A 57,671-nucleotide genomic window follows, 5' to 3' on the forward strand; every position below is an offset into this window, starting at 1 on the left:
GTATCTAGCGTATTGACCGGTAGTCCCAGCGATTCACTGGCTTGCATCACGTCGCCGCCCTTACCGCCAGATTCAACCTGCATGATGGCGAGTATCACCATCACTTGGTCTGAAATGCCAAACTCTTTGCAATACTTTTCGACCGTCAGCTTATGCTTGTAGACTTCAGCGGATAAGTTCATTGCGTCGGCTGTGATCGCAGAGGCAGGCTGGTCTTCGTCATCATCAGAGGCAATGACCGCAAAAAACAGACCGCCAATCAACAGTATTGGGAGTGCGGCGAGAGCTAACCAGCGCCAGAGTTTCATCGCTTCTTATGCCCCTTAGCCTTTTTGATCCGCTGTGGCTTTGGGTTGCGTGGCTTAGCTGGCTTTTCGGAAACGAGGGTCAGTGGTTTCTTGGTTTTAACCGTTGGCGGAGTGGGTTCTTGGTGCGGTGTGATTGTGGGTTCTGCTTGCGGCTTCGTGACTGGACGTGGAGGCCGAGTTGATGTTGGCTTCGTGGCAGCACGCTTAGGTTGCCCACTGGTATCAGTTTGTTCGGGCTTGGGCTTGGTAGGTGTGGCAGTCGTTGGCTTACGAGTTGGTTCAACCGGCGGCTTGGTAGCCGTTGGTTTTGGTTTTTCAGGATCAGCTTTAGGCTTGATTGCGAGCTTGCGTTCTTGCATTTGCTTACGCCGCTGCTCAAGCTGTTTGTCGCGTTCCTGCTGATTGGCCTCACGCCGCCCCTTGAAGCTGTCCTTCGCAGTTTCGGCGGCCTCCTTAGTCAGTTGCTTACCACGATGCAGACCATATAAAACGTTGGTTGGTGCGTCCTTCACCTGATCAAGGCCACGTTTAGTCTTGTCCTTGAGCTTGTTGCCGACATCAGATACATCGGCAAGTTTCTCACCCAGTCGTTGGCTGCGTGGCTTCTTGGGTTGTTGCGGTTTGGTAGCGTCCGCAGTCTGTTCGCGTTGCGTTCCTGTCGGGAGCTGTGGTGTTCCACGCCCCTTGCCATAGCCCCGCGACAAGAAGCGTCCGGCCATTGCGCCACCCATGGCACTACCGACGAACTGTCGTAGCATGCGGTTCCCACGACGCGAGAAGCGTTGTGTGCCTTGCTGGGCGTCAGAGCTGTGTAGCTGCATCATGCCCATCAAGTCGCCGAGCTTCATCCAGATTCCGGCAAAGATGGTGACTTGCAGGAAGGCCACGAGGAAGAACGGTGAGGTGGCCGATAATCCGTAGACCATTACCGATAGCGAGAACGCCATCGTGATCACCAGCGTCACGCCAACTCGCGTCATGATCGTGTTGAACAGCTTCATAATGTTTTGCTTCATCAATCCGTTAAAGGACGGTAGCATTGCAAGTAAGAATGACACTGGCAGGAACGTCGCGTAGATGATAAAGAGTATCTGGCTGAACAGCATCATCGCGGTCAGGAAGAAGACAAACAAGGTGATCGCTACGTTGAACAAGACAACAAAGGTCGTGGTGCCAAGGCGATTGATCGTCATGGTTGGCGAGAGGTTCTCGTTGTCATTGTCTTCAATTTCAGCTTTCACTACGTCGGTACGGGTTTTACCCTTGTCGCCAAACGGATCGGTCTTCATCAACGTGTTCACACGGTCTTTGCCAACGTTATCATCGTCGCTGTCGCCAAACTGCAAAAGTGTCCACGGCTGCTTCACCTGAATTTCAAAGAGCGTGTCACGGATCGCATCGACGCCTGACTTATCGGTGGCCGTGTCAGTCCCCATGATCATCTTGGAGCCGGTGTTGAGCGCACTCGTACTGATGTCGCTACTGAACTCGTTGATCTTGCTGACGTAATCTGGTGCGTAGGCGATAAAGCTGGCTGACGTGATGAAAATCACCACGAAGTTGACAATCGCTGAAATAGCTTTCGAGGTTTCGCGCTTGATGATGCCGGTATAGGCGACATAGATGCCGACAACCAGCGTAATCATCAGGAGCAGTCCCGGATAGAACCCATCTGTGGTGAAGCCGTCTTTTGATACCCCCGCCAAGAGCTGCATGTTCTTCCCAATCGCGTCAGACGTATCTTTGATGAAGTCCAGCGAGTAGGCTTGCTGAATCAGATAGCCCGCAGCATTTGACAGGTAGACAGAAAGTGTCCACAAGAAGTTGGTGATGGCATACAGACCATAGCTTACAGACTTGCCAATGCCGTCTCCCCAGTTCCACGGTAGCCAGTCCCAACTTGTATCAACGAAATAGTCGAGTTGATAGTGTGACAACGGATACTTGGAATACTCGTTAGAGCCGCCAGACTGATCGTCTACCAATCCGGCAGCGTGTACCGGCTGACCGCCAGTAAGCACCAGCACCAACATGAATGCTGCGACAACACCGAGGAACAGCAGAAGCCGCCGACGGTTAGCTTTCGTCATCTGCGATCACCTCCACGGGTTTCGGTGGCCGAGTGTCGAATGCGTGATGCAGGTGTTCAAAGATATAGTCAAAGTGCAGCACGCCGACGTGTCCCCAGATGTCTTGGAACAGACACTCCCCATTATCTAGCGAGCGGAGCCGGTTCTGATTGCCTTCGTCTTCGGCGTCGAGGCCAAAGAAGTTCAAGGTGTTCTTGATTTCCGTGATGTCCGTGCTGCGGAAGGCGAACTTCTGCGCGATATTGTTCTTCATCTTTTCGTCGAGCAAGTCGTCTGCATTTTGAGTGACGAGGTAGACCCCGGCATTCATCGAACGACCTTCACGAATCAGTTTCATGGACAATGCCTTACCCTGTGCCACGTTCAAGAAAGCCCAGGCTTCGTCCAAGTCCACAATTTTGAACTGGGCGCGGTCTTGGTGAATGAAGTCAATCGCGAACGTGCTGATTATCATGAGCATGGCGACGGATAACATTTCCGCAGTGATGTATTCTTCCTGCGTCTTGTCGGCGTCTGGCAGTACTAAGTCTGCGATTTGCACGATGTTGATCTTCCGGTCAAGCGCGATTGTCCGCCGCGCCGTTCCGTCAGAGAACAACAATGCCGCAAAGTCATAGTCCGTAAAGGATTCGATGTGATCGGCAATGTTGCGTGCAATCGGCGTGTCTTCACGGCGGAGTTCATCAATGACTTTCAAAAGTCCCGGTTCGGGCGCTTGTGTTACCGCACGAATCGCCTTTCGCAATGTTGGAAAGCGGGCGGCATCCCGGCTTGAGATGCCAGTGAGGAAAGTCAGGGTATCAACGGCCAACGATTCCGAATCTTTCAAGTTGGACAAGATGATATAAGGATCAAGCAACCCACGGTTTTGTTCCTCACTGGTCAGGTTGACGATATTGATTTCGTTTTCCATAAAGTCGAGGTTCTCTGCCCAGCCGGTACGTTCCGACTTTGGATCAAGAATCAGTGCCTGTGCCCCGTAGAGCACGGCATAGTAGACGAGCAAGTTATTGGAGAATGACTTCCCACCACCCAACGAGCCGAGGAAGGCGGCGGATAAGGCATTGGTAACGGTGCCCTTAATACCTTGCGCGGCAATATCTGGTTGCAAGTAGACGTTGCGTCCAGTGTCCACGTTATACCCGATGTAGATACCTTCCTTTTCGCCGAGGGATTGCGTCGCACCAAAGCCTAGTGAGGCAATGAAGTCGCTAGTCACGTATTGGATATAGTCGTTGATGTAGCGCTTTGAGGCAGGGATAAACTCACTGTGAAGCCCCAGCATATCGCCAAACGGTCGCACGGGCTTGATGTTGAGGCTGTCATAGAAGTCGAGTAGCTGATCGGCGCGGCGCTTCATTTCGTCTTCGGATCGCCCAGCGACGCGAATGACGTAGCTGATTTTATACATCGCGTCCTTGGTCTGATCAAGATTGCTTTCTAGCTCATCAACTGAATCCAAGGCGTCGCTGACGCCGCGTGTGGTTTCGTTGCCGGACTGATAGGCGTGTTCGTCCAAGTCCTTGAGTTCCTTCTTCTTGTTGCGTACCTTGGTCAGAGCCTTCTTGTTTGTCACAATCTCTACGTTCAAGCTGGTGTCGATTGGAAAATCGAACTGGCTTTGTTGGAAATAAAAGATTTCACTGCCGGGAAATTCGAGTTCACCCACGATGTCGGAAAGTGTCAGGTACGTTACGTAACTGCTATCCAGCCCGTGGGTGATCTTGATTGAGCGTTGGTGCTGCTCAATCAGTGAGCGGGTTGGCTTGATCAAGTCGTAGCGCTTGATGATTGTGTCGCGCTTAGACTTTTTGCGGGGCAAGTGATACTCATAATCATCGTAATCTTGCCCAGTCATACCGTAGAGATGTTCGAGGAGGTAGCCAAAGTCGTTCTTGTCCAGTGGACGAACTTTGAAGCGCCGACCGATCTTCTCGGCGAGAAACTTTGCGGACTTGGCGTAGCGTTCCACCTCTGCGTTGTTCATGGTGAAGAAGTCACCAGCAAACGTTGTGTTGAACTCGGCGAAGAAGTCCCGAATGCCCAAGGACATATCCTTGAAGATAGACTTGGCGGTAACCTCTGCGTTGTTCAGCAGCAGCTTAAAGCCGATGAAGAAGCGGTAGTCCACTTGGTTGTCACCGACGTTTTCGGTCAATGCTTCGGCTTGGCCGTCGATGTGCTGGAAGGCGATGTCTTTAAGCGTTCCCTTGACCAACTTCTTCGAGCGGTCGAGAGTGTCTCGAACACTGGCCTCGGTGGCGAGCTGCAATAAATGGAGCTTGCCGTCACGGTTTTGGGAGATCAACTGCCGAAAGTTCTCATGGACTTGTTGCTTCTGTTCGGGGCTTAGAAACGAGTAGTTGTATGGAATCAATTCAAAATAGGCGAAGCACTCGCCGTCAGTGTTCCAGACGAGATTGTCTTCGATATACTTAATTGGAAATTTCATTGTGGTACCTCCAAACGTAGGTCACAGCAGCGGTTTGTTTCTCTTTTTGCGACTTCACGGCTTTGCCAGCATAGGTGAGCTTCGGGGTAATGGCGTAGTTGATCACCGACCGCAAGAATCCCATTGGCTTCTTGTTGTCGAAGGTCTTCTGGCTCATGAACCACGTTAGCCCAGCCGGAATGCCGACGTACTTGAGAAACGCGCCGTCAATGAATGACAGAGGCGGCAAGTCGCCCAGCAGCATGACCGCAAACAGACTGACGATGAACCACGTCATTTGCGTAAACGTGATCGGAAACGGTAGTTGCAGGTCATTGATGGCGTACAGCACCTTTTCCACTGACCAGATGCTGGTGTAGGATCTGACTTTCTTCATGTGATCTCCTTTCGTAGTGAGATAAAAAGGCTGGCGCCTTTTGCAGCGCCAGCCCCAGTGACTAGTTCAGATATTCGTAGATGCCGTTCTTAGTAGTAATGTACTGACCGTCAGCTTCGAGGTCATCGGCCAGTCGTTGGTAATCGACATACGACTGGATTGCCTCTGGCACTTCGCCGCAGTAATCGCCGTCTTGTACCAGCATGATTGCCAGATCCTGCATAGAATCGACTTGGTAGTGCACAAAATCGTCAATATGCGCGGCTAGCTCGATCACGTCATCAAAGCGTGCGTCTAGCAGTTCCTCTATAACATCACCGAGTTCGGAATTGTTGAGCTGCTCTAAAGCGGCACCCATCGCATTGATATGGTCGATACTGTCATATTCGGAAACTGGGAATGGCGCTTCGTAATCGTGAATCGCGTATTCTTCGTACTGTTCGTTCAGGCCGATTTGTTCGGCCATGTCGTCCCAGTTTATCGGTGGCTCGAACCATGCACCGACAGATTCGCCTTCGTTGTACTTACCAAGATTGGCAATCCAAACGCGAAATTCAGCAGCCATATTAAGCCCCCATGACGCGGTTGAACAAGTTCAGCAGTACGTCTTTGACCCCGGCGGTGTTGAACACCAACCCGACGGCAATGATTGCGATGACGAGAAAACCGATGAGCTTAGAGAACTCTCTCTTGAAGCCGAGGTAGACCCCGATAATGGCAATCGCCATCAACACCAGACTCTGGGCGTTTGAAGTGAACCAGTTAAACAAGTTTTGTCCGAAATTCATAATAATCATCCTTTAATTTTTAGTTTTGTGACCAGGGCTCCTTTCAAAATTGCCGCTGTTTTGGCGCGGTCAGCAGCGACCGGATCACCGGGTAACGAATCAGAAAAGCTCGGTTTGAGTTGTGTGGTGGTGCTTGATGCGATCAAGGGCACGCCGCCAGTATTCCTCGCTGATTTCATAGCCGATGAAATGGCGGTCAGTGTCCATTGCCGCGATTGCGGTGGTGCCAGACCCCATACAGTTATCCAGCACGATTTCGCCGGGCTGGGTGTAAGTCTTGATGAGGTAGGCAAAAAGATCGACGGGCTTTTGTGTCGGGTGCCAGCCGGTGCGATCGGACTTGTAGTTGAGCACGTCAGACGGGTAGTTCGTCCACTCTTGCGTGTAGCTATCAGGGGCGTTCCACGGGTGCAACTGGTTTGAGCTCTCATACTTACGCGAGTTGACGGTTTTGTTATAGGGGAGCAGTCCTTGGGGAAAATAATTCATGCCTTTGGTATCAGGGTAGTTACCAAAGTTGGCCGTGCCCGATTTAGAGAAGACGAGAATCTCCTCGAACCGGGATAGCGGACGGTTCTTAGCGTTGATGAAGTTGGTGACAGTATTTTTGATCCAGACCCACTTGTAGCGATACAAGGCTGGGTTTGATTGTACTAAGTCCGCAGAGAACCGTTCAGTTGCGGTGAGCACGATGGCGCCTTGAGGCTTGATGAGCCGTTCGTATTGACCCCAGAGGTGTTCAAACGGAATCACCTTGTCCCAAGCGTTGGCTGTGGTGCCATACGGCAAGTCGCACAGGATCATGTCGATAGAGGCTGTCGGTAAGTCCGCCATGCCTTTCAGACACTCGCGATTGTAGATGACGTCTATTTCGATTGCATTGATACTCCTTTAGTTGAATTTGTGACCATCACTCCTTTTTGAATTGCGATTGTTTTGGCGCGGTCAATCGCGACCAAGTCGGTTAATCGAAAAAAAGGTCTTCCACCGGTGACGTGAAGACCGGCCAACCCGATTCTTCGGCAGTTTGATAAAGCAGTCGGCGCAGCTCCCCGTAGTTCAAGGCACGCCCATCCCGGCCAATCAGAGCCGCCGGGTGTTCTTGTTGCTGGTGCCGCCAAGCGATGTAGTCTTGTGCCGTGAAGCCAAAACTATTCATGTCGCAGATACGGCGGTACTTCTTATGCTCGACGACACCGACTAGCGCGGCGTTGTAGACGTACACGTTCAGTACACAGTCTTTGAATGCTTTGCCTCGTAGCGGGTGGGAAGCCATCACGTCATTGACCAAACATGTCACCTCCTAGTTCCTCGCTGCCGACCGTCTGTTGCTCAATCAGCTTAAGATGCTTGTCGGTCAGTTCGGCGTCTTTAATCATGAGCTGCAAGTCAGTCGTGCCGAAGTAGTTGTCAATTTCCTTGATGACCTTGAGCGTGGGCATGACTTGTTTTTGGAGCCACGCCTTGGTCTTGTTCAGGTCAAAGGGCTGGGGATCAGTAGTCAAGCGAATCGGTTGCCGTCCCTTGCCAAGGAAGTATGCCCAACGATCGTTGAGCGGCCACTTCAAACGGCTTTTATCTGGGACTTCATCCACGAAGCGCATGTAGCGGGTGATGATGCCAAACGCGACCTTTTCGGCGTCACGGGTAATCAGCATGTTCTCAATCGCCTTGATTGCCCGCTCGTTTTTCAAGCGAATTTCAAATCGGTTGATGATTGGGGTGTCGGCAATCGAGATGCCACGTTTTGCCGCTTGTTCGGCAGCCTTTTCGTAGATGCAGAAATACACGTCGCTTTTCATCGTGCCGACGTAAAGCGTATTGCCGCGACCAGCTTCGTCGAGATCCACGAGTTTGCCTGATTGCAGTCCTTGGAATGACCGCATGACGGAGATACACTCGTTGTTCAGACACTTATCGACCAGTTCGGGGATATTCAGCAGGCCAACCATGTCGTTAATCGCAATATCGACCCGTTTGAAGGTGCCACCAGCTTCATCGACCCGCAGGAAGTAGTCGTACCAGTTCTCACCGTGACTAAGCAGAATACCCTCAAACTCACGGCAGCCTTGACCTTTCATCTCAACCAATGTGCCGAGGTTGGAGCCAACCGGTGCCACCATGACCTGAATGTTAGAGAAGATATACATGGCCGAATAGCCGTAGAAGCCGTGTTCCTCAAATATCAGGTGTTCTGGGGTCAAACCGAGAATCTTTGTGATCACGGCCTTGGCGTCATGGGTCGGGAACCGCACGCGCATGTAGTCAAACATCAGCGTTAGTTCTGGTTCATCGTTCCAGTTCTTGAGTAGCCGGTCGATTTCCATTTGCAGCGATGAGCTAGGGTTAGTCTTGCCGTTCTCCACTTGGACGTAATGCATCCGCGTGACACCTAAGCGTCGAGCGACTTGAGCTTGGGTCAGCTTGAGTTGCTTGCGTTTGGTTTTAGTTTTTTCATGCCATGAGCACATGGCAATGCTCCTTTCAAAAAATGATGGATTGGGGTTGCCATCCATCATTTTGCCTTTTTCTATTGAAACGCCGTCATATCAGCCTTTCTACCCCGTGTTCAGGCACAGACGTTGTATTTAATACCCCCCTGTTAGAGTACTGGGGGTAAGCGGTCGGCTGGCGCCGACCGCTGCCACTCACGCTTGCGGCTTTCGCGCTGCACGCCGCGCGTGGCGGCAGGGTGCAGCCTTGCTGAACAGAATGGGTAGTCATTGACTTGCTCCTTTCAAAGGTTTTGTCTTGACGACGGCGTGTAGCTGATTAGTAATGATGCGCCCAGCTATGATAGGTGAGCTGCATGCCAGTTTGTGTCATGGTGGCTGTGAACCAGAAGTAGACGGGCTTGCCCGAGATGGTGCGATCACCGACTAGTTCGAGCCAGTGATCTCCGTCTTCATAAGGCTCAATGTAATCGCACATTTCCAGCAAGGCGTCTTCGGCGTCCTCGGGCGTTCCAGCTATAATCGTGTCAGCATAGTCTTCCTGAAAGCGGCTTTGATTATTGATTACCGGAATTCTCATAGATTCTCCTTTCGTATTTGCGGATTCACGTTTCAAACGTCATCTTATGCTATAATGACGTTTGAAACGTGAGGTGAGCTTAATGTCAGATTTAATCGAAGCATTTATGAAACAAAATAATGGTCAAGTGACAACCGCAGACGCTAAAAGGCTTGGGGTTAATCCGCATCTGCTCATTGATCTTGCAAACCGTGGCAAGTTGGAACGAGTGGGGCGCGGAGTGTACATTGACCCAGCGATATTTGAGGACGACATGTATATCCTTCAATATCGGTTTAGCAAAGGTATCTATTACAAAGACACTGCACTCTTTTTGCATCACATGATTGATAGGACACCGGATCGCTACCAAATGAATTTTCCGCGCGGCTACTACCCAAGCTCAATCGGTGAATTCCCAGTTCGGATGTATCATCAAAAGTCAGAATGGCACGAGCTAGGAATTGAGGAAGTGCTGTCTCCGGGGCAGCACAAGGTACGGGTCTACAATATTGAGCGAACCCTCTGTGATATTTTACGAGCGCGTGATTCATCAGATTCGGAAACTATTCGTCAAGCAATGATTAGCTATTCGCAGCTAAAGCAAAAAGATATTGGACGGCTGGTACGTTATGCAGATTTGTTTAAAGTTAGAAAAAAAATCAACAACTACATGGAGGTACTACTGTGAAACTAGGTTTTTCAAATGGACAACAGTTCAAGGCCAAAGTGCGTAATCTTGCCAAAGAAAAGCAGATTGATCCCCAAATATTGATGCAAGAGGTGGCGTTAGACGAGATTGTAGATCGTATTTCTCGTTCGCCTTACCGGGATAACTTGATTCTCAAAGGCGGTTTTTTAATTGCGTCAATGCTAGGTGTCGATACCCGGGCAACTCGTGACGTTGATACCTCGGTCAAAGGCTTGCCGGTAACAAAAGAGGAAATCCTCAAAGTGTTTACGAACATCGCTGATATGAACGAGCCAGATAGCGACGTAACAATCAGAATTGCTAAGATTGACGATATTCGTGTCGCCGCAGAATACGCTGGGTTCCGCATTCATATTGAAGCAAAAATCTACAACAGCGTCGTAGATACGAAGATCGATGTTTCAACGGGGGACACGATCACGCCCCGCGAAATTTCATGGCATCATCGTACAATTTTTAATGATCAAGATATTCTGGTTATGGCCTATAATATGGAGACCATTCTTGCCGAGAAACTTGAATCTATGGTTGTGCGGCAAGAACTTAATTCGCGTATGAAAGACTTCTACGACTTGTATCTGTTCGATAAGGTGCAACGGCAGAATATTGATTTCAAAGTCTTAAAGGATGCATTGCACGCGACGGCCGAGCTTCGTGGTTCAGAAGCACTGTTGCCGCGATACGCAGAAATCATTACAACATTGCGAGGGTCTGTGCTATTGAAACAGCGCTGGGAAAAGTACCGAGTGGCCTACGTATACAGTGAAAACGTCACTTATGAAGCCACCTGCGATGCTGCATTAGATCTGGTGAACGAGATCGGATTACCATAGACCTACTCCTCGTCACCTTCATCTGCGACGTTGGTGTAAGTCATGATCAAGCCACCGTCGTCGGCAGTGGTGACGTTGAACCAAAAGCGCTTCGGAAAACGGTCAGCGGTCAGGCCGCCGGGAGCGCCCATCCAGATTCGTGAATCCGGGTATTCGCGGGCGTGCATTGCCATCCATTCGAGTTGGTCTTCCGCGTCTTCATCAGACTGGAAAGGCACGTTTTCGTGAAAGTCGTTGAGGAATTGCGAGCGGTTTTCGATTTTGACATCAGTGCTCATTTGGCACCTCCTGTTCTATTTGGATTGCAGGAACGGTATTGGCTGCGGCGCCGATTTCGGTGAGGAAGTCATAACCGCGCGGTACTAGTGGCGTGTAAAATTCAGAGATCACGCTGCCGCCGGTATCGACATAGCCACGTCCCTTAATTGGTTTCTGGAAAAAGTCCTTGTTGGTTTCGCCGAACATCATGGAATAGCCCAGCTCACTCATGCGCCCAAGCGCAACGCGGAACATGAACTGATCTCTTATCCCGTCGCCTAAATATTTTGCGTCAGGCCGTTGGCAAGCCAACACTAGGAAGAAGCCGGCTTGACGGCCAAGCATGACAATCTGTTTGAGCTTGGACATGACTTGCATGGCATCACGGCCAAGCATATCCATGAAGGCAACATATTCGTCAAAAATTAGGAAGTGGGCGGGTAGTCCAAGATAGGCGTAGTTCTCGCCGGTCTTGTATCCGTCCATTTGCTTCATTTTGTCGTTACGCGCCATCATGTCCTGATAGAAGGTTTCAAGTGCACCCAGCATAGCCTCCTTCTTCGAGTAGACCCCTGGCATCACATCAGCCAGATCGGCTAGGTCAGCGTTTTTCGGGTCAAGAATGGTGAGCTGGGCACCGTCTTTCAGTAGTGCTTCAATCAGCGTCAAAATGAAGTAGGTCTTACCACCACCGGTCCCGCCAGCAATCAGCATGTGGGGCAGCGCATCATAGTGCCAAGCCACCGTTTCCATGAGCTGCATGGAGCCATGTTCACAGGTCACGTCAGCAATGGTGATACGCTTGCCGATTGTGTCGTAAAGCAAGGTGTACTCGACGTAAGAATCGTGCAGGATCTTGTCAACAAGTTCACAGTACAGACCAGCCTCTAACTTCTTTTCCAAGTGCAGGAGCTGGTCTTGATAGGAAGACATGACGATCTCAACGGAAACGTGGATCAGCCCGTCTTTGAGCCGATAGTAGATTTTGGGAAAGTGCGAGATTTTCTCTTTGGTTCGCGTTGAGCCTAAGTCCTTGAAGAAACTCTCGCTGTTGGACTGGTCAGTTTGGTACCATTTGTTCTCCATGATCATGCGGGCGAGCTTTTGGCGGTGTTCCATCTGCTTGTAGGAATCCGCAAACCAAGTCCGATAAGCCCACAGACCAACGCCAAAGAGTAGTGCTGTGCATAAACTGTTAATAATCAGCGGCAGCCATGACCAAGGCAAGGCCACCACGTCCGGCCAACTAAAGAGTTTCCAGTTGATTTGTCTTAATAGCGGCCAATAGGCAATCGCAGCTCCAATTACCCACAAGCAAACCACAACCGTCATCGCCGTGTTGTAGAGCAGGTTGCGTTGACGCGGATAGACCCGTGTACCGCGATAGGTCCAAATGTTCTTAAACATAGACATTTACAAACTGAAAAGCTACACCGTTGATTATCGGCTCAAGTGAAAAGTAAAAGCGGGCGTCATCTCGGTGATGACGGACATCTTCGACAGGCATTGTGAGAACGAATCCATTTTCACGGTATAGCTGACACTCAGCAATTTCATGTAGCAGTTCCCCCAATGGCCCGCCCTTTGTAAGTCTAGTGCAAGCTTTTGGGAGAATAACAGAGTTATAAGCATTCAAGAAGACGTCCACATTTTCAAAGCGAATCCCTTGCAGCGGACGCCTTGGCGTAATCCACGGTTCGTATTTGACGGTTATCCGATGACGATTTTCATGCAGCGAAAATACAAAAAGTTCATCGTTACCGTGAATTGTGAACTCTGCATCGCGAGTTTGTTTGATAAATGGCTGTCCTGTACGTCGTGCACGTTTGGCGCGACAGAAAAGCCCCGTAATGAGATAGTCTGCGGGTGGGGAGTAACGGGTGGACGTTCCGTAGTATTGGTTCAGAAATTCATAAAGACCAATAATCTCTAATTGCTGCATCGTGCTCTCCTTTCATTCGTTATCTGATCCGTCAGGAAATTCAGTTTGGCAACCGGCATAAACGATAGTTAGGTTGTGTGCATTGTCAGCATAGATTTCAAAGTTAAAACAGTGAGGTGGCGTTTGCACACCATACATATCAATATTGAAGCCCACTCCAACGTTGTAAGTGTCAAAATCATGTTCTAATGCTTCCGCGGCACCTTCAATAACTGGCTCAAGCAAACTGCCGAGAGTTTCCTCGTGCTCGGGTAAGGCTAGCAGCCCGAAGTAGTCCTTGTAATACTGCTTCATGTTGACTAAGCGAATGTCGCGTAAAAGCTCGTAATCGGGGTCTTTCATCTATTTCACTCCTAAATATTTGATAGCGGGTTGTCGATCTTCGGTGTCGATGTTGAAGCTGAACTCTTTGGATTCATGATTGCGGGTACATTCGCCGTCTACCCAAATGGAAAACGGTTCGCCGGCAGTTGCCTGTTCGGCAGCCATCAGTACCATATCGATCAAAGCGTCTGGGCTAGGATCGTGAAAGTCAGGGTCAACTAGTGCGGGATAGTCCTCCAAAAAGCCGTCAATGCTTAGTGCTTGTGCCATGTCATCAGTCCTTTCATTCATCGCTGACGCCCAGATACGAGAGCCGCAAGCCATCTTCACATTCGTATGAAGTGAACGAGAACAGCTTATTCATGCCGTCGTTGGTCTGTTCGCTGTCGATATGCAAGTGCTGGTAGGATTCAGGGCTTTCTTCCATGAGCTCCACCATGTCTTGCAGGATCTCGTCTGGGTCAAGGCGGTAGTCGTTGTCGATTTCTTCGTTATAGTCGTCGATGAACACTTCACGACCAACTACGGTCAATGTGGAAGTCATCATCTGTGATCAACTCCTTTCGTTAGTGGTAAGCAACCGCCGCAGTGGGCGGCGCGCGCGAGGAGTGGAGCAATGAGCAGCTATTTCTTGTCATTGGTGTTTGGCTTCTCCTGCGGCTTGACCGGTGCGGTGGCAATCACGAGATCCTTGGCTTTCATGTACCACGAAGTTTCAACTCGGTTGAAGTTCGCGTTTGCCACAGTATCAATCACTGGGTCGACCAAAGTAACAATCTGGTTGTACTTAAAGTCCTTGACCCCAGCCTCTGCCGGAATTGAAACTTGGATCATCATCCCTTGTTTCATGGACTTTAAGTCATAGGTGCGTTCCTTTACGTCGTCGGTGCGGTTGCCGTCTTCGTCTTGTACAAAGCGTTCACGGCGCTGGCCGGAGAATTTCAAGACGCCAAAGGTTTCTTCTAAGTCAATAACGATGCCTTCTGCTAATCGCATGTGAGTTCCTCTTTTCTTTTATTTGACTGGGACAATATCATCGGCATTGCAGATGTAGCGCACAAAGGCTTGTTCACCGATCCGGTAGCCGACGGTCGCAATGCGCGGCTTGATGATGGTGACTGGTGCATCAACTTCAATGCTTTCGGCCTTGTCACCTTTCTTCGCTGGAATGGTGATCTCGATGTTGTCGGTACGCTGCAAGTCGGAGAACAATTCGTAAGTGCGGGAGACAACCTTGCGATTGTCGCGATCACCTTCTGACAGTTCGCGCTTGAGCGAACCGAAGTACAGGTGGCCGAACGTCTTTTCAATATTTGGTGCAACAAATTTAAGTTCCATGTTGTAGCCTTCCTTTCGTATTCAAAAAGCCGGGTAGTGGGGCTACTCGGCTGTGGCTTGGTGATAGTATTCGGTTAGTTGTTGAAGTAGGTAGTCGTAAAACGACTTGGAAATTGGGTGAACCGTGCGACCATCAGCGTATCGTGGAAACTGGATATACCAGCGATACTGACCTTCGATGAGCTTCACGTTTTTCAAGATGAGCACATGATCCAGTACGATGTCGCCATGGAGCAGTACGTCGCCACCGGGATCAGGGTACATATTGATAGAAGAAATGCGCATGTTACTTGCCGTCTTTCTTCTTGGCACCACCGATCACAACCATTGCAGCGAGGACGCCGAGCAGCAGCACTACACCGATGACGATGAGCCAGCCGGACGTCGCGTTACCGGTTTGTGGGAGGCCAGGCTTAGGTGTCTGCTTGTCGGTCATGACGGCCTTCACGATTTCGCCATCCTTAGTGATCTCGAATGGCACGAGGGCTTCACTAATTTCGTAGCCCTTGGGTGCATCGTATTCTTGGAAGCTGTACTTGCCAGCAGGCAGATTGCCAAAGGAGAAGACCCCGTTCTTGTCGGTGCGGCCAGACACAACCGTCTTGCCGTTTTCGTCCAGAATGCGGATGCCGGTGTTGGGTAGCCGCTTGCCGTTAGAAACGTCGGTCTTGGTCAGTTCGCCCGTGCCCTTGATCAAGTCGTTGGTCAGTTCAAAGGCAATCGCGGTTTCCTTGGCGTCAGCCTTGGTCTCCCCAATCTGCTTTTCCTTGCTATCGAAAACCGTCACGCCGTCCTTAGTAGACACGAGCTTGAGGGTTTCCTTCGATAAGACAAGGTTGGTGGCAGAAGGCTTGGTTTCGCGCAAGTAGAACGTGCCTACGGGCAGATGCTTGATGGAACCAGTGGAATCTTTGCCGACGGTGATAGTCTGAATCACCTTTTTGTCAGCGTCGAGCAGTTCAAAAACCGCGCCAGCAGCATTACCGGTCATGGCGTAGGTGTAGCTCTTACCAGAAACTAATGTCGAAACCTCATTGGTCTTCTTGAATGACAGTTCGTTTTCGTGGAGCTTGTTGTCGATCACCTTGCCGTCATTGAGGTCAATGTGCTTGATCTTCTCGTTGTCGGTGGTGTGGAAATGAAAGCCATACATAGTCGTGTTCAAGTCGTGCTTCTCACCAGCAACAAGTTCCTTGACGTAGTAGTAGCCTTCTGGCAACTGAATCGAGCCAAATTCAGCCTTACCGTCTTTGACCGTCGTGGTGGCGACGAGTGATTCAGATGGGATCACAGTATCGCCGATTGTGGTTTCGCCTTGCGTGAACAAGCCGAAGATCTGGCCGTTGGCTGCGACGTTCCTGATAACTGGGAGGTTGTCTTTCCAACCGGCGATGCTTTCTTCTTGCTTGTTGAGCGTGATGTCGAGTTGTTGAAAGTCGTTCTTGGCTTCAAGTGAGGTGGAGGTCACCGTCACTTCTTGCCCGGCATACTTGAGTTCAAAAGCGATCGGATCAGGGTTCATGATGAAACCATTTGGCGCAGACAATTCAGTGGCAGTGTACTTGCCGAGGTACAGCTCTGGGGTCTGGATTTGGCCTTGAGCGTCAGTGGTGCCAGTAGCAACCACGTCACCCTTGTGGGCACGAACGGTGCCGTCAGCAGTCGTAATATCTTCGGCTGCTTTGAACTCGAACTTCGCACCAGCGAGGGCGGTGTAATCGTACTTAAACTTGTACTGATCGCCGTATTCAGTTTCAACCTTTTCGACGGCGACTGGGGTAGCCCCGGTCTTGGTCAAGGTGGCGACACCCTTTTGGGAGAGGTCAGCGAACTTGATGACCACGATGCCGTCCTTATGGCTACCGTCGATGGTGAACTTGGCTGGTTCCTTAGCCAGTACATAGCTTTCTGGGGCTTGGACTTCTTCGAGCTGGTACTTGCCGTAGCCAAGCGCTTCGGCGGTGATCAGCTCGCCGGAGTTATCGGTTACAAACTTATCAGTCGTACCGGTCTTATCAGCAGTTGGCTGAACTTCGTACTTGTTGGTTTGCAGGTTCTTAACACGGAAGATTGCGCCAGCGCGCAGCACGGTCTTACCAGTTTCGGTATCGACCTTGACCACCCGCAGTTTTTCTTCGATTACCTTGTTTTCGATGCTGTAATGCTGGGACTTTTGGGTGCCGTCAACCGTGACAGTGAACGGCTTGATCCCGTTGTAGCCTGTTGGTGTCTTGGTTTCAGTAACGGTGTAGATGTCGTAAGGCAAATCCGTGAACTTCACGTAGCCTTGGGCATCGGTGAGGCCGGTACGAACAACCTTACCGGTAGTCTTGCTGGTGACGGTGAACTGGGTGTCCTTGAGCATGACCGGCTTAGTGCCTTTGCCTTGGGTTGACCAGTCGTAGTTACCGTACTTGAGCAAGTCGAGATCACCAGTGATGACTTGTTCCTTGACCGTCGTAGTAGCAGTTGCAGTGGTGACGTTCTGACCAGCGTAAGCCAACTTGAAGGCGTGCTTTTGCGGATCAAGCACGTAGCCAGTCGGCGCCTTGACCTCTTGCCAGTAGTAATCGTCCAGCTCCAAGCCAGAAACGGATGCTGTGTTGTTGGCGATCGTCACCGACTTCACGAGCTTGTCATCAGCTGCACGGTGGAGTTCGTAGACAGCACCGTTAAGGCTGGCAGCACCTTGTGGCTGCTTACCGGTAACAGCGTTAACTTTTTCGATGGTGGCGGTGCCGCGTTGTTCTTGATCAGTCGTATCGACGTGAGCAGTAGTGACCGCGACAGTTTGACCAGCATACTTCAATTCAAACGGCAGCTTGGTCGTGTTCAGAACATAGCCAGCAGGGGCTTTTTCTTCCAGTGCGTAGTAGCTACCGAGCTTGAGGTTCTGCAAGGTGCCTTTGCCATTGCCGTCAGTGGTGATCGCGCCAACCCGTGTGCCGGTGCTGGTGTAAATGCCGTAGACGGCACCATTAAGCGAGTAGTAGGCATTGAACATGTCGCTACCGAACTCACGCCCAATCTTGGCGAGGGTCACATTACCGAGTTGCTCCTTGTTGCCAAGAACGACTTCAACGGTCTTTCCGGGTTCGATGGTGACTTCTTTGAGTTCACCTTTATTGACGTAGCCGTTCGGAGCAGTGACTTCGCTGATCTTGATCTTGGTGCCAGCTTTGATTCCGTTCAAGGCAGCGTAGCCGTCAGTGCCAGTCGTGATTTCCTTGGCGGTGCCATTGTATTCAAACTTGAGCTTAGCACCCGGTAGCGCCTTGTTGGTGTCGGCGTCAACCTTCTTGGCTTTCACGTTACCGTTGAGATTAACTTTAATAGGTAGAGAGAACTCGCCGTTGTTGGACAGCTTGAAGTTGACGAGCTTTTGTTGTGAGCCTTTCGTGTAGACGAAAGAGGTACCAACGTCAGCAGCTTTGGCAATCGCGTAAGCCACCTTGCCGGATTCCTTCGACTGGGCAGTGGCCGTCAGCGTGAGCTTGTTGCCAGACTTCGTAATCTTGAGGTTTGCGGTGTTCGCCGTTTGCTGGGCGAAAGCTGCAAGCCGTCCGTTAGTATCAGTCAAGGTGATTGAATCGCCAACTGCTAGCGTGACCTGCTTACCGTTGAAGGACGGCTTACGATCATGCGCGGCGACCTTATCGAGAATCGCTTTCTTTTCAGACTGATAGGTCTTGTTTGGTGTGGTGAGCAGCGAATCGCCGAGCGTTTCCCAAATAATCATCTGGGTTACGGCGTAGTTGCGGTTGGTTGGGTTCTGGTAGTAACCATAGTAAGCAATCTTGGCTAGTTGATCCTTCTTAGCGTCGGAGTAAGTGCTGGGGTTGTATCCGGAACCGCTCATATCGAGGTTGACCCCGTGCTCCACGCAGAAGGCGACCTTACCATCCACTTTCTTCTTCCACATGCCTTCATCTGTCCAATGTAGGCCATTGAACAAATGCAAATGCCAAGTATTGCGCCAGTCAGCGACCTTGGTGTTGGTCATACTGGCGGCGAGGGCGATTGAGGCGGGGACAAAGAGTTGGATGAATAGCATAATTAATGCGGCGAAAATCGAAGTTCGCCGGGCTGCTTTCATCAATGTAATTTCCTCCATATTTAGTGATTTGTTCTTGACTAAAACGAATTTTGAGGACAAAAAAAGCAGGTCTGGGTACAACCTGCTTTACGTTCATTTGTGCGTTTGCTTTGCGTTAATCGTAGCTTTACGAAATGCCCATTTTGTACCAAATTAGGGCGTCACGCTCAAAACTCGGTGAAATTCCATAAAAGTGAGTGAATAGAAACGTTGATATAAAGGGACTTTGAAACTCGGTGAAACCGTATAAAATCGAGGAACGTAAAGCCAGGTCTGAAGAAGGCCCGTAAGGCTAGTCAGTTTTCCAAGCGTTAATTTACGGATCAACAATTGGCAAACGCAAAGCACTCCCACCTGGGGGTGCTTTTTGTGTGGTAAGCTAAAATATTAGTGAGACAAACAAATAGGAGGTAACCATGATTCCCATTATTATTGGGCTGGCTATCGGCGTCGGTGTGCCACTGCAGACTAGCATTAACTCGCGGTTGCGCGAAGCCGTGGGCTCACCATTTTTATCGTCATTCTTGTCCTTCCTCATGGGCACGCTCTTTTTGGCTGTGATCACGTTGGCTAGCGGCGCGACGTTAGGTATTCACCCCAGTTTTATCGCCAACGAGCCCTGGTGGTTGTGGCTTGGCGGCCTGTTTGGGGTGGTCTATCTAACCTCGAACATTCTGCTGTTTCCCAAGATTGGTAGTGTACAGACCGTGATTTTTCCCGTTTTGGGGCAGATCATCATGGGGTTAATGATTGATAACTTTGGTTGGTTCCACGCAAACGTGCAGGCGCTGACCTTGACGCGCGGCCTGGGGGCGTTGTTGGTTGTTGGCGGTGTGTTGATAACCGTAGCGTTACCTGGCTTCGTGGCGCGGCGCACGAATAGCTTTGGCGGTGCCACCCATGGTCAGCAGAATGAAAAGGTGCTGTGGCTTTGGCGGCTGTGGGGCGTGTTTGCGGGGATGCTGAGTGCCAGCCAAACCGCCATCAACGGTCATCTCGGCGTGCTATTGGGCTCCGCAATTAAATCGGCGTTCGTCAACTTTAGCATGGGGACACTCATTCTCGCCGTGATTGTCCTAGTGCTGCACCCCCACCTGACATACGCTGCGACTAAGCCAGTCCATCGTTGGTGGATGTGGCTCGGCGGTTTCATCGGGGCACTGTACGTGCTGGGCAATGCCTACCTGGCGCCAACGATTGGGACCGGCCTCGCCGTCGTCATCGTGCTGGTCGGGTTGATGACCGGGAGCTTACTGGTTGACGAGTTTGGTTGGCTTGGTTCGCGGCGTAATCTGGTCGGCTGGGTGCAAGTGGCCGGGTTGGTCGTCATGATTGCCGGGGTAGCGTTGATTCGGCTGGTGTAATTAAGAAGCTTGGTCAATGGTGACATTGAGAAAGCAACGTTGTCGGGCAACGTAAGTGTTGAGTTACTCCGCAACGTTGGGCTGTGCGCACAGCTGGCAGAGAAGCAAGCAATGAAAAATTTATACGTTGTTTTAAACGACATGGCGCCACTATTATTGTGGGTCCTGTCGTTTTTAATAATGGCGCGTTTGACAATGCTAGGCGATTACTGTACCATTAAGTCCGACATCAGACAGTCTTACATTATACGAGGAGCACATATGGATCAGCAAGTAGTTTTGCAGTATTTACAGGAGTATCGGCATCTACGCGACACACAGTTCGCACTCTTTGACCGGCATGCGCGTAGCTTTGGGTTGACTACCAAAGAGGAATTTGTGTTATACATGCTGTGGGAATCACCGGTTGGTCAACGGCAGGCCGATATCTGCGCCCGGTTGTCCGCAACCAAGCAGACCATCAGTTCGATCACCAAGAAGCTGTGGCAGCAGGGTTACGCCGAAATGGCGGAGGATTCCCATGACCGGCGCCGAAAATTGGTGCGGTTAACAGCCAAAGGGCGGGCCTACGCGCAGCAAGTCATTGCTCCCGCGGCGCAGGCGGAAATTGACGCCATGGCGGCGTTGTCACCCGCCGAGATGGCGGAGTTGACTCGCTTGACGCGGTTATTTTCCAAGCAGATGACGCGAACATTTGATGCGTTGCAATCGGCAAAAAAGATATAATAACACTATGTATTGCAATGAGCGCTTCCGCAGCAAGCGGTAGCGCTAGGCAACAACTGGACGGTGAACGTAGTTAAGATACGGCACGGCACCAGTGTGAAGGAGGACGAATCGTTGATAGAATTCAAAGCAATCACCAAGCGGTACCCCGACTCGGTGGCCCTCGATAACGTGGATCTACGGGTCGAATCACGGGAGCTGTTCGTGTTGGTGGGCCCATCGGGTAGCGGTAAAACCACGCTGCTGAAGATGGTTAACCGCCTAGTTGTACCCACAACCGGCCAGGTGCTGATTGACGGGGAGGACGTGGCTACTAGCAACGTGCAGACCCTCCGGCAGCACATCGGCTACGTCCTCCAGTCGAGCGCCCTGTTCCCGAACATGACCGTGATGCAAAACGCGGCTGTGCAGTTGGAAGCATTGGGGTGGGCGAAGGATAAGATCCGCGACCGCATTAACTACTTACTCCAGGTGGTGGACTTGGATCCAGCCACCTACACCGGCCGGAAGCCGGACGAACTATCTGGTGGTGAAGCGCAGCGGGTCGGCATCGTGCGCGCCCTGGCTGGTAACCCCAAGCTAATGTTAATGGACGAGCCGTTCTCGGCCCTGGACCCCGTGTCCAAAGAGCAGTTGCAGGACCTGATTTTGCGTCTGCACCGCGAAGTTGAGACGACGATCATCTTTGTGACCCACGATATGCGCGAGGCGGTGCGGTTAGCCGACCGTTTGGCCGTGATTCATAACGGGGTCTTACAGCAGGTGGGGGAGCCCGCCACTATTTTGCGGCAGCCAGCCAATGCCTTCGTCAAGGATTTCTTCCGTGGCATCGTTAGCACGCACCAGACGTTGGCCGAGGTGGTTGCCGCCGGCTTTGGCCAGCCTGTTACCAACGATGACGCGACCGTTTTGCCGTTGACGACCAGTATTTTTACCTGGGCGGGGATGATCCAGGATGCGCCGGCAACCGCCATTGTTGCGGGTGACCGGCGGCTAACGGGGGCGGACCTGCTCAAGTACCTAGCTAGCCTACGAACGGAGGACCGTACCATTGATTAAAGAAATTATTCACTACGCTCAAACCAACGCGCACGAAATTCTGGTCGCGCTGGGCCAGCACATTGAAGTCTCACTGATTGCCACGATTATCACGATTATCATCGCAATTCCGTTGGCAATCGTCCTAATGAACCACCGTAAAGCCGGTGAGTTTGTCCTCCAAATTGCCAGCGTCGTCCAGACAATTCCCAGCTTGGCGATTTTGGGGTTACTGATTCCCTTTGTGGGGATCGGCACGGTGCCGGCTATCATCGCGCTGGTTCTGTACGCCATCATGCCCGTGTTCCAAAACACGTACGCGGGGCTGACTAACATTGACCCGTTGCTGATTGAGGCGGCCGACGCGATGGGCGTCTCCCGGCGGTACAAGCTGATGCGCGTGCAGATTCCCCTCGCCATGCCGATGATCTTATCGGGGATTCGCATCGGGGTCGTCATGATCATCGGGACCGCGACCCTGGCGGCCCTGATTGGTGGCGGCGGTTTGGGGACCTACATCCTGCTGGGGATTCAAAGTAATAACAACTCCGCGCTCTTCGTGGGGGCCATCCTTTCTGCGGTGTTGGCGATTGTGGCCAGTGCGCTGATTAAGCTCCTGTCCCACGTCTCCTTTAAGCGTCTGGCCATTGGTGTGGTCGTGCTAGCTGTCGGTATTGGTGGTGCGTACGGAGTGCACAAAGTAGTCACCCCCAAGACCACTACGATCACCATTGCCGGTAAGATGGGTGGGGAACCGGAGATTTTGATCAACATGTACAAGCAGTTGATCGAGCAGGATAATCCGCACGTGCACGTTGTCCTCAAGCGCAACTTTGGGGGCACGAGCTTCCTGTTCAAAGCCTTGCGGTCGCAGCAAATCGACATTTACCCCGAATTTACGGGGACGGTCATGCAGTCGCTGGTCAAAACCAACAAGGCGGTCAGCCACGATCCGCAAACGGCGTACCATGACGCTAAGACTGCCCTGGCTCAGCAGTACCACCTGACCTACCTGCGCCCGATGGCTTACCAGAACGGTTACGGGTTGACCGTGACCCAGGCGACGGCGCGGCAGTACCACCTGAAGACCATCGCTGATCTAGCCAAGTACCCGCAGTTGCGTGCCGGCTTTGACCCGGACTTTTACCAGCAACAGGACGGTTATCCTGGTTTGAAGCAGGCGTATGGCCTGCACTTCACCAACGTCAAAACGATGGAGCCGTCGCTGCGATATGAAGCTTTGGCCAACGGCAACCTGGACGTGACTGATGCTTACACCACCGACCCGCAGATTCGGAAGTACCACCTGGTCGTGTTGCGTGACAGCAAGTCGTTCTTCCCACCGTATCAGGGTGCGCCGGTAATGCGGAGCAGCTTTGCCAAGGCGCACCCAGGCATTGTGAAGAGCCTGAATCGGATTGCCGGCAAGATCTCGACCAAGGAAATGCAGGAGATGAACTACCAGGTGACCGTCAAGCACCGCAAAGCTGCAGTTGTGGCGAAGCAGTACCTGCAGGCCCACCACCTGTTGCAGTAAAATTACTATTGATGATGAGCATGTTGCTCGCGACTACGGTCGTGCGCAACATGTTTTTTGTCATTCATGCTGCTAGGACGGCGCGGAAGTGTACGTCGAACGCAAATTTGTGCCTTGGCGCGAAGCTATGGGGATGGTAGCAAGGTGATACTGGCAACAATGGTTAGCGCTTACACAGGCTACGTGGTAAAATTACAGCGACGATAGGGTTGGGGGTTGTTTGGGCTTATTATGGAGGAGAACGATGCAAAAACTGGGTAAATGGCGCCGGTGGCTAATAGGCCTCGCGGTGGTGTTGGTCGCGGCAGTTGGCGCGGGTGTGGTCATCCTTAATCGGCAAGCGCCGGTGTCGACGCATGCCAGCAAGGTATTCCATCCTAAACAGAATCCGTATGCGCACCTGACCGCGAGCCAGCGCCAGGTAATTCAAGCGGCGGACCAAGCGGTCAAACAAACCGTGCGTGATGGTGCGCAAGGCAAGAGTAAGACGTTGATCAGTCATGATTTGCGGGGAGCAACGGCTAAAGTTGGCCGAATCAAGGGTCAAGGTAAGGACATTGCCGACATTCGCATGGCGTTGACCGCTATTTTGGGCGTGGTGAAGGATCCGACCATTGATAATCTGCAAACAATGCGGACGGCAGTCGCGTTGCGTCACGACCGGAATATCGCTGGGCACGTACGGGTGGCGTACGAACCACAACTGTTGAAGCTAGTTGCCAGCACCACCCACAAAACGGTGGCGGTGGTGCGGCAGAGTACGCACCCGCTGACGGCGGCTCAACAAAAAGCTAAGCTGGCCGCAGCGGCAAAGGCGCAAGCGGCGGCACGGGCTCGGGCCAAGGCGGCTGCGGCCGCTCAAGCCGCTGCGGCTGCCAAGGTGGCAGCGGCCCAAGCAAGCAGCCAAAGCAGTACGACCACTCGGGCAGCGCAGAGTAGTGGGACGCAGGCCACTAATAATACGCAGCCCGCCACCAATAATCAGGTAGCCACTAATTCCTATTCAGGGGGCAATACGCAGAGTAGTGGTAATGGTGCTGCCAACAGTGGCGGGCAAACTAGCAGTAATGGTTACACTAGCAGTCACACGCAGGGAAGTGCGCCAGCCCAATCCAGTGGGCAAGCCACAGCCAGTGCACCGCAACAAAGTACACCTAGTGGTAACGGATTACAGCACCCATCGATTACGGCTTCAGATTCTGATGAACCCGAGTACATCGTTACCCCGAGCGGCACATATTATTCAGATCCAGTTGCTGGTACTTATCTGCGTACCACCATGGATTGGAGTAAGACTTACTAAACTTTATCTATCTTGCTTCCAAAGCTTATTCACCGTAATGAGGCCACCCAATCCGGTTGCAGGATTGAGTGGCCTCGCTCGTTTATTAATCCCGGTTGGCCACACTGGCAATTATTGACGGTTGGCCCGTCACTGTTCCTAGGGGCAGATTTTTCTACTTCCGCGGGGTGGTGTAGCGTGCTGGCTGGTTCCCGAGGGCACCCATGCCTGCAGACTATACGCCTATCCAAACTAGGCATTAGACGAATAGCTTTTGGGGCCCTATGCTAGTAATTGTAGTGATGGACACAACGGATGGTTGTCACACGCACCCAGTAGGGTCAGCTAAAGGAGCAAATAATGACAAAAGTATTGATTTTAGGTGCACACGGCGCGACGGCTCAATTGGTGGCGCAGCGCCTACTTGACGAAACGGATGATGAACTAGTCTTGTTCTTACGTAACGCGGTGCGCTTGGCCAATTTAGGTCAAAACGCCCGCGTGACGCTGATTGACGGGGATGTTCAGGATCAGGCGGCACTGACCGACGCGATGACGGGTGTTGACATTGTGTACTCAAACGTTGGTGGGACCGACTTGGCCAAATCGACTAAGGCCATTATTGCGGCTATGACCGCCGCTAAGCGCACCCGGCTGATTTTTTACAGTGCCTTGGGTGCCCTACACGAGGTACCCGGTAAGTTTGGCGAGTGGAACGAACAGGCCATTGGTGCGTTTTTGCCGGGTTTCCGGGAGTCAGACCGCTTGCTCAAAGGGACGACGGCAATCGACACCACGCAACTACGGCCAGCCTGGTTGACCAATGACCCCCAAATTGATTACGAACTGACCGGCGCGGACGAACCGTTTAAGGGTACCGCCGTTTCGCGGGCCAGCGTGGCTGACTTTGTCGTACGTTTGATCAAGAACCCCGACCAATACCACCGCACCAGCGTGGGGATCGACCAACCGGGCACGGAAGGCGACAAACCTGCCTGGATGTAGGCGCGCGCCGCAATTATTTATGGTGCTGCACTTGACTTAAACTTAACTACAAGGGCTATGCTAACTATGTTGCTTACAAATATTTAGCGGGAGTGGTCGCCGTGCGCGTGTGCCAGGATGCACGTGGACAAATCCGTGTCTGGCCATACTGCGCCCGGCCACAACTTATCGCCCAATTGAAGCAATCGTGCAGCATTAGTTAGCAAAGGAGTGGGACAATGACTAAATTGAATGATGTATACACGCTGGCCAACGGCGTACAAATACCCAAAGTTGGCTTTGGTACCTGGCAGATTGCCCAGGATGACGCCCAGCAGGCCGTGACCAACGCCTTGAATCTTGGTTACCGGCTCATTGATACCGCTTTGGTCTACGGTAATGAGCGCCAGGTGGGCGCCGGCATTGCGGCGTCCGACGTGGCACGGGCGGACATCTTTGTGACGTCCAAGCTCCCCGCTGAGACCAAAACGTACGACGGTACCCTCCGTGACTTTGACCAGACCATGAACAATCTCGGGCTGGATTACCTCGACCTGTACCTGATCCACGCGCCGCGGCCGTGGAGTAGCGTGGGTGCCGACTACGACAACGAGAACCAGGATGTTTGGCGCGCCATGCAGAAAATTTATGCTTCCGGGCGGGTCAAAGCCATTGGGGTGTCAAACTTCAACGTGCATGATCTACAAAACTTGCTAACAATGGATGGGGTAGCGCCGATGGTGGACCAGATCCAGTATTACGTTGGTTACACGGAACCGGACATTACCAGCTTTGCCCAGCAGCATGACCTCCTGGTGGAGGCGTACTCGCCGCTAGCCACGGGGGCGCTACTACGGAACCAGTCGTTGCAGGCCATTGCGCAGCGGTATGACGTCAGTCTCGCCCAGCTTGCCATTCAGTTCTGCGTCCAGAACGGGGTGGTGCCGCTGCCAAAGGCGACGTCACGGGCGCACATTGAGGCGAACACTCACCTCGATTTTACCATCAGCGATGCAGATATGGTGACGTTGAACCAGCTTCGGGACACCGCGGCGGCATGGCACTTTAATTAACGACTAGCGGCATAAACGCAGACACGGACAGCGGACACCCAGCCGTGGAGTGTTGCGTTGTACCAACAAAGATTGACAGGAAAATGACGGGTTGAATTGCCCGTCGGTTTCCTTTTTTATTGTCAATATATTTGTGCAGAAAATTGCTTGCCTTACACCCACTCGAAGGTTGTAAACTAAGCGTAAGTTGTTAATACTTGGGGAGGCAGCATAATGGCAACAAAAATTTTAATTGCGTATTACTCATGGTCAGGTCATACCGCCAAACTGGCGCACCAGCTCCAGGCGGCGACGCAGGCGGATCTGTTTGAGATTACCGTGGCGCCGGGGACGTTCTCACAAGACATGTACGAGACGTCCGAGGAGGCCAAGGCCCAGCTGGCGTCCGGGAAGTTACCGGTGCTCGCCTACCCGCTGCCGGACTTGGCGCAATATGACGTGGTGCTCGTGGGTGGCCCGGTCTGGTCGGGTGTGCCGTCGACCCCTGTGCGCGCGTTTCTGCAGGCGGCGCAGGGGGCCAGCGCGGTCTTTGCGCCGTTCTATACGCACGCGGGCACTCCCGCGCAGTACGAGGATGAGTTCAAAGCCGCGGCGGCACCGCTAGCGGTGGCGGCCGGATTCGGCCTGCCGGGCGACCACGTTGCTGCCGACGACGCCCAAATTCAGGCGTGGTTGGCGCGCGTATAGTGCGGTAGTTTTTGTCGTTGTTGTTGGTATGCAGAAAGGATGATTATACATGAGAACTGCTGTCTTTGTTGAACCCGGTAAGGTTGAGGCCCGCGACTTTGAACATCCAAAGATTCAGGAACCGACCGATGCGGTTATTAAAATTATCCGTGCCTGTGTGTGCGGCTCGGACCTCTGGTGGTTCCGCGGCCTGGACGAGCGTAAGCACAACACCGTGGTGGGCCACGAAGCGATTGGCGTGGTCGAGAGTGTTGGCGCGGAGGTCACGCACGTGGCGCCCGGCGACTTTGTGATCATGCCGTTTACCCACGGGTGTGGCCACTGTGCCGCCTGCAAAGCCGGTTTTGAGGCCAACTGTTTTAACTCCAAGGAACACGGGAGTAGCGGTTTCCAGGGCGAGTACGTACGCTACACGCTGGCCGACTGGTCGCTAGTCAAGGTTCCGGGCCAGCCGGATGACTACACGGACGCCCAGCTCAACGACCTGTTGGCGCTGTCCGACGTTATGGCGACCGGCTACCACGCCGCCGCTAGTGCTGAGGTCAAGCCGGGCGACACCGTGGTCGTCATGGGCGACGGCGCCGTGGGTCTGTGTGGCGTGATTGCCGCCAAGCTTCGCGGTGCTAAACGGATCATCGCGATGAGCCATCACGAGGACCGCGCGGCCTTGGCGCGGGAGTTCGGTGCGACCGACGTGGTGGCTGAGCGTGGCGACGCGGCCGTAGCGAAGGTGCGCGCAATGACCAACGGTGGCGCTGATGCCGTGTTGGAGTGTGTCGGGACGTCGCTGTCCGTCGATACCGCCATCAAGGTGGCCCGCCCCGGCGCTGTCGTTGGGCGTATAGGTATTCCTCAGGAAACGACGGATGCCAACGCCATTCCATTCCGGACGAACGTGGGTCTGCGCGGTGGCATTGCGTCCGTGACGACGTACGACCGTGACGTCTTGCTGGATGCGGTGCTCAAAGGTGAGATTCACCCCGGCCGTGTCTTCACCCAGCGCTTTGATCTGGACCATGTGCAGGAGGCGTACGAGGCGATGGACCAACGCAAAGCCATTAAGTCGTTGCTGGTGATCAGCCAGTAGTGGCGGCGCAGTATTTGTCACTTTACCAACGCTAGACACAACAATGCCCGTAGCGGTGTAGCCGTTACGGGCATTGTTGTGCGTCGATGGCGTGTACGCACTGGTCGCGGGGGTTATGGTCGCGACGAGCGGAAGAGGCCGAAGATTCACCAAAGCCCGCCAGCAAGTGCTGGCGGGCTTTTTGATGGTGTTAGTGTCAACGTTAATCCACAATCACGTAGGACTTGATGGCTTCACGCTTGTCCATGGCCTGGTAGGCGGCGTCGATGTCGTCCAGTTTGAAGGACTTGGTGAACACCTTGCCGGGGTTGATCTCACCCCTGAGGACGGCGTCAAGCAAGACCTGCTTGTCGTAAGTCGTGACCGAAGCGGGGCCGCCGGCAATCTGGGTGTTGCGGAAGAACAGTGGCCGCAAATCCATCTTGGCGTTGTGCGGCACGCCCACACGGCCCACGGTGGCACCTGGACGTCCACACTGGACGGCCGTGTCGACGGACTGTTCGCTACCGACACATTCCAGCACGGCGTCGGCTCCTTCGCCGTTGGTCAACGCCATGACTTTGGCCACCCCGGCGTCGCCACGTTCGGCCACTACATCAGTGGCACCGAATTCCCGGGCCAAGGCCGCGCGGTCCTCATGGCGACTCATGGCGATGATGCGCTTGGCGCCACGCATCTTGGCGGACAGAACGCCGCTTAACCCCACGGCGCCGTCACCGACAACGACGACGGTGTCCCCGGTCTTAACGCGGGCGACGCGGGCGGCGTGGTAGCCGGTCGCCATGACGTCGGCCAGGGCCAGCAATGATTTGAGCATGTCCTCGCTGTAGTCGGACGGCTGGCCTGGGATTTTGACTAGTGACCACTCGGCGTGCTGGTAACGCATGTATTCCGCCTGCGCACCCATCGAAAAGTTATCATCATGGTTGAGACAGCCACCCTCAAAGCCGGCGCGGCAGGCGGCACAGTGGCCACAGCCATGGGTGAAGGGTGCAATCACAAAGTCGCCGGGGATGAGGGTCGTGATGGCGCTGCCCACGGCGTCTACGGTCGCGATGGCTTCGTGCCCCGGGTTCTGGGAGTGGGGTGCCGTCGCGTCGATTCCGCGGTAGTTCCACAGGTCGGAACCACAAACGCAGGTCCGGACGATGTGCAAAATGACGTCGTCGGGTGCCTGGATGGTCGGCTTGTCGACGTCCTCAATGGCCATCTGGCCAGGTTTGATAAAAATCGTGTCTTTCATTGGTTTGCCTCCATTGGTTGACGCTACTTTGGTCCGCACCACGCATGCGTAAGCACCATTTACCCCCATTATGTACAAAGCTAAGCAAAAAAGATAATACTTATTTGTACGGGGTAGTATGCCTTCTAGGTATAATGCCCAAAAATAACACCCCACCGTCCGGTCTGGCCACAACCGGGTGGTGGGGTGCTGACAATTAGTAGCCAGCCTGCAGCAGGAGTAACGCCTGTTTACGAACTTTGCGCATGGTGCGGATGACCTGGTAGCGGGACAGACCGAGGAGGCTGGCGACCTCGGTGTTGTTCAGTCCGTGGCGCCGTAACTGCACGACGTCGCGTTCTTGGGCGTGCAGTGTGGTGAGGAGGGTGGCGAAAAACTCCTGCCGCTCGTAGTCTCCCTGTAGATCCACCTGGCTAGGAAAGCGTTCCTCATTCCAGTACATCAAAGGTTCCTGCGGTGCAATCTCCGCGCGGCGCCACTGGGTCCGCAGCTTAGCCAGCAGGTTCAAGTAGACAAAGTGGCCGGCCAGGCGGTTAAACTTGGTGATCTCCGTCGGGGTGGTGCGGGGGTCGTGGTAACGGCAATAGTATTTGATGTAGACGAGCCGTGCTTCTTGTAGCAGGTCGTCATAATCAGCGTGTTGGGGCAGAATGTGCAGGCGGTGCAAAGCCGCGTATAGCACCGGCATGTGGTCCGACATGAAGTCGTAGGCCGCTTGCCATGCAGCAGGGTCGATTTCAGTAGTCATGGTACCTCCAACCAGCGGGCGCGCTCCGCCGGCGTTTATTCTGTAGCGCTACGTTGATTATGGTGCCATGGACGTGAGGTAATTGCGCGAAACGCACGTGATGGTAAGAACTCTAGTGGCAGGGGGGTTGCGTGGACATAATGGGACTGATGGTCGGAATGCCAAAGTGGCATTGGTGCCGTCTGGCCGGGGCGGGGCACGACGGTGACGGTCAAGCCCGTGGCAGGTGTCACGCGCCTGGAGGGGGTGCACGCGGTAGTCAAACAATTAAATAACATTTTTGCGGAACGCGCCAGAAATTTTGCGTAAATTACGCCCAAAAGGTCGTGTTTAGCCATTGAGCCCGCGCCACTCCGGCCGTACAATGAAGCTAATAAGTGGGTAGCATGGAGGAGTCAGCTGCGCGGGTGTATCTGTATAATGATGGTAAAACGTTGGTAGCATGAGCAACTTTGCACAGCACGTTGGAGAAAGGGTGACGGATAATGATTGATGGCAGCAATACTAACCCTAAGCGGACGACTGGCACAGCCGCCGTGGTGCCATTTCAGCCTGTCGGGTGGTCGCGCGCCGCGATGACCGGGATCGATTACTACGTTGGCGTACACACGGACGTGTTAACGCAAAGTCGTCAGCGCGTGAAGCAATACTTGGCTCATGCCCGCGTCGCCCAATACCGCGTGGTGGCGCGCCAGTTGGTGCCGCGGTACTACTTTGTCCTGAAGTCCAGCGTCGGGGTGTTTCTGGTGCGAGCACGGAACTCGTGCCAGGCGGAGCGGTTGCTGCGTCTCATGCTCGGGGACGTGACGGTCAGCAGTCGCGTCCAGGTCGATCAGGCCAGCGCCTTTGTGATGGTCGACCTGAATAATCCGTTCCTGCTGGCTCGGGCCACGATTAGCTTTTTGGCGACAAATGCGGTGTTTACTGGCGTCATTACCGAAGAGGGACACAGCCTACGGGGCAAGCTGGTCATGCTGTAGATGCGGTTGCAAGTGGTCATAAATGTCAAAGTTATGGCGGTGCGAAGAACAAGTAGCACCGCTATTTTTATGTCCACATCGCTGATGAAAACATGGTGTCAATTGGTGCTGTGTCACATTATTTCTAGGTAGCCCAAAAAGAAAAACAGTCACTCACGGCTATATTTTGCCTCGTAATGCCCAATTACGGGCATTGATGGATAGGAAACATTTAATTTCTAGTCAACCCAAAAAATGCTTTACAATGAAATTACCGGCTGTATACTGATGGTGGTTACAAAATTACTCGACTAGTTCGAGGGCGCCACACGCATGTGGCAGCCCGGGAACGACAAGAGTTTGCCGTTCCCCGGGCAGAAAGGGGAGCAACATGAAGAATGCACCAGTAACACCCCGTAAGCATAAGCTGATTGAGTATGCAAACGGGCCGTCGTTGGAAGAAATTAACGGGACCGTCCCGGTACCGAAGAACAAGGGCTTTTGGCGCACCTTATTCGCCTATTCCGGGCCCGGTGCGTTGGTCGCCGTTGGTTACATGGATCCTGGTAATTGGTCCACGAGTATCACTGGCGGGCAGAACTTCCAGTATTTACTGATGTCTGTCATCTTGATTTCGAGCTTAATCGCCATGCTCCTGCAAAACATGGCGGCTAAGCTGGGCATCGTTAGTCAGATGGATTTAGCGCAGGCCATTCGGGCCCGCACCAGTAAAGCGCTGGGGATTATCTTATGGATCATGACGGAGTTTGCCATTATGGCCACCGATATTGCGGAGGTCATTGGTGCTGCCATCGCGCTGTACTTATTGTTTCACATTCCGTTAGTCATTGCGGTGTTCGTCACCGTTTTTGATGTGTTGCTATTATTACTACTGACTAAGATCGGATTCCGCAAGATTGAAGCCATCGTGGTGTGTCTGATTCTGGTCATTTTGTTGGTTTTTGTTTACCAAGTGGCTTTGTCGGATCCGGATTGGGGTGGAGTCATTAAAGGATTGATCCCAACCGCCGGCACGGTGGCGGCCCACCCGAACGTTAACGGGATGAATCCACTGAGCGGGGCGCTAGGTATCATCGGCGCCACGGTCATGCCCCACAACTTGTACTTACATTCGGCGATTTCCCAAACACGGAAAATCAACCACGACAATGAAGACGAAGTGGCGACCGCTGTTCGCTTTACCCAGTGGGACTCCAACATTCAGTTGACCTTTGCGTTTATCGTGAACTCCCTGCTTTTGATCATGGGGGTTGCGGTCTTCAAGAGTGGTGCCGTCAAGGACCCGTCGTTCTTTGGCCTGTTTAAGGCTTTGTCCGATACATCCATGTTGAGTAACGGTGTGCTGATTGCCGTAGCCAAGTCGGGGGTACTATCCGTGCTGTTTGCGGTCGCACTCCTCGCATCTGGTCAAAACTCGACAATTACTGGAACATTGACTGGGCAAGTCATCATGGAAGGGTTCATCCACATGCGGATGCCGCTGTGGGCGCGTCGGCTCGTTACCCGGCTGATTTCCGTGATTCCGGTGCTGTTCTGTGTTTGGATGACGCGGAACTTGCCGGCGGTCGACGAACACGAAGCACTGAATAACCTGATGAACAACTCGCAGGTATTTCTCGCCTTTGCATTACCGTTTTCGATGTTGCCGTTGTTGATGATGACTGATAGTCGGGCCGAGATGGGCGTAAGGTTTAAGAACTCACTCTGGGTCAAGGTTTGTGGTTGGATTTCCGTCCTGGGGTTGACCTACCTGAACCTGATTGGGTTGCCGGACTCCTTTGCCGGTTTCTTGGGCGCCCACGCCACGGCGGGCCAGATCGAAATAGCGCACCTGTTAGCTTACGTCGCCATCGTCGCCGTGTTGGTACTACTAGTATGGTGCACGGTTGAACTGTACCGCGGCAACAAGCGCTTGGAGCGGGCACAGCAGGATCATACTACTAATAGTCCGCACTTCGCGGGGGAGGTAGACTAATGAAAGACGATTTCAAACGGATTCTAGTCGGTGTGGATGACTCGGAGGATGCCCTGGCGGCGTTTCAATATGCCATTCACCGGGCCAAAGCCGACCATGCGGAGCTGGTTATTGCGTCGGTGTTGGAGTCGGGCGAAATGAACGTGTATCAGGCCCTCACTAAGGATTACGTGCATGGTGAGCGGGTAGAACTCCAGGAGCATATTGAACGCTACGTCCGCCTGGCCCAGCAAGCCGGTATTAAGAGTGTTCAGGCCGTTATCGGTGAAGGTGACGCTGGCGAAACTATCATTAAAAAGATCATTCCGCAGGTGCAGCCGGATTTGCTGGTGATTGGGGCCATGTCCAAGCGGGGTATTGCTCGTCACTTTGGGAGCCAGGCGGCGTACATGGCAAAGTACGCGGCGATATCGGTACTAGTCGTGCGTGACTAGATTGGCGTAACACGTAACAAAATAATTGAGGAGAATCAAAGCCACCGTTGGGAAAATACCGACGGTGGCTTTTGTAGTGGGCGGCTAGCCAATCGGGGTGGGTGGCTAGCATATATATAGGTAAAGATGCAGGCGCTACTGCAGTACGTTGATGGTGTGCTTCGGTGTGGCGCTTTTGCCAGCGGGCCCGTTAGGCCAACCACGCTACACCAAAGTCACTAACAATTGACAAGTAAGTCGCATAACGCTACCATAAAAAACATAATATACTTGTGGCCGTGGGCAAAAATCATCGCCATGTACGCGCAGAATTACTCAACGCACCGTTTGCCCAACACTCCGCCTCGTGCGCAAGCGTCTGGGGCGGAGTGTTTTGGCGTAGTGGCAGGGCGTGACCACAAAACGGGCGGGGGTTGCCGGTTCAACCCTAGAGGAGGATACAATGAATCTTTGGCACATCATCACGAGCTCAACTCCGCAGTTGTTGGCGGCGGGGTTCAAATATACGTTGCCGATTGCCATCGTCTCATTCATTTTGGGGCTGGTGCTGGCATTACTCACCGCGTTGGCGCGAATCTCGCAGCGTGGCGGGCTGTTTAACGTGGTGAAGTGGATCTGTAGCTTCTACGTCTGGCTCTTCCGGAGCACGCCGCTACTAGTACAATTATTCATCGTCTTCTTTGGCCTGCCATACCTGAAAATCAAGGGGTTCCTGCCGCACGGAATCCAGATGAACCCCGTGGTTGCCGGTATCCTGACGTTCAGTTTGAACACCGGGGCCTACTGTAGCGAAACTATCCGGGCGGCGATTGAGTCGATTCCGCGGGGCCAGTGGGAAGCAGCGGCGACTATCGGTATGACGCGGCGTATGGCGCTACGCCGGATCATCATCCCGCAGGCACTGCGGGTGTCTCTGCCACCGTTGGCTAACAGCTTTATCAGTCTGGTCAAAGATACGTCGCTGGCCGCATCCATCACCATCGTCGAAATGTTCGAGGTGAGCCAGCAAATCACTGCGGAGAACTACCAGCCACTGGTGATGTACACGTTGGTCGCGGTGTACTACGCCATTGCCTGCACAGTGCTGGCGTGGGTGCAGAAGTACCTGGAACGCTGGACGTCGCGTTACGTGACGAAGGCTAACTAGGGGAGGGCGCATATGATTAAAATCGAACACTTAAACAAGCAGTTTGGGGACCACGCGGCGCTCAAGGACGTGTCGCTGGAGTTTCCAGAGCACCAAACGACCGTGATCCTCGGTCCGTCTGGTTCGGGTAAGTCGACCCTGTTACGCAGTTTGGACTTACTGGAGCGGCCGGAAAGTGGCCACTTTGCCTTTGACCAGACCCAGATCGATTACAGCCAGCCCATTAGCGAGTCGACCGTGCTGGACGTCCGCCGGCGCACCGAGATGGTGTTCCAGCAGTTCAACCTGTTCCCACACCTGACCGTCCTGCAGAACGTCATCGAGGGTCCGGTTCACGTCCTCAAGCAGGACGCCGCGGCTGCGACCAAGCGGGCGCAGGAGTTGTTGGGCAAAGTTGGGCTGGCGGACAAAGCCGACGCGTACCCGAGCGCGCTGTCTGGTGGCCAAGCCCAGCGGGTGGCGATTGCTCGCAGCCTGGCGATGCGGCCGGAATACATCTTTTTGGATGAACCGACCAGTGCCCTGGACCCGGAGCTGGAACTGGGCGTGCTGAAGGTCTTGCTACAAATTGCCCGCGAACAGCAGTCGATGATCATCGTCACGCACAACATGGCGTTTGCGCAGAAGGTTGCTGACAAGATCGTGTTCCTAGAGAACGGCAACATTGAGTTTGACGGCAGTAGCGACGCGTTCTTCCACACGGATAATCAGCGCATTCGCAACTTTGTGTCCGCGATGACCTTTGCCACGCTGGAATAACTGGGGTACTAAATATATAGTAGAAACTGTACAAGGGGGATATTGATCATGAAGTTGAACTTGAAGAAGTTGGCGGCCGCCCTGACCGCCATGGTGGGTGCGTTGACGTTGGCAACCTTTACCCACACCCACACGCAGGCGACCCACGCGGCCACCAGCTACAAGAGTCAGTTGCTCAAGAAGGGCGAACTGACAATTGGGCTCGAAGGCACGTATAAGCCGTACTCCTACCGTCAGAACGGTAAGCTGACGGGGTTTGAAGTTGAGTTGGGCAAAGCCGTGGCGAAGCAGATGGGCGTTAAGGCCAAGTTTGTACCGACCAAGTGGGACTCCCTGATTGCCGGTTTGGGCAGTGGTAAGTTCGACACGGTCATGAACAACATCACGCCCACGCCAGCCCGGCGCAAGGCTTACCTGTTCAGTACGCCGTACATTTATAGTCGTTCGGCGCTGATCACCAAGTCGGGTAGTAAGCTCACCACCCTCAAAGGGGTCAAGGGCAAGACGCTGGTTGAAGGTACGGGGACGGATAACGCCCTCGTAGCCAAGAAGGCTGGTGCCAAGTTGATCGATGATGGTGACTTCACCACGGCTTTGCAGATGATCAGGCAGGGCCGCGCAGCCGGGACAATTAACTCGATGCCCGCATGGTACGCCTACAAGCAGTCTAACGATACTAAGGGTCTCAAGGTCACCGAGCTGAAGAAGAGTGAAGTAGCACCCGCTAAGATTGCTGCCATGGTCGGTAAGCACAACGGCGCGCTGCGCAACCGCATTAGCAAGGCTATCAAGGTGCTGAAGAAGAACGGGACGTTGACCCGTCTGTCCAAGAAGTACTTTGGTAACGACATCACTAAATAATGGCAATGAATAGCCGACGGGCATGCTCGTCGGCTATTCGTGTTTTAGGGATGACGAGTTTAGGGGGGAACGTTCATGCCAGCAGTGCATACATTAACAGCGGACACGCCAGCAGTACGGTACTTGTGTGCCAAGGATAAGCACCTGGCTAAGGTCATCCAGATGGTGGGGTCCATCAGCTACACGCTGGCCCCGTCGCCATATGCCTTTATGGTGCGGGAGATCATCAACCAGATGTTGTCAAACAAAGTCGCGGCGGTGTTCAGCCGGCGCCTGGCCGCGTTGGTCGCGGGTCCGGTTACGCCGGGGGCCATCCACCAGTTGACCGATGCGCAACTGTTGTCGATTGGCATCTCCCGGGCCAAGGTGCGCTACATCCGCGCGTTGACGGACGCGGTGGTTAACCATACCATTGATTTTGACCAGTACCCCGACATGAGTGACACCGAAGTATTACACGATCTCACCAGCGTACGCGGAATCGGTAACTGGTCGGCGAAGATGTACCTGATCTTCGTGTTGGATCGGCCGGACGTGTTGCCGTTTGAGGACGTGGCCTTTTTGCAGGGGTACAGTTGGGTCTACAAGACCAATGACTGGCACCGGCAGGCGGTGATGAAAAAGTGCCGTAAATGGCATCCTTACCGTGCCATTGCCGCCCGTTACATGTACCGGGCGGTGGACATGGAGTTGACCAAAAAGCCGTTTCACCTGTTCAAGTGACGTCATCGCAGCGCCACGGATTTTTGCAGGTCTGATGTATGCCCAAAATTTCATCGGCTTATGCCCAAATTATCTAATGCGCACGCCCAGTAAGCTGAATGCTTGCCGGGCGTGCGTTTTCATAACTAAGTATTTGTAAGCATACACGATATTGTGTCATCTTACCCCAAATGAGCCCGATTACTACTACATATAGTGCCTCAAAGCGACTATAATATACGTGATATCGTAGCATGTGTATTATTGAACATAAACAATCTTGAATCTTGGAGGGTGTAGGCATGTTAGCGTATAAACAGGATACCGTGACGATCAATAAACATAACGGCGTGCGGGAGCCGTTCAGTGACGTGAAGTTGTTAGCGAGTGTCGACGCAGCCGTGACGGCCGGTAAGACCGAGTTGGCCGAGGACGTACGCGATGATTTATTGGTCCGCGCCCGGCAGTTAGCGGACACTAACGCCATCGCGGCCGCCGTCGAGGAGACGCTCACCACGCACGCCCCGGCAGCAGCCGACGCTTACCACCAGTACCGGGGCGCCAAGCTCGCCCGGCGCCAGCAGGCTCAGGACCTCGACGCGGCGCTCAACCGGTTGCAAAGTCGCGACCGCAACGTCGTCAACGAGAATGCCAACAAGGATAGTGAGGTCTTTAACACCCAGCGTGATTTGACGGCAGGGACCGTGGCCCGGGCGCAGGGGTTGAAAATGCTGCCCCCAGCGGTGGCCGTAGCCCACATGAAGGGTGACATCCACTGGCACGACCTCGATTATCAGCCGTACAGCCCGATGACTAACTGTTGCTTGATCGACTTTGCTGGTATGATGCGCGACGGGTTCCAGATTGGCAACGCCAAGATGGGTACGCCGCAGTCGATCCAGACCGCTGTTCTGCAGATGGCGCAGATCATCGCCAGCGTGGCTTCCAGTCAGTATGGTGGCTGTTCCAGTGACCGAACTGACGAAGTGCTGGCACCTTACGCCTTGAAGAACTACCAGCGGCACCTGGCTGAAGCCAAGGAGTGGATCGACGATCCGCATAAGCAGGAGGAGTTCGCCCGCAGTAAGACCAAAGCGGATATTTACCAGGCCATGGAGAGTTTGGAATACCAGATCAACACGCTGTACAGTTCTCAAGGGCAGACGCCGTTTACGACCGTCGGCTTTGGCCTCGGTACCAGCTGGATCGAGCGCGAAATTCAGCGTGCCATCCTGAAGGTGCGCATCAAGGGCCTGGGCACCGAGCGGCGGACCGCCATCTTCCCGAAGCTGGTGTTCACCCTGCGGCGCGGTACTAACCTGCGGCCTAGCGACCCGAACTATGACATCAAGGAGCTGGCCGTGGAGTGCGCGACTAAGCGGATGTACCCCGACGTGCTGATGTACGACAAGATCGTCGAGTTGACCGGGAGCTTCAAGGCGCCAATGGGGTGCCGGAGCTTCCTGCAGGGCTGGCACGACGAGAATGGTAAGGAGGTCAACGCCGGGCGCATGAACCTGGGCGTGGTGACCGTCAACCTACCGCGGATCGCGCTTGAATCTGGTGGCAACAAGGACCAGTTCTGGGCGCTGTTGGAATCGCGTCTGGACGTCTGTCACGAGGCCCTGGCGTTCAAAATTGCGCGGGCCAAGCAGGCGACGCCGAAGAACGCCCCGACGCTGTACATGAACGGCGCCTTTGGTAAGCGGCTAGGGCCAGACGACGACGTGGACGAGCTGTTTAAGAACGGCCGCGCCACGGTCAGCCTGGGCTACATTGGGTTGTACGAAGTGGGGACCGTCTTCTATGGCCCCGAATGGGAGCACAACCAGGAGGCCAAGAACTTTAGTATCAGCGTGGTCAAGGCCCTTTACGACCACTGCAAGCAGTGGGAGGCCGCCGAGGGTTACCACTACTCGGTTTACTCCACCCCGGCGGAAAGCCTGACCAACACCTTCTGTCAGGCGGACATCCGTAAATTTGGCCGGATCAAGGACATTACCGATAAGGAATACTACACGAACAGTTTCCATTACGATGTGCGCAAGAGCCCGACGCCGTTTGAGAAGATCGACTTTGAGAAGGATTACCCGAAGTACTGCTCGGGTGGGTTTATTCACTACTGTGAGTACCCGAACCTGAAGCAAAACCCAAAGGCCCTCGAGGCGGTTTGGGACTACGCGTACGATCGTATCGGTTACTTGGGGACGAATACCCCGATCGACCAGTGCTTTAAGTGTGGGTTCAAAGGTGAATTTAAGCCGACCGCGCGCGGATTTAAATGTCCACAGTGTGGCAACACCGACCCGCAGACCTGTGACGTGGTCAAGCGGACCTGTGGCTACCTGGGCAACCCGAACCAGCGGCCCATGGTCCACGGTCGGCACAAGGAAATCGTCAGCCGGAAGAAGCACATGAGCTTCGGGCTCGACGTGATTGGGGGTACCAATGGCTGAGCCAAAACGAGATCCAGCAAGAAGAAGTACACGGACGTTGCCGAAGAACCCCAAACCGGGCGAGTGGCGCGCCGCAGATTTGTCGCACCAGTACGTGGCGAGCTACAAGCCGTTCAACTTTGTCGACGGTGAGGGTGTGCGGTGCTCACTATATGTATCGGGTTGCATGTTTGCTTGCCCAGGCTGTTATAACCTGGCGGCGCAGAACTTCCGGTACGGGAAGCCCTACACGCAAGAGTTGGAAGACCGGATCATGAAGGACCTGGCCCAACCGTACGTGCAGGGGCTGACGCTACTGGGCGGCGAACCGTTTTTGAATACGCAGGTCTGCCTGAAGATTTGCCGGCGGATCCGCAAGGAGTTTGGACACACCAAGGACATTTGGAGTTGGACTGGCTACAAGTGGGACGAACTGATGCAGGAGACGGAGGACAAACTGGAGTTGTTGCGCCTGCTGGACATTCTGGTTGATGGCCGCTTCCTGCAGGCGCAGATGGACCTGACCCTGCAGTTTCGCGGGAGTGCCAACCAGCGGATCATTGACGTGCCGGCGTCCCTCAAGTCGGGCAAAGTCGTGATCTGGTCCCGGCTGGTCCGGTAAAGGAGGCGTGGGCATGCAGTTAGCAGATTATCACGCCACCACCGAGAATATTGATGCCACTACGGACGCCGCGTTGACCGACGCGTTGGTGCAGGCCGTCGACCCGGAATTGATGGTCGACATGCTTAACCTCGGGTTGGTGTACCACGTTCGGCGTACGGACAACGGTGACTACGAAGTGCAGATGTTGCTGACACAGATCGGCTGCCCGCTGACGGATTACCTGGACAAGATGGTCCAGCACGCCATTGCGTTGGTCGCCCCGGACGCCCAGGTGCGGGTGCAGTTCCGGCTGACGCCGGCGTGGACAATGGACCGAATGAGCCGGGTGGCCCGGATGACGCTAGGGGTGTAGAGAGCGGCGCAGACCGGTGAGCAAGTGACCCCGTCGTGGGCGGGGTCACTTTTTGCACTAATCAGACGCATAAATTGGGGAGAAATAGAACATGACAACTTTGGCAGTACGCGACCTACACGTCGCGGTACATAGTGACGATGAGCACAAAGAGATTTTACGCGGCGTGAACCTGACCATCCGTAGTGGTGAGGTGCACGCCATCATGGGGCCAAACGGGACCGGGAAGTCGACGCTGTCCGAAACCATTATGGGCAATCCTAACTACGAGGTGCGGTCCGGCGACATTACCCTCGATGGCACCAGCATCCTGGACTGGTCGGTGGACCAGCGGGCGCGTGCCGGCCTGTTTTTGGCGATGCAGTACCCGCCAGCCATCGCGGGTATTACCAACGCTGAGTTCATCCGTGCGGCGGTCAACAGCCGGCGGGGGGATGACGACCAGGTACCCGTCGTCCAGTTCTTACAGGATCTAGACGCCAACCTGGCCAAACTGAAGATGCCGGAGGATATGGCGGACCGGTACCTCAACGCCGGGTTCTCAGGCGGGGAAAAGAAGAAGAACGAGATTTTGCAACTGCTGATGATCAAACCGGCGTTGGCAATCCTGGATGAGATCGATTCCGGGCTCGACATTGACGCCCTGCGGATCGTGGCCGCCGGCGTCAACAGCATGCGTAGCGCCAACTTTGCCAGCCTGATCATCACCCACTACCAGCGGCTGCTGAACTACATCGTGCCCGACGTGGTGCACGTGATGAAGGACGGCCGCATTATCGAAAGTGGTGGCCCGGAGCTAGCCAAGAGCCTGGAACACACCGGCTACGAGCAGTTGTCGGAGGCGGACAATGGCTAGGCGCGAGGGGCAAGCCCGTGGGGTGGCGTTCTGGCCCGCGGTGCCTAAGTTCAACTGGGAACGCGCGTTGCGGCCCGCGCCAGCGCCCGCGACGGGTCAGCCGCACGTCACGGTGACAGCTGGCATCCAGGTTGCGGCGGCCGGAACGGCTCCGACACCGCACGACCGCTTGGCAGCGCAGCTGATCCAAGCCGGACCGAGCCTGACGGTGACCGTGCCCGCCCACACCGTGCATGGCCGGGTCACTATTACCGGGTCGGCAACCCAAGGCGGGGTGATCAACCTCCAGGTGGGCGCCGGCGCTACGGTCCATATCGCCGAAACCTGGCGCGGGCAGGCGAGTGGCCAAACGCGGTTGTTGGTTAGCCTAACGTTGGCCGCGGACGCGCAGGTGGACTACCAGACGTACGACTTGTACGGCGACACCGCGGTGGTCATAGAACGACGCGTTACCTGTGGGGCCAACAGCCAACTGACATGGCGGTCGGCCAGTTTTGGGCACCACGCCGGCATCCTGTACCACGCTGTTGACCTGGTCGGGGATGGTGCGCAGGCCCAGGCCAACATGGCCGTGTTGGCCGGTGGTCATGCCCGGCTGACGGCCACGACCGCGGTCACTAACGCGGCCACGAACACGCAGGGGTTGATCAACCAGCACGGGGTGATCACCGACCACGCGCAACTGATTTTGAACGGTATCGGGCACATCCTGTTGGGCGCCCGCGGGAGTGACGCCCAGCAAGAGAACCGGGTACTGATGCTGTCACCCCACGCACTGGGGGAAGCTAACCCGCTGTTGCTGATTGACGAAAATGACGTCACGGCCGGCCACGCCGCGTCCGTCGCGGCGGTGGATGAGCACCAGCTGTGGTACTTCCTTAGCCGGGGTGTTGCCCGACCGGTAGCGCTGCGGTTGGTGCTTCGTGGCTTTTTGTTGGCGCTACTACCTGACTCGATGAGTAAGGCCCTGCGCGATGAGATTCAGCAACTGATCGAGGTGCAATTAAATGGTTGAAAGTCAGACAAGTTTACCGGCGTTAGCCAGTCCGTGGGTGGGCGCGTTCCCGTTTTGCGCGGCACACCCGGAGCTCCACTACCTGGATGCCGGGGCCACTAGCCAGTACCCGCAGAGCGTGGTGACGGCGATGACCACCTACATGGAGCAAGAAAATGCGCCGCTCCATCGCGGCCTGTACCGCACGGCCTACGCGGCGACGACCCGCTTTGAGGACGTCCGGGCGCAGGTGGCCCGCTGGTTGCACGCGGCCCGGCCGGACGAGGTGGTCTTTACCAGTGGTGCGACCGCCGGCTTAAACCTGGTGGCGCAAAGTTGGGGGGCGCACGCCGTCCACGCTGGCGACAACATCATCGTCAGCGCACTGGAACACCACAGTAACGTGCTGCCGTGGCGGGCGTTGGCCCAGCGTACTGGTGCTACGGTCCAGGTAGCCCCGCTGACTGCGGCCGGTGCAATCAACCAGGCGTGGGTGTTAGCACATATTGATGCGCGCACGCGCGTCGTCGCGCTTAGTCAGATGAGCAACGTGACCGGCGCCGCGCTGACGGACACCGCCGAATTGGCGGCGGCAATTCACGCGGTCGGGGGCGTCTTGGTGCTGGACGGTGCGCAGGGCGCCGCCCACCTGGACGTCGACGTGCAGGCGTTGGGGTGCGACTTTTACGCCTGCTCCGGCCACAAAGTTTACGGCCCTAGTGGCATTGGCATTCTCTATGGTCGGGCGGACTACCTGGTCCAGATGGCACCGGTCAACCTCGGCGGCGGCATGATCGATACGGTCACCCCGACTACGGCAACGTGGGCCGACCCGCCGACGCGCTTTGAAGCTGGCAGTCAGAACGCGGTCGGCGTCATCGGTCTGGGCGCGGCGCTGGACTTTATTACCACCGACGCGGAGGCCAAGCACGACTGGGTCGACGCCCTTGGGGATGCGGCGTGGACGCACCTTAACGCGATTGATGGGGTCCACCTGTACGGCGACCGCGCCAACCACGGTTGCGTCAGTTTTAACCTCGACGGGGTGCACCCGCACGACCTGGCGACCTTCCTGGACGAACAGGATGTGGCAGTGCGGGCTGGCCACCACTGCGCCGCGCCGTTAATGGCGACGTTGGGTATCACCGGGACCGCCCGCGCTAGTTTTGGGGTGTACAACGGTTACGGTGACGTGGCCGCGCTGATTGCCGGCGTGCAGGCAGCAAAGGAGTTTTTCGATGGGACTAAGTAGGTTGCAACAATTATACCGGCAGGTGCTGTTGGACGCCGCCGCCCACCCACGGCACGCGGTGGCATTGGCGCACCCGCAGGCAACGGTGGCCGCCAAGAATCCGACTTGCGGCGACACGCTCACGTTGGCGCTGACCACCGACGGCCAGCGCGTGACCGGCATCAGCGCCCAGGCCGCCGGGTGTACGATCAGCCGGGCTAGTGCCAGCATGATGACCACGGTGGTCGCAGACGCGCCATTGACTACGGTGCACCAGCTCAGTGCGGCGTTTCAAGCGATGGTGGTTGACGGGCAACCGGCACCACGGTCGCTGGGCGATGCGGCGGCGTTGGCGAGCGTCCATGACTTTCCGGCGCGGGTCAAGTGTGCACTGTTAGCGTGGACGACGCTGGATGCGGCGTTACGGCAATTACCAGGAGCAAAGGGGGATGACAAGGATGCCACGGACGAAGAACACCAAGAATAACGAGCAGGTGGCGGCCCAGGTCAACTTCCTCGATGAGGACGCCACGGCCACTAAGGTGGAAGACACCCCACCGCTGTTTTCGACCGGCCGCGGGCTGACGGAAGACATTGTGCGGGCGATTTCCCGCGCCAAGGACGAACCGGCGTGGATGTTGGCGCAGCGGTTACGCGCCTTCCATATTTATGAACGTATGGCACAGCCGGGCTTTGGCCCTGACCTGTCGGGGTTGGACCTCGACCGGATGCGTTACTACGAGAAATCGACCGACCGTCCGGTACGCGACTGGGCGGACGTGCCCGCGGCCATCAAGGACGCCTTTGAACAGATGGGCGTGCCCCAGGCTGAGCGCAAGTACCTGGCCGGGGCCAGCGCCCAGTATGAGTCCGAGGTGGTTTATGGTCACCTCAAAGACGAGATCGACCGCCTCGGCATCGTGTTTACCTCGATGGACCAGGCGTTGCGCGAGCATGAGGACCTCGTGCACCAATACTTTGGTACGTTGGTGCCGCCGAACGACAACAAGTACGCGGCCCTGAACGCAGCTGTTTGGTCTGGGGGTACCTTCCTGTACGTGCCGGCGGGGGTCTACCTCGACACCCCGTTGCAGGCGTTCTTCCGCATTAACGCGGAAAACATGGGCCAGTTTGAGCGGACGTTGATCATCGTTGAACCTGGTGCTCACGTGAATTACGTTGAGGGGTGCACCGCGCCCACGTACTCGAGTGATAGTCTGCACGCGGCCGTGGTCGAGGTGTTCGTCAAGCACGACGCGTACGCCCGCTACACCACCATCCAGAATTGGAGCAACAACGTGTACAGTCTGGAGACTAAGCGCGCGTCGGCCGCCGCTGGCGCGACGATGGAGTGGGTCGACGGTAACCTGGGTAGCAAAGTGACAATGAAGTACCCCTCCGTGTATCTGAACGGTGAGGGCGCCCGGGGGACGATGCTGTCGATTGCGGTCGCCGGCCACGGGGTGGTACTGGATTCCGGCGCGCGGATGATCCACAACGCGCCGAACACCAGTAGCTCAATCATCAGCAAGTCGATTGCCAAGGATGGCGGTGCGACCGATTACCGCGGGACCATCCGCTTTGGGCCGCACGCACGCGGCGCCTTTGCCCACGTTGAGTGCGACACTATCTTGATGGACGAGCAAAGCCGCAGCAACACCATCCCCATCAACGAGATCCACACCAGTGACGTGACGATGGAGCACGAGGCCAAAGTCAGCAAGGTTTCCGAGGCACAGCTGTACTACCTGATGAGTCGCGGGTTGACCGAGCAGAAGGCGACCGAGATGATCATCATGGGTTTCGTCGAACCGTTCGCCAAGGAGTTGCCGATGGAATACGCCGTCGAGCTCAACCGGCTGATTGGCATGTCGATGGCCGGGTCGGTGGGGTAAGCTGACATGATCGTTTAAGTAAGAGGGACCTGAGTTTGCGCTCAGGTGCCTCTATTTTGATGCTATTTAACTTCGGCTCTGAGCATGATTAACGGGTTGACACTGTCTGTGTTGATAGCAAACCACAATAGAAAGCGTAGACCCACTAAAGACGCCCCGCTGACCGTGATGGTTGGCGGGGCGTCTGGGTTCATTGGCAGTTACGTCATGGTGACTACCCCTGCGTGAGGTCGTGCTGGTGCCGGCGGGCAATCAGTGGCAGGATCAGGCCCAACGCGAGCAGAACCAGTGGGGTCGCGATGTTCAGGGCCAGCTGGAACCACCACTGGCCGGGGTCGGCGCTCATGCTGATCTTCGGTACCATGCCCATGATGCAGGCAAAGGCGGTGAAGAAGAAGCACCAGCCACCGACGATCATGCCGGTCGTCTTATGCTTAATGAACATGTAATCCGACTGGTACCGTTCGAGGTGGTGGCTCAGAAAGATGAAGGCCAGGAATACCCACAGGTACCGCAGTGGCATGACCACCGAGTTCAGGTTCAGCAACCAGTTATACAGTTGGTTCATGTTGCCCATGTTGAAGGCGGGCAGCACGATGATGATACTAACGAGAATCCCGGTCAAGTAGTAACCGTTGATCGGGGTGCCGCGCTGGTTGAGTTTTGCCAGCTTGCGGGGGATGAATTCAGGATCGGCATCACCCAACATGATCTTTAGCGGTGCGTCGATGGAGAAGGCCAGCGCGGAGATCTGCGCCATGGCCTGGGCGAGGGCGTAGAGAATCACGAAGATGTTACCAACGTGGTAGTACCCACCCAGTTTGGCAAACGCTTGGTAAGCACCGTTAGCCATCAGGTCTTGCGGAATGTGGTTGGAATTGAACAGCATCCCCATCCCGAACGAACCGAGAATGGCACAGATGGCCACCATCCCGGCGAGTACCAGCATTCCCAGCGGAAATTCCCGTGAGGCGTGCTTGGTGTTGTTCACGTACGGGGAAATCTTTTCGGCCCCGCCGACCGCGAACACCAGCATCGAGATGGTAGTGAAGTAGTTAAAGTTGAACTTGGGCAAGTACGTGCTCAACTGGTCCATGCGTGGGGTGGCGATGTGCGCCCCGGAGGTCATGAACGGCGCGGATACCGCCAGAATGATGAACAAAATCGACATGATGAACATCGCCATGCCGGCGACCGAGCCGATGCGGTTCAACGTGGTCAAACCGCGGGCGGACAGCCATAGAAAGGCCAGGAAGAGGGCCAGGCAAATCAGGGCGACCGTCATGGAACTGACGGTGTTGACGAACGAACCGTTCCCCCGGAAGAGCCAGGAGAGGGAGATGAGAATTCCCTGCGGCTTTTGGGCTAAGTACGGGACGTGGACGACCCAGTAAGTCCAGGCGGCGTAGTAGGCCAGACGTTTGGTCGAGGTCCGTTTGATCCACGAGGACACCCCACCGTTTTCATCCTTGAAGGCCGACCCGAGTTGGCCGACGATCAGGGCGTACGGGACAAAGTAGAGCAGCATAATGAGGATCCAGGAAACAACGACTGATAATCCTTGCTGGGCGTAGTTGTTAATGACGTTGCCGAAGCCCCAAACGGCCACAAAGGCGATGAGGGCGACGTTGAACCAACGCAATTGCTTTTGTTTATCCGCCATGGTAATCACCCATCCTTTCTGCGAACGCTGATAATGTACGGTGGCGTGCGGCCACATTGCTTTAATTTCAGTATACGGGGACGACCGCTTATTTCGGCGTGAAAGCGACTTCAATATGGTGAAAAATTCATGGGTTTATTCTCATTCTTGCATAGAAAAGCCATTGCTGCGGGCTTGACTACTTGTGCAACTTTGAACACAACCGGCCAAATGTGGGAATTATGTTGTCGTGTTGCGGGGATAAACGGTGGTGTTGTGTAGGTGGTGGCCCGGTGCACATCGTGAAGGTACAAAAAAGCAGTTGTCGGCCGTGACGGCGGAACAACTGCTGTGTTGACTGATTATCGGTAAGGCGGCTGCTTAAATGTGGATGGCGGCCTGGTGGCGTTCGCGGTGTTCCGCGAACACGTTAATGACGAGTGATACCAGCATCAGGACTAGGGCGACAATCATGATGTTGTGCAGCCCGTGGTGGAGGATGATGCGCATCGCCGGCAACAGGTGCTGGGGCAAGCTGCCGACGCTGGCAGCGTCACTAAGCTTGTTAAGCATCGCCATGGTGATGCAGCCGCCAGAGTGGACTACACCGGCCCGCAAGGCGGCGTTCATAATGATTCCGTAGATGGCGGCGGTGAACGTTTGGCTGAGCATCCGGATCAGGTAGCTAAACGAGGTCGCGGCCGGTACGTCCTGGCGCTCAGCGTCTTGTTGGACCTTGACTTGGAGCTCATTGAAGCAAGCCCCGTTGCCAAAGCCTTCAAAGGCCCCGGCGACCAGAATCAGCCAGTACGGGGCGTGGACGCCCATCAGCACCATCAGCACAAACGCCAACGTGAGGGTGATGATGCCCAGGCCAATCACGCGGTGGGGTGACAAGTAACGCCGCAGGGGTGCGACGGACTCGGAGCCAAAAAAGTCGGTGAACGAACTCGGAATTTGCGTGGCACCCCCAATCAGGGCGCTGGTGCCGATGATCCCCTGAGCCCACATCGGGCTGTAGGTCAGGAAGGCCATGAACGCACCCCAGATGATGGTGAAGAGGGCAAAGTCGGTGACCAGGGCGCGGTTGCGGAACAGGCGGTTCGGAATGATCGGGTCGGCGGCGCGGTTTTCCACGCGGACCAGGGTGGCAATGGCGGCCACGGCGATGACCCAGACCACGGCGACTAGCCACCAGCTGGTGACGCCGATCATTTCGATGCCTCCGAGCATGGCAATGATGCCCAGGGCCATAAGGCTACCACCCAGGTAGTCCAGCTGTACGTGCGGCTTGGCTTTGGGCTTGGGCAATTTGTAGAACACCTGTACCAGCAGTGCCGACAGCAGGCCAATCGGGACGTTGATGTAGAAGACCCAGTGCCAGCTGAAGGCGTCGACGATGTAGCCACCAACCAGCGGGCCGACGATGGTGGCCATGCTGTAACTGGCTGACACAAAGCCGAGGACCTGCATCCGTTTGCGCGGCTGTTTGTACAGCTCGGCGTAAATGATGTAGGGCAGGGAGATCATCCCCCCGTTACCCAGGCCGGCGATGGCGCGGGTAACGATGAGAAAGATGATGTTGGGGGACAGTCCTTGCAGAAACGAGCCGACCACAAAGAAGAGCGCGGACAGCTGGTAGCTGCGTTTATTGCCGATATGTTCACCGAGCTTACTCCAAACGAGCGTGCTGACGGCAGTCCCCAACAAGAAGATGGCGACGATCCAGCCCATGAGCTCGATCCCGTGCAGATCCGCGATGATCGACGGAAGGGCGGTGTTAATAATGGTAGAATCCAGGCCACTCATGGCGTTGGATAGGAGTAGGGCGATGGTAACGATGAGCACGTTGCGTTTGGACACGATAGTTAGCCTCTTTCTGAAAAAAGTCATACCTGTATATGTTACCGCTAATCCCACCATAAGCAACCGTGATTATTCTGGCTGTTGATTTTGTGTCCTGGTTATTGCGCTGAAACCCAATCGTCTTGATTGCCCATCCGCGCGCATCAAATTTTGGGTAATGTGTTCATAGTGGAACGTAAATCTGGGTATAGTGGATGATGTTGTAGTCCCACCACTGTCTCTAGATTGGCACCACCTGATCTTCGGTCACGGCGGGATCAACCAGCTCGGAATCAAGGAGCTGGCGGGCAATGAGCACCTGCTGGGATTGAAAAATCTCTCCACCTCCATCGTGACCGCCTACCAGGGCGGCTTTGCCCTGGACGTGTACAACCAGACGGCGTACCTCGACCACGTCGACCTGAACGAGGGCAACGTGTCGATTCTGTGGGCGACTTTATCTAGGGGATGACGGCGCGATTGGACCAACAAAATTGCAATTTTACCGCGCCAACCGCCGTCAGTGGCGCCCACTTTCTTGTATACTAGAGACTAATTACATGACGACGTTGTAGCCGTCGGAAAAGTGGGTAGAAAAAATGGCAGAAACGGTAGGACAGCGCGGCAAAGGCTTTGCTAATGTCATTATCGGGACGATGTTTTGGGGCTTCTCGGGCGCCGTCGCCCAGTACCTGTTTACGGCTTTACACGTCCAACCGCTCTGGCTGGTCGCGGTGCGGTTGCTGGGCGCGGGCGTGCTGCTACTGCTATTTGCCGGCCTGCGTGGTGGCCGCGACGTGTTCCGTATCTGGCACAACCGGCGCGATGCCGTTTTGCTAATTATTTTTGCCATCATGGGCATGATGCCGTCCCAACTGACGTACTTTCTTGCCGTTAGTTACGGTAACGCCGCCACCGCCACCGTGCTCCAATTCCTCGGCCCACTGTTTATCATTATCTACCTGGCGCTGGCCAGCCGGCAGTGGCCGCGGCGTATCGACGTGGTTTCCATCGTCGTCGCGTTGGTCGGCACCTACCTGCTGGTGACGCAGGGCCGGTTGACGTCACTGGCGTTGGCGCCGGCCGCCGTGGTGTGGGGCGTCCTCGCCGGGGTCAGCCAGGCCAGCTACACGCTGTTACCGCGGCCGCTCCTGCGTAAGTACGACGAAACGCAGGTGGTCGGCTGGGCCATGTTACTGGGCGGCGTGCCCCTCTGGCCGGTACTTGGTACGACCGCAGCGCCACATTTGGGGATGGCCGGCTTGGCCGCCATTGCCTTCATCATCTTGTTCGGGACGTTGTTTGCCTACCTGCTTTATCTGAACAGTTTGGCGTACATTCCCGCCAGCACGACGGGGATGCTGAGCGCCTTTGAGCCGCTAACCGCCACGGTGACGACGGTCCTGCTGCTGGGCACCCGGCTCGCGGGCGCGGAGATTATTGGCGGCCTGCTGATCCTGTTGACGACCGTACTGCAGGCGTTACCGGCCCGGCGCGCTACCCGGGTCGAACGGTAGCAGTCTGTGACGACCCCAGTTAAAAGTGTGGTGCTTGGCATTGTGGTACTGACGTTAATTGCCGGGCAAGCGTGATACAATGGGCTTCAGCGAGTATTGCGATAATTGATCCAAAGGAGGTTGGGGGACGTGTCGAAAAAGGGAAGGGGTAACCAGCGACTAGCGCATATCATCGATTTAGCGTTGATTGTTGTGCTTGTTATTGGCCTATTTTTCGGTGGGCGTTACCTGTACCAGCAACATGAAGTGGCCCACGAGCGTGCGGCTGCGCAACGATTGACGAAGCAGGTGACCAAGAAGCGTCACACTAACCAAACCACCATGCCGGCTGCGGGTAATATTAGCGTTAACTGGCGGAAACTCCACCAAATTAACCCTAAAATCAAGGCCTGGATTTATGTGCCCGGCACGCGCATCAACTACGCGGTGATGGCTGGTAGTAATAATACCTACTATCTCCACCATGACGAACGCGACCAGGCCTCGGTCTCGGGGCAAATTTTTATCGACTACCGGGATAAACCTAACTTTACGGCGCGGAATACGTTCCTGTATGGGCACAACATGTACAATGGCTCGATGTTCGCCGGGCTCAACGACTTTTTGAAGCAAGAATTTCTGAACCGGCACCGGCACGTATACATATACACCCCCAAGAAGCGGTACGTGGGGACCGTTTTTGCCGTCCAAACTAACAGTGGGCCTTCAATTGCGCACACTTTACGCTTTAGCAGCGCCCAAAAGTTTGCAAACTACCTGAGCTATCTGAAATCCCGGAGCAAGGTCAAAACTAACGTCAAGTTAAAGTCGATCAAAAAGATGGCTACCTTGTGGACTTGTGCCAATGACAGTACTACGGGCGATGCCGGACAGACCGTGCCGGTCGAAAAGTCCCGCACCTTCGTCAGTGTTGCGCTCAAGTAAGCGCGGTAGTTACCTCTCCAACACAGCAACAGTGAATGCGGTTGAGTTAGTCTTCCTGGAATGGGAAGGCTTTTTATTTTGCCACCAAAAAAGCCTTCCCGTGATGGGGAAGGCTCCCAAAATTAACCAGTAGAGATGGATCATGGATAAATACGGTAGCGTTAAGCTACTAACTTGCGCAGTGCCAGACCCAGGGTACCAAGGAATGTGGCTACACCGCCAGCGATGCCGGCAAAAGCGTTGTTAGTTACGCCGGTTTGAACATCGCCCGACTTGGCCGCACTACCAGAAGTAGCCGCACCAGTCGAGGCGTTCGTGCCCTGCTTGGCAGCACTGACGACAGCTGCGACACCAGCGGGAGTAGTGGCGGCATCAATTGCCTTGATTGCATTAGCCTTCTCCGTGGCCGTTAACTTACTATCCCCATTAATTGTGGCCTTGGCGTTAGCCTTTTGGGTAGCAAGTGTTGTTGCAGTAGCGGTTGTGCCGGTAGTCGCCTTTGTGCCGCCGTTATCATTATTGGTAGCAGAGGACGAAGGTGCGGAAGCCGCCTGCGAACTGGAACTTGCCTTAGTAGCTGGTTGACTTGCAGATGAAGCAGCCGAAGAACTACTCGTTGTCTTTGCTGGAGTTGTTGAAGAACTCTGACTTGCAGCAGACTGACTAGATGATGCTGCCGAACTGGAAGTTGAAGTTGAGGAAGCAAAATTCTTCGTGTAAACCAAATTCATCAGGTCAGATTCAGGAGCGAACCCATCGCCGGTTGAATTAACCTTAATGTGAACAACAGATTCATTTGCTGTATATCCATCCGCCTTAGGAACATTGATAGCAATCACCTTATTAGGAATTAGATAAACAGGTCCATCAGTTTCAATGCCATCGACATATGGTGCGCTACCATCACCCTCATTCCAAGTAGCACCAATTTGGTCGATGGCTTCATATTCGTCGGCGTGAACAGTAGCAACAGCGTCATTACCAAATGCGTGCGTATTGACTGCAGCGGCAGTACCAACACCCATCAAGGCAACAGCTGCCAGTGACGTGTAAACAAACTTCTTAGACTTCAAAATTTTATCAGACATAATAAATTCCCCCATTATTGCGCATGCTTAAAATTAACAAATTACGGCACGGTTGGGCTCAGATTGGAATGACAATGAATACCGCAGAATAATGGGCCATCATGGACAGAATACACGGCGTTAATTACCGTTGAACAACCCGATTATGTTTAGACTTGTTTGTTACTGTTTCACCTCCTTCACGGTCCACAATGACGCCGTTTGCCAGGGCAACCGTACGTCTGTTATTATCGTCCCTGGGCAAACAAACGCGGCAAATTGCAGCAAGTTTTGGGCCAAAACTTGGTGTGATTTTGCATTTATGTAAAATTGCGCTTGAAGTAGCGACCACAGCTCCGTGGTTGCGAGCAAATGTCCGGGCCCGACCCAGTTTGAAAACACAATTGACTTTCACGCTGGCGCTGACTACCATAAAGTTGTAAGTCCTTTCACCGCGGTGAAGTGACGACCAAGCATACCTCCCAGCTTTGACTGAGCAACTCGCGCCGGCTTTGCCTACCACGGTATTGGACGGTTGGAAAAATCAGTGGAGGTTGATGAATATGGCAAAAGACGAAACGGCAGCAAAGGCATTCCTGGCCAACGCGGCGGACGAACCCGACGCAGTGTTTGTACGAATCGAATTCTTCGACCCGGTGGACTTGGATCCAGCGAGCCACCCCGACCTGAAGGACATGGGCGAGTGGGAATGGAACGATAAGCACGACCACTTGATGTTGATTGACCCGGACGGCAAGTCGTTTAACGCCCGCAAGTTCATGACGGTACTCCGTCACGATGGCGTACCGGAAACAGCTTACGAAGTCCGCGAGATTCCGGTCAAGGACGCCAAGCCCGAACTGGTTGCTTAATAATTAGTTGAATAATGATAATGAGTCCACTAGCGCTGCACGTGCAGCTGTTGGTGGGCTCGTTTTTTTGTCTACCGGCGCCGTTTTGGGTAGCGCAGTGAATTTTTGCACATGTTGACTTTGTCACTATCAAAGTTTCGGTGGGTACATATAAATGTATTGATGGACACGTGATGAGTAACACACTCAGTACCAGCCCCGCCACGATCACTGCACGTTGCGGCGAGGGTTCTCCTTATCGGTGGTGTGTAGCGATTGGGTGGTGTGAAGATTAGTTTTTTAATGGTTGCCAGCAGGGGGGGTGTCAAGACCGCACAGGTTGCTGTTGGCAGGCATTGAACGTTGCCAGTACGCTGAAGGTGTCGAGTAATTAGCCTTAGTCCACCGCTAAGCACGGTGGCGATCATGGAGGGAGAACATGAAACGACAGCAACAGCAACGCGGCGTCCGCGCTACCTGGCAACGGGTGATCCGACGAGTGAAATTATTTAAGGCCGGTAGTCGGTGGTGCGCCATGGCTTTGGCGATAGTTGGCGGGGTAGCGGTGAGTGACGTCGCCGTCAATGCCGCGACGACCGCACCGACCACGGCCGCGACGGTGACCGCAACGGTAACGGAGGAGCCAAGCTCTAGTGCGTCAGGCTCGATGGTGGGCAGTGACGCCAAGACTTTGGCTGGTTCCAGTGGGGCCATCGGCACGGTTAGTTCTAGCACGGCAGTCAGCGCGACTACCAGCACTGCGGCTACCAGCACCGCGGCGCGCGCGGATAACAGTGCGGTAGCCAGTAGTGCGGCTACGGTCGCGTCAGCACCGGCACCCGCGAGCAGTGCCGCACCGGAAGCGTCGGCGACCGTAACGGTGACGCCACCCGTAAAACGGCTGGCGGTGACTGACAGTACGACGGAACACCGCCAAGCGGAGGATTACCAGGTTATGACGACCTACGAGGACGAACAGGGGCGGACATTACGGTGGATGGACACGGACCGGACGACGGTCGGACCCGATGGTGAGGGCATCGCGACCCCACCAGTGACAGTGTCTGGACTGGCTTTGAACTACACCCAGTCCACACTCCGGTTCACACGCAATGGGCCAACCCACACACTATCAGTATGGCTTGACCAACTCGGTGACGGGGCGACTTTGGCGACGTTGCTGAGCTATATGGACAACTACTTGTACTGCTACCAGGGTTGGTGGACGGATATGTATGGCCGCTTTGATTTAGTCTACGGCACGCACACCCGCACGGCGACCGGGCCGGCGACGGCGGTGTTGCCAGAGGACTACTACGACTACACACGGCCGGGCGTATTGCCAGACACTGACCCGCAAGTACGGACGCAGGTGCCACCAGCAGTGAGTGTGACCGCGAATGATTACTATGATTACACACGGGCGGGTGTATTGCCGAACAGTGACCCGCAGGTGCGCACTCAGGTAGATCAACCGGGGTTGTGGGTGGACCAGGAGACGTACCAGGCGGCCTTTCCTACTGGCGTATTGCCAGACACCGACCCGCAAATAAGGACACAGGTGCCGCCAGCGGTGAGTGTTGATGCTGATGATTACTACAACTACACGCGTGAAGGTGTATTGCCAGACACTGACCCGCAAGTACGGACGCAGGTACCACCAGCGGTGAGTGTTGATGCTGATGATTACTATGACTACACGCGCGCAGGTGTATTGCCAGACACTGATCCGCAGGTGCGCACCCAGGTAGATCAACCGGGGTTGTGGGTGGATCAGGAGACGTACCAGGCAGCGTTCCCGACCGGCGTATTGCCAGACACTGATCCACAAGTACGGACACAGGTACCGCCAGCGGTGAGTGTTGATGCGGATGATTACTACGATTACACGCGGGCAGGCGTACTGCCGGACACCGACCCGCAAGTACGGACGCAGGTACCGCCAGCGGTGAGCGTTGATGCAGACGATTACTACGACTACACGCGGGCGGGTGTGCTGCCAGACACTGATCCACAAGTACGGACACAGGTACCACCAGCGGTGAGTGTTGATGCGGATGATTACTACGACTACACACAGCCGGGTGTACTGCCGGACACCGACCCGCAAGTGCGGACGCAGGTGCCGCCAGCATTGAGTGTTAACGCCGATGATTACTACGACTACACGCGTGAAGGTGTATTGCCGGATACTGACCCGCAAGTACGGACACAGGTGCCATCAGCTGTGAGCGTTGATGCGGACGATTACTACGACTACACGCCGGCGGGTGTACTGCCGGACACCGACCCGCAAGTGCGGACGCAGGTGCCGCCAGCCGTGAGTGTTGAGTCGGAAGACTACTATGACTACACGCGCGCAGGTGTACTGCCGGACAGTGATCCGCAAGTGCGGACACAGTTGCCACCAGCCGTGAGTGTTGATGCGGATGATTACTATGATTACGCGCGCGCAGGTGTACTGCCGGACACCGACCCGCAAGTACGGACGCAGGTGCCACCAGCGGTGAGTGTTGCCGCGGATAACTACTACGACTATACACAGGCAGGTGCCGAGCCGGACACTGATCCGCAGGTGCGGACGCAAGTAGCCCCAGCCACCAGTGATACAGCCGATGACTATTACGACTACACACAGCCGGGTGTACTGTCAGACACTGACCCGCAAGTACGGACACAGGTACCACCAGCGGTGAGTGTTGATGCGGATGATTACTATGATTACACGCGCGAAGGTGTGCTACCAGACACCGACCCGCAAGCACGGACGCAGGTACCACCAGCGGTGAGTGTTGCCGCGGATGACTACTACGACTACACACAGGCAGGTGCCGAGCCGGACACCGACCCGCAGGTACGGACGCAAGTAGCTCCGGCCACCAGTGTTACAGCCGATGACTATTACGACTACACGCAGGCGGGGGTCCTTCCCGACACCGACCCNGCAGGCGGGGGTCCTTCCCGACACCGACCCGCAGGTACGTACCCGTACCGACGCAGAGTCGCTTTGGGTGGACAGCGCCACGTACCAGGCGGCGTTCCCCCAGGGCGTGCTGCCGGACAGTGACCCACACGAATACACAATCACCGAGGAGGCGGCGGTGGATGTTGTGCCGGGGGCTGAGGGTAATCAGTCGGTGGACCGAAGCAAAGTAGATGTGCCAACCTCGACGGCAGCACCAACCACTATACCCGTAGCGACCGGGGTAGCCCCCCACGTGACGACTAGTTTGGTTGCTACCACCGCGGCCGGTGCACCCGCAACTTTGGCTAACCAGGCGCCGCATACGTTACCGCAAACATCTGAGCACGCACCTAGCATCTGGGCCGCGTTAGGTGTCGGTTTGTTAGCCAGTTGTGGTTTTCTGTGGTACGGCCGGCGCCAAGACGCTTAATGGTGAACAATGAACAGGTGATGGGGGATGCCACGTGGTGCACGCGGTGTGCCCCATTTTTGTTAATGTACATTTTTGCACAAATCCCATTGGCGATAATTGACAGCGCATACATTGCCCACCTAAACTTAATATGAGGTTAGAACTGCAGCCAGAACCATAGATGGAGGACATTAATATGACCACGACTGAACGATTTGCGCGTGGGGCGATTGCGCCAGACAACCGCTTATTTTCGAACTTCAAGGTAATGGTGGAAACCGCGTTTTATGGTAATAACGTGACGCCGGTAGACGATCTGGCCACGGCGTATCACAACGCAGCGACAACACCTGGGGTAATTATCACCGATATGCCGGTAGCCCACGCCGCGGACCTGGGGTTGCCCGCGGACGCGAAGTTACTGGTATCCAATGATGGCAAAGTCGTGGGGCGGACCGCGGCGGCCCGACGCATCATCGGCCAGCCGGGCATCGACTCTGACTACTATGCTGGTATTTTGCGCGAAGCCATCTTTGACGGCACCAGCCGTCAGTTTGACCGTGGCGACGTCATTGTGGGCCTGAGTAATGAGTTTTCTGTACACGCCCACCTGTGCTTGAACCACCGGTCCGCACCCAACTTCTATTCTTACTTACTCAATTTCCAGCTGGCGACGGCGGACGCCCGCGCCCATTATGCGGACTCGGCGGCCTTGCCGGAGGACGACATCTACCTGTACGCGGATCCGGAGTGGTCCCACCCGGACTTTCCGAACGGGCTGGCGCTCTTTGACCCGGCGCACAACGTGGCCGCGGTCCTGGGCCTGCGCTACTTTGGCGAGCTGAAGAAGGCAACCCTGACGCTAGCATGGGCCACTGCCCACCGCAACGGGTTTGTCGCCTGT

58 protein-coding genes (2 of these 58 running past the window's edge) are annotated in these 57,671 nt (G+C 54.9%); 33 read left to right on the plus strand and 25 right to left on the minus strand.

The genetic code is table 11. The features are described from left to right. The 10 genes from FD19_RS06910 to FD19_RS06955 all read right to left on the minus strand — a co-directional run. Positions 1 to 308, minus strand: partial view of a bifunctional lytic transglycosylase/C40 family peptidase gene (locus tag FD19_RS06910; RefSeq protein ID WP_056969473.1) — the beginning only. 688 nt of this gene lie to the left of the window's left edge; only the first 308 of its 996 coding nucleotides appear in the window; the start codon lies at positions 306 to 308; its stop codon lies beyond the left edge, outside the window. Beyond that, on the minus strand, positions 305 to 2,398 hold the full coding sequence (locus FD19_RS06915; protein ID WP_056969475.1) for a CD3337/EF1877 family mobilome membrane protein: 2,094 nt from the start codon (positions 2,396 to 2,398) through the stop codon (positions 305 to 307). Before FD19_RS06915 ends, FD19_RS06910 begins: the two co-directional genes overlap by 4 nt. Beyond that, on the minus strand, positions 2,385 to 4,850 hold the full coding sequence (tcpF, locus tag FD19_RS06920) for a conjugal transfer ATPase TcpF (protein WP_054750816.1): 2,466 nt from the start codon (positions 4,848 to 4,850) through the stop codon (positions 2,385 to 2,387). The genes FD19_RS06915 and tcpF overlap by 14 nt, the downstream gene beginning before the upstream one ends. Next, positions 4,834 to 5,226, minus strand: a complete 393-nt coding sequence (locus FD19_RS06925) for a conjugal transfer protein (RefSeq protein ID WP_054750815.1) — start codon at positions 5,224 to 5,226, stop codon at positions 4,834 to 4,836. The genes tcpF and FD19_RS06925 overlap by 17 nt, the downstream gene beginning before the upstream one ends. Before the next feature lie 61 nt (positions 5,227 to 5,287). Further along, complete coding sequence (locus FD19_RS06930) at positions 5,288 to 5,791, minus strand: antirestriction protein ArdA (protein WP_054750814.1); 504 nt, start codon at positions 5,789 to 5,791, stop codon at positions 5,288 to 5,290. Position 5,792: 1 nt separating this feature from the next. Beyond that, entirely contained in the window at positions 5,793 to 6,014 is a 222-nt protein-coding gene (locus tag FD19_RS06935; protein WP_003606383.1) for a hypothetical protein, read from the minus strand. Between the two features lie 99 nt (positions 6,015 to 6,113). Continuing rightward, positions 6,114 to 6,848 (minus strand): DNA-methyltransferase, encoded by a 735-nt coding sequence (locus FD19_RS06940; RefSeq protein WP_056969476.1) that lies wholly within the window; start codon positions 6,846 to 6,848, stop codon positions 6,114 to 6,116. 130 nt (positions 6,849 to 6,978) lie between these two features. Then, on the minus strand, positions 6,979 to 7,305 hold the full coding sequence (locus tag FD19_RS06945) for a hypothetical protein (protein ID WP_056969478.1): 327 nt from the start codon (positions 7,303 to 7,305) through the stop codon (positions 6,979 to 6,981). After that, a complete protein-coding gene (locus FD19_RS06950) occupies positions 7,295 to 8,485 on the minus strand; it encodes an XRE family transcriptional regulator (RefSeq protein WP_056969480.1) in 1,191 nt (396 codons plus the stop codon). Before FD19_RS06950 ends, FD19_RS06945 begins: the two co-directional genes overlap by 11 nt. A gap of 301 nt (positions 8,486 to 8,786) precedes the next feature. Then, positions 8,787 to 9,047, minus strand: coding sequence for a hypothetical protein (locus FD19_RS06955; RefSeq protein ID WP_054750812.1), 261 nt, complete (start codon positions 9,045 to 9,047; stop codon positions 8,787 to 8,789). An 82-nt stretch (positions 9,048 to 9,129) separates the two neighbouring features. Between FD19_RS06955 and FD19_RS06960 the strand changes: the two genes are divergently transcribed. Next, complete coding sequence (locus FD19_RS06960; protein ID WP_082383902.1) at positions 9,130 to 9,717, plus strand: type IV toxin-antitoxin system AbiEi family antitoxin domain-containing protein; 588 nt, start codon at positions 9,130 to 9,132, stop codon at positions 9,715 to 9,717. Further along, on the plus strand, positions 9,714 to 10,571 hold the full coding sequence (locus tag FD19_RS06965; protein WP_056969482.1) for a nucleotidyl transferase AbiEii/AbiGii toxin family protein: 858 nt from the start codon (positions 9,714 to 9,716) through the stop codon (positions 10,569 to 10,571). Before FD19_RS06960 ends, FD19_RS06965 begins: the two co-directional genes overlap by 4 nt. Positions 10,572 to 10,573: 2 nt before the next feature. Here FD19_RS06965 and FD19_RS06970 read toward each other — a convergent pair whose 3' ends face one another. The 10 genes from FD19_RS06970 to FD19_RS07015 form a co-directional block, all read right to left on the minus strand. Continuing rightward, the gene (locus FD19_RS06970) at positions 10,574 to 10,849 is read right to left on the minus strand and encodes a hypothetical protein (RefSeq protein WP_054750810.1); all 276 of its coding nucleotides are present in this window, start codon (positions 10,847 to 10,849) and stop codon (positions 10,574 to 10,576) included. Further along, positions 10,839 to 12,236 (minus strand): FtsK/SpoIIIE domain-containing protein, encoded by a 1,398-nt coding sequence (locus FD19_RS06975; protein ID WP_054750809.1) that lies wholly within the window; start codon positions 12,234 to 12,236, stop codon positions 10,839 to 10,841. The genes FD19_RS06970 and FD19_RS06975 overlap by 11 nt, the downstream gene beginning before the upstream one ends. Further along, positions 12,229 to 12,771 carry a hypothetical protein gene (locus FD19_RS06980; RefSeq protein ID WP_054750808.1) on the minus strand — a complete coding sequence of 181 codons (543 nt, stop codon included), beginning with the start codon at positions 12,769 to 12,771 and terminating at the stop codon, positions 12,229 to 12,231. The genes FD19_RS06975 and FD19_RS06980 overlap by 8 nt, the downstream gene beginning before the upstream one ends. A 12-nt stretch (positions 12,772 to 12,783) precedes the next feature. After that, positions 12,784 to 13,113, minus strand: a complete 330-nt coding sequence (locus tag FD19_RS06985) for a hypothetical protein (RefSeq protein WP_054750807.1) — start codon at positions 13,111 to 13,113, stop codon at positions 12,784 to 12,786. Further along, positions 13,114 to 13,365: a hypothetical protein gene (locus FD19_RS06990; RefSeq protein ID WP_054750823.1), complete on the minus strand. Its 252-nt coding sequence runs from the start codon at positions 13,363 to 13,365 to the stop codon at positions 13,114 to 13,116. It lies immediately after the preceding gene. Between the two features lie 13 nt (positions 13,366 to 13,378). Next, positions 13,379 to 13,642 carry a hypothetical protein gene (locus tag FD19_RS06995; RefSeq protein WP_054750806.1) on the minus strand — a complete coding sequence of 88 codons (264 nt, stop codon included), beginning with the start codon at positions 13,640 to 13,642 and terminating at the stop codon, positions 13,379 to 13,381. 77 nt (positions 13,643 to 13,719) lie between these two features. Further along, positions 13,720 to 14,091, minus strand: a complete 372-nt coding sequence (locus FD19_RS07000; RefSeq protein WP_056969484.1) for a YdcP family protein — start codon at positions 14,089 to 14,091, stop codon at positions 13,720 to 13,722. 18 nt (positions 14,092 to 14,109) lie between these two features. Continuing rightward, a complete protein-coding gene (locus FD19_RS07005) occupies positions 14,110 to 14,433 on the minus strand; it encodes a DUF961 family protein (RefSeq protein ID WP_003606404.1) in 324 nt (107 codons plus the stop codon). A 42-nt stretch (positions 14,434 to 14,475) separates the two neighbouring features. After that, the gene (locus tag FD19_RS07010; protein WP_019864322.1) at positions 14,476 to 14,718 is read right to left on the minus strand and encodes a hypothetical protein; all 243 of its coding nucleotides are present in this window, start codon (positions 14,716 to 14,718) and stop codon (positions 14,476 to 14,478) included. A 1-nt stretch (position 14,719) separates the two neighbouring features. Beyond that, entirely contained in the window at positions 14,720 to 18,529 is a 3,810-nt protein-coding gene (locus FD19_RS07015; RefSeq protein WP_191978613.1) for a SpaA isopeptide-forming pilin-related protein, read from the minus strand. 416 nt (positions 18,530 to 18,945) lie between these two features. On the opposite strand from FD19_RS07015, the gene FD19_RS07020 reads away from it, so the two are divergent. The 9 genes from FD19_RS07020 to FD19_RS07060 all read left to right on the plus strand — a co-directional run bounded on the left by FD19_RS07020 (position 18,946) and on the right by FD19_RS07060 (position 28,307). Beyond that, positions 18,946 to 19,893, plus strand: coding sequence for a DMT family transporter (locus FD19_RS07020; RefSeq protein ID WP_056969488.1), 948 nt, complete (start codon positions 18,946 to 18,948; stop codon positions 19,891 to 19,893). A gap of 261 nt (positions 19,894 to 20,154) precedes the next feature. After that, positions 20,155 to 20,619: a MarR family winged helix-turn-helix transcriptional regulator gene (locus tag FD19_RS09620; RefSeq protein ID WP_056969490.1), complete on the plus strand. Its 465-nt coding sequence runs from the start codon at positions 20,155 to 20,157 to the stop codon at positions 20,617 to 20,619. A gap of 114 nt (positions 20,620 to 20,733) precedes the next feature. Next, positions 20,734 to 21,678, plus strand: a complete 945-nt coding sequence (locus FD19_RS07030) for an ABC transporter ATP-binding protein (protein ID WP_054750822.1) — start codon at positions 20,734 to 20,736, stop codon at positions 21,676 to 21,678. Next, positions 21,671 to 23,194 (plus strand): ABC transporter permease/substrate-binding protein, encoded by a 1,524-nt coding sequence (locus tag FD19_RS07035; protein ID WP_054750805.1) that lies wholly within the window; start codon positions 21,671 to 21,673, stop codon positions 23,192 to 23,194. Before FD19_RS07030 ends, FD19_RS07035 begins: the two co-directional genes overlap by 8 nt. A 244-nt stretch (positions 23,195 to 23,438) precedes the next feature. Beyond that, positions 23,439 to 24,497, plus strand: a complete 1,059-nt coding sequence (locus FD19_RS07040; protein ID WP_054750804.1) for a hypothetical protein — start codon at positions 23,439 to 23,441, stop codon at positions 24,495 to 24,497. A 339-nt stretch (positions 24,498 to 24,836) separates the two neighbouring features. Continuing rightward, the gene (locus FD19_RS07045) at positions 24,837 to 25,481 is read left to right on the plus strand and encodes an NAD(P)H-binding protein (RefSeq protein ID WP_056969493.1); all 645 of its coding nucleotides are present in this window, start codon (positions 24,837 to 24,839) and stop codon (positions 25,479 to 25,481) included. 218 nt (positions 25,482 to 25,699) lie between these two features. Continuing rightward, positions 25,700 to 26,533, plus strand: a complete 834-nt coding sequence (locus FD19_RS07050) for an aldo/keto reductase (protein ID WP_054750803.1) — start codon at positions 25,700 to 25,702, stop codon at positions 26,531 to 26,533. Positions 26,534 to 26,746: 213 nt separating this feature from the next. After that, on the plus strand, positions 26,747 to 27,220 hold the full coding sequence (locus FD19_RS07055; RefSeq protein WP_054750802.1) for a flavodoxin: 474 nt from the start codon (positions 26,747 to 26,749) through the stop codon (positions 27,218 to 27,220). Between the two features lie 49 nt (positions 27,221 to 27,269). Next, positions 27,270 to 28,307, plus strand: coding sequence for a zinc-dependent alcohol dehydrogenase family protein (locus tag FD19_RS07060; RefSeq protein ID WP_056969495.1), 1,038 nt, complete (start codon positions 27,270 to 27,272; stop codon positions 28,305 to 28,307). A gap of 202 nt (positions 28,308 to 28,509) precedes the next feature. On the opposite strand, the gene FD19_RS07065 is transcribed toward FD19_RS07060, so the two are convergent. Together FD19_RS07065 and FD19_RS07070 are read right to left on the minus strand one after the other, a co-directional pair. Beyond that, positions 28,510 to 29,550 (minus strand): zinc-binding dehydrogenase, encoded by a 1,041-nt coding sequence (locus FD19_RS07065; protein WP_054750801.1) that lies wholly within the window; start codon positions 29,548 to 29,550, stop codon positions 28,510 to 28,512. Positions 29,551 to 29,746: 196 nt separating this feature from the next. After that, complete coding sequence (locus FD19_RS07070; RefSeq protein WP_054750800.1) at positions 29,747 to 30,298, minus strand: sigma-70 family RNA polymerase sigma factor; 552 nt, start codon at positions 30,296 to 30,298, stop codon at positions 29,747 to 29,749. A gap of 485 nt (positions 30,299 to 30,783) precedes the next feature. Between FD19_RS07070 and FD19_RS07075 the strand changes: the two genes are divergently transcribed. The 15 genes from FD19_RS07075 (at position 30,784) to sufB (ending at position 45,544) form a co-directional block, all read left to right on the plus strand. Then, positions 30,784 to 31,278, plus strand: coding sequence for a hypothetical protein (locus FD19_RS07075; RefSeq protein WP_054750799.1), 495 nt, complete (start codon positions 30,784 to 30,786; stop codon positions 31,276 to 31,278). A gap of 370 nt (positions 31,279 to 31,648) precedes the next feature. Then, on the plus strand, positions 31,649 to 33,253 hold the full coding sequence (locus FD19_RS07080) for an Nramp family divalent metal transporter (RefSeq protein ID WP_056969497.1): 1,605 nt from the start codon (positions 31,649 to 31,651) through the stop codon (positions 33,251 to 33,253). Then, positions 33,253 to 33,687, plus strand: a complete 435-nt coding sequence (locus tag FD19_RS07085; RefSeq protein WP_054750798.1) for a universal stress protein — start codon at positions 33,253 to 33,255, stop codon at positions 33,685 to 33,687. Before FD19_RS07080 ends, FD19_RS07085 begins: the two co-directional genes overlap by 1 nt. A 442-nt stretch (positions 33,688 to 34,129) precedes the next feature. Then, complete coding sequence (locus tag FD19_RS07090; RefSeq protein ID WP_054750797.1) at positions 34,130 to 34,834, plus strand: amino acid ABC transporter permease; 705 nt, start codon at positions 34,130 to 34,132, stop codon at positions 34,832 to 34,834. A gap of 12 nt (positions 34,835 to 34,846) precedes the next feature. Beyond that, a complete protein-coding gene (locus FD19_RS07095; protein ID WP_056969500.1) occupies positions 34,847 to 35,593 on the plus strand; it encodes an amino acid ABC transporter ATP-binding protein in 747 nt (248 codons plus the stop codon). A 48-nt stretch (positions 35,594 to 35,641) separates the two neighbouring features. After that, entirely contained in the window at positions 35,642 to 36,454 is an 813-nt protein-coding gene (locus tag FD19_RS07100) for a transporter substrate-binding domain-containing protein (protein WP_054750796.1), read from the plus strand. A gap of 75 nt (positions 36,455 to 36,529) precedes the next feature. After that, positions 36,530 to 37,177: a DNA-3-methyladenine glycosylase family protein gene (locus tag FD19_RS07105; RefSeq protein WP_054750795.1), complete on the plus strand. Its 648-nt coding sequence runs from the start codon at positions 36,530 to 36,532 to the stop codon at positions 37,175 to 37,177. Positions 37,178 to 37,458: 281 nt separating this feature from the next. Continuing rightward, positions 37,459 to 39,612, plus strand: coding sequence for an anaerobic ribonucleoside-triphosphate reductase (gene nrdD, locus FD19_RS07110; RefSeq protein ID WP_082619526.1), 2,154 nt, complete (start codon positions 37,459 to 37,461; stop codon positions 39,610 to 39,612). Beyond that, positions 39,605 to 40,213 (plus strand): anaerobic ribonucleoside-triphosphate reductase activating protein, encoded by a 609-nt coding sequence (gene nrdG, locus FD19_RS07115; RefSeq protein WP_054750794.1) that lies wholly within the window; start codon positions 39,605 to 39,607, stop codon positions 40,211 to 40,213. Before nrdD ends, nrdG begins: the two co-directional genes overlap by 8 nt. Before the next feature lie 13 nt (positions 40,214 to 40,226). Further along, positions 40,227 to 40,568 carry a metal-sulfur cluster assembly factor gene (locus FD19_RS07120; protein WP_056969504.1) on the plus strand — a complete coding sequence of 114 codons (342 nt, stop codon included), beginning with the start codon at positions 40,227 to 40,229 and terminating at the stop codon, positions 40,566 to 40,568. Positions 40,569 to 40,659: 91 nt separating this feature from the next. Next, entirely contained in the window at positions 40,660 to 41,424 is a 765-nt protein-coding gene (sufC, locus tag FD19_RS07125) for a Fe-S cluster assembly ATPase SufC (protein WP_054750792.1), read from the plus strand. Continuing rightward, a complete protein-coding gene (locus FD19_RS07130) occupies positions 41,417 to 42,439 on the plus strand; it encodes a SufD family Fe-S cluster assembly protein (RefSeq protein ID WP_056969506.1) in 1,023 nt (340 codons plus the stop codon). The genes sufC and FD19_RS07130 overlap by 8 nt, the downstream gene beginning before the upstream one ends. Further along, positions 42,432 to 43,670, plus strand: coding sequence for an aminotransferase class V-fold PLP-dependent enzyme (locus tag FD19_RS07135; protein WP_054750790.1), 1,239 nt, complete (start codon positions 42,432 to 42,434; stop codon positions 43,668 to 43,670). Before FD19_RS07130 ends, FD19_RS07135 begins: the two co-directional genes overlap by 8 nt. Beyond that, positions 43,657 to 44,136, plus strand: coding sequence for a Fe-S cluster assembly sulfur transfer protein SufU (sufU, locus tag FD19_RS07140; protein ID WP_056969508.1), 480 nt, complete (start codon positions 43,657 to 43,659; stop codon positions 44,134 to 44,136). Before FD19_RS07135 ends, sufU begins: the two co-directional genes overlap by 14 nt. Beyond that, entirely contained in the window at positions 44,108 to 45,544 is a 1,437-nt protein-coding gene (gene sufB / locus FD19_RS07145) for a Fe-S cluster assembly protein SufB (RefSeq protein WP_054750788.1), read from the plus strand. Before sufU ends, sufB begins: the two co-directional genes overlap by 29 nt. A 214-nt stretch (positions 45,545 to 45,758) precedes the next feature. Here the strand turns inward: sufB and FD19_RS07150 are convergent, their stop codons facing one another. Beyond that, complete coding sequence (locus FD19_RS07150) at positions 45,759 to 47,207, minus strand: amino acid permease (protein WP_056969510.1); 1,449 nt, start codon at positions 47,205 to 47,207, stop codon at positions 45,759 to 45,761. A gap of 360 nt (positions 47,208 to 47,567) precedes the next feature. Then, entirely contained in the window at positions 47,568 to 49,049 is a 1,482-nt protein-coding gene (locus FD19_RS07155) for an MFS transporter (RefSeq protein WP_056969512.1), read from the minus strand. A gap of 193 nt (positions 49,050 to 49,242) precedes the next feature. Between FD19_RS07155 and FD19_RS07160 the strand changes: the two genes are divergently transcribed. From FD19_RS07160 to srtB, 3 genes are all read left to right on the plus strand, one after another. Next, the gene (locus FD19_RS07160; protein ID WP_054750787.1) at positions 49,243 to 49,503 is read left to right on the plus strand and encodes a hypothetical protein; all 261 of its coding nucleotides are present in this window, start codon (positions 49,243 to 49,245) and stop codon (positions 49,501 to 49,503) included. 127 nt (positions 49,504 to 49,630) lie between these two features. Then, on the plus strand, positions 49,631 to 50,548 hold the full coding sequence (locus FD19_RS07165; protein WP_054750786.1) for a DMT family transporter: 918 nt from the start codon (positions 49,631 to 49,633) through the stop codon (positions 50,546 to 50,548). Between the two features lie 129 nt (positions 50,549 to 50,677). Continuing rightward, a complete protein-coding gene (gene srtB, locus FD19_RS07170; RefSeq protein WP_056969514.1) occupies positions 50,678 to 51,472 on the plus strand; it encodes a class B sortase in 795 nt (264 codons plus the stop codon). Positions 51,473 to 51,633: 161 nt separating this feature from the next. Here srtB and FD19_RS07175 read toward each other — a convergent pair whose 3' ends face one another. Then, a complete protein-coding gene (locus FD19_RS07175) occupies positions 51,634 to 52,560 on the minus strand; it encodes a GA module-containing protein (RefSeq protein ID WP_056969516.1) in 927 nt (308 codons plus the stop codon). 542 nt (positions 52,561 to 53,102) lie between these two features. Between FD19_RS07175 and FD19_RS07180 the strand changes: the two genes are divergently transcribed. The 4 genes from FD19_RS07180 to FD19_RS07195 form a co-directional block, all read left to right on the plus strand. Further along, positions 53,103 to 53,411, plus strand: a complete 309-nt coding sequence (locus tag FD19_RS07180; RefSeq protein ID WP_054750782.1) for a hypothetical protein — start codon at positions 53,103 to 53,105, stop codon at positions 53,409 to 53,411. 418 nt (positions 53,412 to 53,829) lie between these two features. Next, positions 53,830 to 56,333: KxYKxGKxW signal peptide domain-containing protein (locus FD19_RS10060; protein ID WP_420836032.1), on the plus strand; the 2,504-nt coding region annotated here is incomplete at its 3' end. A gap of 275 nt (positions 56,334 to 56,608) precedes the next feature. Beyond that, positions 56,609 to 56,785 carry an LPXTG cell wall anchor domain-containing protein gene (locus tag FD19_RS10065; protein WP_420836034.1) on the plus strand — a complete coding sequence of 59 codons (177 nt, stop codon included), beginning with the start codon at positions 56,609 to 56,611 and terminating at the stop codon, positions 56,783 to 56,785. Between the two features lie 178 nt (positions 56,786 to 56,963). Then, positions 56,964 to 57,671, plus strand: the start of a protein-coding gene (locus FD19_RS07195; protein WP_054750667.1) for a phosphoenolpyruvate carboxykinase (ATP). Its footprint extends 939 nt past the window's final position; 708 of the gene's 1,647 nt are visible here — the first part of the coding sequence; its start codon is at positions 56,964 to 56,966; the stop codon falls past the right edge of the window.

The sequence above is a fragment of the Lacticaseibacillus thailandensis DSM 22698 = JCM 13996 genome (assembly GCF_001436135.1).
Lineage (GTDB): Bacteria > Bacillota > Bacilli > Lactobacillales > Lactobacillaceae > Lacticaseibacillus > Lacticaseibacillus thailandensis.

Coding starts and splice junctions, on each gene's coding strand:
- FD19_RS07150 (WP_056969510.1), bottom strand. CDS start 47,207: ATGGCGGATAAACAAAAGCAATTGCGTTGGTTCAACGTCGCCCTCATC.
- FD19_RS09620 (WP_056969490.1), top strand. CDS start 20,155: ATGGATCAGCAAGTAGTTTTGCAGTATTTACAGGAGTATCGGCATCTA.
- FD19_RS06940 (WP_056969476.1), bottom strand. CDS start 6,848: ATGGCGGACTTACCGACAGCCTCTATCGACATGATCCTGTGCGACTTG.
- sufB (WP_054750788.1), top strand. CDS start 44,108: ATGCCACGGACGAAGAACACCAAGAATAACGAGCAGGTGGCGGCCCAG.
- FD19_RS07015 (WP_191978613.1), bottom strand. CDS start 18,529: ATGAAAGCAGCCCGGCGAACTTCGATTTTCGCCGCATTAATTATGCTA.
- FD19_RS06995 (WP_054750806.1), bottom strand. CDS start 13,642: ATGATGACTTCCACATTGACCGTAGTTGGTCGTGAAGTGTTCATCGAC.
- FD19_RS07075 (WP_054750799.1), top strand. CDS start 30,784: ATGATTGATGGCAGCAATACTAACCCTAAGCGGACGACTGGCACAGCC.
- FD19_RS07055 (WP_054750802.1), top strand. CDS start 26,747: ATGGCAACAAAAATTTTAATTGCGTATTACTCATGGTCAGGTCATACC.
- FD19_RS06960 (WP_082383902.1), top strand. CDS start 9,130: ATGTCAGATTTAATCGAAGCATTTATGAAACAAAATAATGGTCAAGTG.
- tcpF (WP_054750816.1), bottom strand. CDS start 4,850: ATGAAATTTCCAATTAAGTATATCGAAGACAATCTCGTCTGGAACACT.
- FD19_RS06925 (WP_054750815.1), bottom strand. CDS start 5,226: ATGAAGAAAGTCAGATCCTACACCAGCATCTGGTCAGTGGAAAAGGTG.
- FD19_RS07080 (WP_056969497.1), top strand. CDS start 31,649: ATGAAGAATGCACCAGTAACACCCCGTAAGCATAAGCTGATTGAGTAT.
- FD19_RS06980 (WP_054750808.1), bottom strand. CDS start 12,771: ATGCAGCAATTAGAGATTATTGGTCTTTATGAATTTCTGAACCAATAC.
- FD19_RS07040 (WP_054750804.1), top strand. CDS start 23,439: ATGCAAAAACTGGGTAAATGGCGCCGGTGGCTAATAGGCCTCGCGGTG.
- FD19_RS07020 (WP_056969488.1), top strand. CDS start 18,946: ATGATTCCCATTATTATTGGGCTGGCTATCGGCGTCGGTGTGCCACTG.
- FD19_RS06955 (WP_054750812.1), bottom strand. CDS start 9,047: ATGAGAATTCCGGTAATCAATAATCAAAGCCGCTTTCAGGAAGACTAT.
- FD19_RS07045 (WP_056969493.1), top strand. CDS start 24,837: ATGACAAAAGTATTGATTTTAGGTGCACACGGCGCGACGGCTCAATTG.
- FD19_RS06985 (WP_054750807.1), bottom strand. CDS start 13,113: ATGAAAGACCCCGATTACGAGCTTTTACGCGACATTCGCTTAGTCAAC.
- nrdD (WP_082619526.1), top strand. CDS start 37,459: ATGTTAGCGTATAAACAGGATACCGTGACGATCAATAAACATAACGGC.
- FD19_RS07005 (WP_003606404.1), bottom strand. CDS start 14,433: ATGGAACTTAAATTTGTTGCACCAAATATTGAAAAGACGTTCGGCCAC.
- FD19_RS07070 (WP_054750800.1), bottom strand. CDS start 30,298: ATGACTACTGAAATCGACCCTGCTGCATGGCAAGCGGCCTACGACTTC.
- FD19_RS07165 (WP_054750786.1), top strand. CDS start 49,631: ATGGCAGAAACGGTAGGACAGCGCGGCAAAGGCTTTGCTAATGTCATT.
- sufC (WP_054750792.1), top strand. CDS start 40,660: ATGACAACTTTGGCAGTACGCGACCTACACGTCGCGGTACATAGTGAC.
- FD19_RS07180 (WP_054750782.1), top strand. CDS start 53,103: ATGGCAAAAGACGAAACGGCAGCAAAGGCATTCCTGGCCAACGCGGCG.
- FD19_RS07060 (WP_056969495.1), top strand. CDS start 27,270: ATGAGAACTGCTGTCTTTGTTGAACCCGGTAAGGTTGAGGCCCGCGAC.
- FD19_RS07000 (WP_056969484.1), bottom strand. CDS start 14,091: ATGCGATTAGCAGAAGGCATCGTTATTGACTTAGAAGAAACCTTTGGC.
- FD19_RS07010 (WP_019864322.1), bottom strand. CDS start 14,718: ATGCGCATTTCTTCTATCAATATGTACCCTGATCCCGGTGGCGACGTA.
- FD19_RS07100 (WP_054750796.1), top strand. CDS start 35,642: ATGAAGTTGAACTTGAAGAAGTTGGCGGCCGCCCTGACCGCCATGGTG.
- FD19_RS07120 (WP_056969504.1), top strand. CDS start 40,227: ATGCAGTTAGCAGATTATCACGCCACCACCGAGAATATTGATGCCACT.
- FD19_RS07135 (WP_054750790.1), top strand. CDS start 42,432: ATGGTTGAAAGTCAGACAAGTTTACCGGCGTTAGCCAGTCCGTGGGTG.
- sufU (WP_056969508.1), top strand. CDS start 43,657: ATGGGACTAAGTAGGTTGCAACAATTATACCGGCAGGTGCTGTTGGAC.
- FD19_RS07090 (WP_054750797.1), top strand. CDS start 34,130: ATGAATCTTTGGCACATCATCACGAGCTCAACTCCGCAGTTGTTGGCG.
- FD19_RS06935 (WP_003606383.1), bottom strand. CDS start 6,014: ATGAATTTCGGACAAAACTTGTTTAACTGGTTCACTTCAAACGCCCAG.
- FD19_RS07175 (WP_056969516.1), bottom strand. CDS start 52,560: ATGTCTGATAAAATTTTGAAGTCTAAGAAGTTTGTTTACACGTCACTG.
- FD19_RS06950 (WP_056969480.1), bottom strand. CDS start 8,485: ATGTGCTCATGGCATGAAAAAACTAAAACCAAACGCAAGCAACTCAAG.
- FD19_RS07105 (WP_054750795.1), top strand. CDS start 36,530: ATGCCAGCAGTGCATACATTAACAGCGGACACGCCAGCAGTACGGTAC.
- FD19_RS07050 (WP_054750803.1), top strand. CDS start 25,700: ATGACTAAATTGAATGATGTATACACGCTGGCCAACGGCGTACAAATA.
- FD19_RS07095 (WP_056969500.1), top strand. CDS start 34,847: ATGATTAAAATCGAACACTTAAACAAGCAGTTTGGGGACCACGCGGCG.
- FD19_RS06970 (WP_054750810.1), bottom strand. CDS start 10,849: ATGAGCACTGATGTCAAAATCGAAAACCGCTCGCAATTCCTCAACGAC.
- FD19_RS07085 (WP_054750798.1), top strand. CDS start 33,253: ATGAAAGACGATTTCAAACGGATTCTAGTCGGTGTGGATGACTCGGAG.
- FD19_RS07130 (WP_056969506.1), top strand. CDS start 41,417: ATGGCTAGGCGCGAGGGGCAAGCCCGTGGGGTGGCGTTCTGGCCCGCG.
- nrdG (WP_054750794.1), top strand. CDS start 39,605: ATGGCTGAGCCAAAACGAGATCCAGCAAGAAGAAGTACACGGACGTTG.
- FD19_RS06975 (WP_054750809.1), bottom strand. CDS start 12,236: ATGTTTAAGAACATTTGGACCTATCGCGGTACACGGGTCTATCCGCGT.
- FD19_RS07065 (WP_054750801.1), bottom strand. CDS start 29,550: ATGAAAGACACGATTTTTATCAAACCTGGCCAGATGGCCATTGAGGAC.
- FD19_RS06915 (WP_056969475.1), bottom strand. CDS start 2,398: ATGACGAAAGCTAACCGTCGGCGGCTTCTGCTGTTCCTCGGTGTTGTC.
- FD19_RS06930 (WP_054750814.1), bottom strand. CDS start 5,791: ATGGCTGCTGAATTTCGCGTTTGGATTGCCAATCTTGGTAAGTACAAC.
- FD19_RS06990 (WP_054750823.1), bottom strand. CDS start 13,365: ATGGCACAAGCACTAAGCATTGACGGCTTTTTGGAGGACTATCCCGCA.